Origin of the sequence: Plantibacter sp. MPB07 (assembly GCF_046619465.1) — a bacterium.
Lineage (GTDB): Bacteria > Actinomycetota > Actinomycetes > Actinomycetales > Microbacteriaceae > Plantibacter > Plantibacter auratus.
In genome coordinates, this window is the sequence record NZ_CP177043.1 from 1,195,163 (window position 1) to 1,250,851 (window position 55,689).

At 68.9% G+C, this 55,689-nt stretch carries 57 protein-coding genes and 1 tRNA gene (2 of these 58 only partly in view); 33 read left to right on the plus strand and 25 right to left on the minus strand.

What is annotated here, in order from left to right:
• A protein-coding gene (locus ACLIME_RS05600; protein WP_411558778.1) for a COX15/CtaA family protein crosses the window boundary here: on the minus strand, positions 1-828 show its 5' portion. It extends 144 nt beyond the left edge of the window; 828 of the gene's 972 nt are visible here — the first part of the coding sequence; it begins with the start codon at positions 826-828; its stop codon lies beyond the left edge, outside the window.
• A 308-nt stretch (positions 829-1,136) separates the two neighbouring features.
• On the opposite strand from ACLIME_RS05600, the gene sufB reads away from it, so the two are divergent.
• From sufB to abc-f, 7 genes are all read left to right on the plus strand, one after another.
• A complete protein-coding gene (sufB, locus tag ACLIME_RS05605) occupies positions 1,137-2,555 on the plus strand; it encodes a Fe-S cluster assembly protein SufB (RefSeq protein ID WP_079705963.1) in 1,419 nt (472 codons plus the stop codon).
• The gene (gene sufD / locus ACLIME_RS05610; protein ID WP_411558398.1) at positions 2,555-3,763 is read left to right on the plus strand and encodes a Fe-S cluster assembly protein SufD; all 1,209 of its coding nucleotides are present in this window, start codon (positions 2,555-2,557) and stop codon (positions 3,761-3,763) included. The genes sufB and sufD overlap by 1 nt, the downstream gene beginning before the upstream one ends.
• Positions 3,763-4,086 carry a non-heme iron oxygenase ferredoxin subunit gene (locus ACLIME_RS05615; RefSeq protein ID WP_064296937.1) on the plus strand — a complete coding sequence of 108 codons (324 nt, stop codon included), beginning with the start codon at positions 3,763-3,765 and terminating at the stop codon, positions 4,084-4,086. Before sufD ends, ACLIME_RS05615 begins: the two co-directional genes overlap by 1 nt.
• Positions 4,087-4,090: 4 nt before the next feature.
• Positions 4,091-4,867: a Fe-S cluster assembly ATPase SufC gene (sufC, locus tag ACLIME_RS05620; protein WP_064296938.1), complete on the plus strand. Its 777-nt coding sequence runs from the start codon at positions 4,091-4,093 to the stop codon at positions 4,865-4,867.
• Between the two features lie 28 nt (positions 4,868-4,895).
• Positions 4,896-5,225 carry a metal-sulfur cluster assembly factor gene (locus ACLIME_RS05625; RefSeq protein ID WP_056005622.1) on the plus strand — a complete coding sequence of 110 codons (330 nt, stop codon included), beginning with the start codon at positions 4,896-4,898 and terminating at the stop codon, positions 5,223-5,225.
• Between the two features lie 93 nt (positions 5,226-5,318).
• A complete protein-coding gene (locus ACLIME_RS05630) occupies positions 5,319-6,485 on the plus strand; it encodes a MalY/PatB family protein (RefSeq protein WP_411558399.1) in 1,167 nt (388 codons plus the stop codon).
• A gap of 120 nt (positions 6,486-6,605) precedes the next feature.
• Entirely contained in the window at positions 6,606-8,204 is a 1,599-nt protein-coding gene (abc-f, locus tag ACLIME_RS05635) for a ribosomal protection-like ABC-F family protein (protein WP_056005615.1), read from the plus strand.
• An 80-nt stretch (positions 8,205-8,284) separates the two neighbouring features.
• Here abc-f and ACLIME_RS05640 read toward each other — a convergent pair whose 3' ends face one another.
• From ACLIME_RS05640 to ACLIME_RS05650, 3 genes are read right to left on the minus strand one after another with little or no spacing between them, the layout of a single operon-like run.
• The gene (locus ACLIME_RS05640) at positions 8,285-9,133 is read right to left on the minus strand and encodes an SURF1 family protein (protein WP_085510918.1); all 849 of its coding nucleotides are present in this window, start codon (positions 9,131-9,133) and stop codon (positions 8,285-8,287) included.
• A complete protein-coding gene (locus ACLIME_RS05645; RefSeq protein ID WP_079705968.1) occupies positions 9,130-9,354 on the minus strand; it encodes a hypothetical protein in 225 nt (74 codons plus the stop codon). Before ACLIME_RS05645 ends, ACLIME_RS05640 begins: the two co-directional genes overlap by 4 nt.
• A complete protein-coding gene (locus tag ACLIME_RS05650; protein WP_086473255.1) occupies positions 9,351-9,659 on the minus strand; it encodes a DUF3099 domain-containing protein in 309 nt (102 codons plus the stop codon). Before ACLIME_RS05650 ends, ACLIME_RS05645 begins: the two co-directional genes overlap by 4 nt.
• Positions 9,660-9,820: 161 nt before the next feature.
• Between ACLIME_RS05650 and fabG the strand changes: the two genes are divergently transcribed.
• Positions 9,821-10,531 carry a 3-oxoacyl-ACP reductase FabG gene (gene fabG, locus ACLIME_RS05655; RefSeq protein ID WP_079705970.1) on the plus strand — a complete coding sequence of 237 codons (711 nt, stop codon included), beginning with the start codon at positions 9,821-9,823 and terminating at the stop codon, positions 10,529-10,531.
• A gap of 58 nt (positions 10,532-10,589) precedes the next feature.
• On the opposite strand, the gene serB is transcribed toward fabG, so the two are convergent.
• Positions 10,590-11,285 (minus strand): phosphoserine phosphatase SerB, encoded by a 696-nt coding sequence (gene serB / locus ACLIME_RS05660; RefSeq protein WP_411558400.1) that lies wholly within the window; start codon positions 11,283-11,285, stop codon positions 10,590-10,592.
• On the minus strand, positions 11,282-12,526 hold the full coding sequence (locus ACLIME_RS05665; RefSeq protein WP_064296946.1) for a glucose-1-phosphate adenylyltransferase: 1,245 nt from the start codon (positions 12,524-12,526) through the stop codon (positions 11,282-11,284). Before ACLIME_RS05665 ends, serB begins: the two co-directional genes overlap by 4 nt.
• A gap of 45 nt (positions 12,527-12,571) precedes the next feature.
• On the opposite strand from ACLIME_RS05665, the gene glgA reads away from it, so the two are divergent.
• The 3 genes from glgA (at position 12,572) to ACLIME_RS05680 (ending at position 15,035) form a co-directional block, all read left to right on the plus strand.
• Positions 12,572-13,753 carry a glycogen synthase gene (gene glgA, locus ACLIME_RS05670; RefSeq protein ID WP_411558401.1) on the plus strand — a complete coding sequence of 394 codons (1,182 nt, stop codon included), beginning with the start codon at positions 12,572-12,574 and terminating at the stop codon, positions 13,751-13,753.
• A 63-nt stretch (positions 13,754-13,816) separates the two neighbouring features.
• On the plus strand, positions 13,817-14,629 hold the full coding sequence (locus ACLIME_RS05675; RefSeq protein WP_085510924.1) for an ABC transporter ATP-binding protein: 813 nt from the start codon (positions 13,817-13,819) through the stop codon (positions 14,627-14,629).
• 157 nt (positions 14,630-14,786) lie between these two features.
• Positions 14,787-15,035, plus strand: a complete 249-nt coding sequence (locus ACLIME_RS05680) for a type B 50S ribosomal protein L31 (RefSeq protein WP_056005588.1) — start codon at positions 14,787-14,789, stop codon at positions 15,033-15,035.
• A 72-nt stretch (positions 15,036-15,107) separates the two neighbouring features.
• Here ACLIME_RS05680 and ACLIME_RS05685 read toward each other — a convergent pair whose 3' ends face one another.
• Complete coding sequence (locus ACLIME_RS05685) at positions 15,108-15,881, minus strand: 3'-5' exonuclease (protein ID WP_411558402.1); 774 nt, start codon at positions 15,879-15,881, stop codon at positions 15,108-15,110.
• A 104-nt stretch (positions 15,882-15,985) separates the two neighbouring features.
• On the opposite strand from ACLIME_RS05685, the gene ACLIME_RS05690 reads away from it, so the two are divergent.
• Positions 15,986-16,888, plus strand: a complete 903-nt coding sequence (locus ACLIME_RS05690; protein WP_079705975.1) for an alpha/beta fold hydrolase — start codon at positions 15,986-15,988, stop codon at positions 16,886-16,888.
• Between the two features lie 4 nt (positions 16,889-16,892).
• Here ACLIME_RS05690 and ACLIME_RS05695 read toward each other — a convergent pair whose 3' ends face one another.
• Positions 16,893-17,795: a Sir2 family NAD-dependent protein deacetylase gene (locus ACLIME_RS05695; protein ID WP_124769373.1), complete on the minus strand. Its 903-nt coding sequence runs from the start codon at positions 17,793-17,795 to the stop codon at positions 16,893-16,895.
• Positions 17,796-17,933: 138 nt separating this feature from the next.
• Here ACLIME_RS05695 and ACLIME_RS05700 point away from each other — a divergent pair, with 138 nt between their 5' ends.
• Together ACLIME_RS05700 and ACLIME_RS05705 are read left to right on the plus strand one after the other, a co-directional pair.
• A complete protein-coding gene (locus tag ACLIME_RS05700; protein WP_138947103.1) occupies positions 17,934-18,737 on the plus strand; it encodes a TrmH family RNA methyltransferase in 804 nt (267 codons plus the stop codon).
• 84 nt (positions 18,738-18,821) lie between these two features.
• The gene (locus tag ACLIME_RS05705) at positions 18,822-20,066 is read left to right on the plus strand and encodes a D-alanyl-D-alanine carboxypeptidase family protein (protein WP_124769375.1); all 1,245 of its coding nucleotides are present in this window, start codon (positions 18,822-18,824) and stop codon (positions 20,064-20,066) included.
• 39 nt (positions 20,067-20,105) lie between these two features.
• Here ACLIME_RS05705 and ACLIME_RS05710 read toward each other — a convergent pair whose 3' ends face one another.
• On the minus strand, positions 20,106-20,915 hold the full coding sequence (locus ACLIME_RS05710) for an SGNH/GDSL hydrolase family protein (protein WP_079705978.1): 810 nt from the start codon (positions 20,913-20,915) through the stop codon (positions 20,106-20,108).
• A gap of 148 nt (positions 20,916-21,063) precedes the next feature.
• Between ACLIME_RS05710 and ACLIME_RS05715 the strand changes: the two genes are divergently transcribed.
• Complete coding sequence (locus tag ACLIME_RS05715) at positions 21,064-22,881, plus strand: DEAD/DEAH box helicase (protein WP_229938898.1); 1,818 nt, start codon at positions 21,064-21,066, stop codon at positions 22,879-22,881.
• A gap of 245 nt (positions 22,882-23,126) precedes the next feature.
• Here the strand turns inward: ACLIME_RS05715 and ACLIME_RS05720 are convergent.
• Positions 23,127-23,210, minus strand: a tRNA-Leu gene (locus tag ACLIME_RS05720).
• A gap of 176 nt (positions 23,211-23,386) precedes the next feature.
• On the opposite strand from ACLIME_RS05720, the gene ACLIME_RS05725 reads away from it, so the two are divergent.
• The 3 genes from ACLIME_RS05725 (at position 23,387) to mshC (ending at position 26,880) form a co-directional block, all read left to right on the plus strand.
• Positions 23,387-24,706: a M20/M25/M40 family metallo-hydrolase gene (locus ACLIME_RS05725; protein ID WP_085510930.1), complete on the plus strand. Its 1,320-nt coding sequence runs from the start codon at positions 23,387-23,389 to the stop codon at positions 24,704-24,706.
• Positions 24,707-24,820: 114 nt separating this feature from the next.
• Positions 24,821-25,645, plus strand: a complete 825-nt coding sequence (locus tag ACLIME_RS05730; RefSeq protein ID WP_071260226.1) for an undecaprenyl-diphosphate phosphatase — start codon at positions 24,821-24,823, stop codon at positions 25,643-25,645.
• A complete protein-coding gene (mshC, locus tag ACLIME_RS05735) occupies positions 25,642-26,880 on the plus strand; it encodes a cysteine--1-D-myo-inosityl 2-amino-2-deoxy-alpha-D-glucopyranoside ligase (protein WP_411558403.1) in 1,239 nt (412 codons plus the stop codon). The genes ACLIME_RS05730 and mshC overlap by 4 nt, the downstream gene beginning before the upstream one ends.
• A 46-nt stretch (positions 26,881-26,926) precedes the next feature.
• On the opposite strand, the gene ACLIME_RS05740 is transcribed toward mshC, so the two are convergent.
• The gene (locus tag ACLIME_RS05740) at positions 26,927-27,853 is read right to left on the minus strand and encodes a PAC2 family protein (RefSeq protein WP_064296958.1); all 927 of its coding nucleotides are present in this window, start codon (positions 27,851-27,853) and stop codon (positions 26,927-26,929) included.
• 117 nt (positions 27,854-27,970) lie between these two features.
• Between ACLIME_RS05740 and ACLIME_RS05745 the strand changes: the two genes are divergently transcribed.
• From ACLIME_RS05745 to lnt, 9 genes are all read left to right on the plus strand, one after another.
• On the plus strand, positions 27,971-28,639 hold the full coding sequence (locus ACLIME_RS05745) for an HAD family hydrolase (RefSeq protein WP_159880293.1): 669 nt from the start codon (positions 27,971-27,973) through the stop codon (positions 28,637-28,639).
• Positions 28,636-29,700 (plus strand): tRNA (adenine-N1)-methyltransferase, encoded by a 1,065-nt coding sequence (locus tag ACLIME_RS05750; RefSeq protein WP_192004882.1) that lies wholly within the window; start codon positions 28,636-28,638, stop codon positions 29,698-29,700. Before ACLIME_RS05745 ends, ACLIME_RS05750 begins: the two co-directional genes overlap by 4 nt.
• A gap of 71 nt (positions 29,701-29,771) precedes the next feature.
• Positions 29,772-30,728, plus strand: coding sequence for an FKBP-type peptidyl-prolyl cis-trans isomerase (locus ACLIME_RS05755; protein ID WP_124769380.1), 957 nt, complete (start codon positions 29,772-29,774; stop codon positions 30,726-30,728).
• 78 nt (positions 30,729-30,806) lie between these two features.
• A complete protein-coding gene (locus ACLIME_RS05760; protein ID WP_079705985.1) occupies positions 30,807-31,847 on the plus strand; it encodes a helix-turn-helix transcriptional regulator in 1,041 nt (346 codons plus the stop codon).
• Positions 31,840-32,850 (plus strand): WYL domain-containing protein, encoded by a 1,011-nt coding sequence (locus ACLIME_RS05765; RefSeq protein ID WP_192004881.1) that lies wholly within the window; start codon positions 31,840-31,842, stop codon positions 32,848-32,850. Before ACLIME_RS05760 ends, ACLIME_RS05765 begins: the two co-directional genes overlap by 8 nt.
• A gap of 81 nt (positions 32,851-32,931) precedes the next feature.
• Positions 32,932-33,201 carry a Sec-independent protein translocase subunit TatA gene (tatA, locus tag ACLIME_RS05770; protein ID WP_079705987.1) on the plus strand — a complete coding sequence of 90 codons (270 nt, stop codon included), beginning with the start codon at positions 32,932-32,934 and terminating at the stop codon, positions 33,199-33,201.
• A 138-nt stretch (positions 33,202-33,339) separates the two neighbouring features.
• Positions 33,340-34,101 carry a twin-arginine translocase subunit TatC gene (tatC, locus tag ACLIME_RS05775; RefSeq protein ID WP_071260381.1) on the plus strand — a complete coding sequence of 254 codons (762 nt, stop codon included), beginning with the start codon at positions 33,340-33,342 and terminating at the stop codon, positions 34,099-34,101.
• Entirely contained in the window at positions 34,098-36,518 is a 2,421-nt protein-coding gene (locus ACLIME_RS05780) for a DEAD/DEAH box helicase (protein WP_079705988.1), read from the plus strand. The genes tatC and ACLIME_RS05780 overlap by 4 nt, the downstream gene beginning before the upstream one ends.
• Positions 36,515-38,098 carry an apolipoprotein N-acyltransferase gene (gene lnt, locus ACLIME_RS05785; protein WP_411558404.1) on the plus strand — a complete coding sequence of 528 codons (1,584 nt, stop codon included), beginning with the start codon at positions 36,515-36,517 and terminating at the stop codon, positions 38,096-38,098. Before ACLIME_RS05780 ends, lnt begins: the two co-directional genes overlap by 4 nt.
• 60 nt (positions 38,099-38,158) lie before the next feature.
• Here lnt and ACLIME_RS05790 read toward each other — a convergent pair whose 3' ends face one another.
• From ACLIME_RS05790 to ACLIME_RS05805, 4 genes are all read right to left on the minus strand, one after another.
• Positions 38,159-38,521, minus strand: coding sequence for an RNA polymerase-binding protein RbpA (locus tag ACLIME_RS05790; protein WP_064296965.1), 363 nt, complete (start codon positions 38,519-38,521; stop codon positions 38,159-38,161).
• Positions 38,522-38,648: 127 nt separating this feature from the next.
• Complete coding sequence (locus ACLIME_RS05795) at positions 38,649-39,428, minus strand: glycerophosphodiester phosphodiesterase family protein (protein WP_411558405.1); 780 nt, start codon at positions 39,426-39,428, stop codon at positions 38,649-38,651.
• A gap of 7 nt (positions 39,429-39,435) precedes the next feature.
• Complete coding sequence (locus ACLIME_RS05800; protein WP_079705990.1) at positions 39,436-40,455, minus strand: SPFH domain-containing protein; 1,020 nt, start codon at positions 40,453-40,455, stop codon at positions 39,436-39,438.
• A gap of 2 nt (positions 40,456-40,457) precedes the next feature.
• Positions 40,458-40,949, minus strand: coding sequence for an NfeD family protein (locus tag ACLIME_RS05805; RefSeq protein WP_064296968.1), 492 nt, complete (start codon positions 40,947-40,949; stop codon positions 40,458-40,460).
• Between the two features lie 194 nt (positions 40,950-41,143).
• Between ACLIME_RS05805 and ACLIME_RS05810 the strand changes: the two genes are divergently transcribed.
• Positions 41,144-41,908, plus strand: coding sequence for an SDR family oxidoreductase (locus ACLIME_RS05810; protein WP_079705991.1), 765 nt, complete (start codon positions 41,144-41,146; stop codon positions 41,906-41,908).
• 73 nt (positions 41,909-41,981) lie between these two features.
• Here ACLIME_RS05810 and ACLIME_RS05815 read toward each other — a convergent pair whose 3' ends face one another.
• The gene (locus ACLIME_RS05815; RefSeq protein WP_164486949.1) at positions 41,982-42,575 is read right to left on the minus strand and encodes an HdeD family acid-resistance protein; all 594 of its coding nucleotides are present in this window, start codon (positions 42,573-42,575) and stop codon (positions 41,982-41,984) included.
• A gap of 166 nt (positions 42,576-42,741) precedes the next feature.
• On the opposite strand from ACLIME_RS05815, the gene ACLIME_RS05820 reads away from it, so the two are divergent.
• Entirely contained in the window at positions 42,742-45,114 is a 2,373-nt protein-coding gene (locus ACLIME_RS05820) for an ATP-binding cassette domain-containing protein (protein ID WP_411558406.1), read from the plus strand.
• Positions 45,115-45,225: 111 nt separating this feature from the next.
• On the opposite strand, the gene ACLIME_RS05825 is transcribed toward ACLIME_RS05820, so the two are convergent.
• The 4 genes from ACLIME_RS05825 to ACLIME_RS05840 form a co-directional block, all read right to left on the minus strand.
• The gene (locus ACLIME_RS05825) at positions 45,226-45,930 is read right to left on the minus strand and encodes a response regulator transcription factor (protein WP_411558407.1); all 705 of its coding nucleotides are present in this window, start codon (positions 45,928-45,930) and stop codon (positions 45,226-45,228) included.
• Positions 45,927-47,138 carry a sensor histidine kinase gene (locus ACLIME_RS05830; RefSeq protein WP_411558408.1) on the minus strand — a complete coding sequence of 404 codons (1,212 nt, stop codon included), beginning with the start codon at positions 47,136-47,138 and terminating at the stop codon, positions 45,927-45,929. The genes ACLIME_RS05825 and ACLIME_RS05830 overlap by 4 nt, the downstream gene beginning before the upstream one ends.
• 63 nt (positions 47,139-47,201) lie before the next feature.
• Complete coding sequence (locus tag ACLIME_RS05835; protein WP_411558409.1) at positions 47,202-48,023, minus strand: ABC transporter permease; 822 nt, start codon at positions 48,021-48,023, stop codon at positions 47,202-47,204.
• A gap of 29 nt (positions 48,024-48,052) precedes the next feature.
• A complete protein-coding gene (locus tag ACLIME_RS05840; protein ID WP_411558410.1) occupies positions 48,053-48,955 on the minus strand; it encodes an ABC transporter ATP-binding protein in 903 nt (300 codons plus the stop codon).
• 263 nt (positions 48,956-49,218) lie between these two features.
• Between ACLIME_RS05840 and ACLIME_RS05845 the strand changes: the two genes are divergently transcribed.
• Positions 49,219-49,797, plus strand: a complete 579-nt coding sequence (locus tag ACLIME_RS05845) for a TetR/AcrR family transcriptional regulator (protein WP_411558411.1) — start codon at positions 49,219-49,221, stop codon at positions 49,795-49,797.
• Between the two features lie 21 nt (positions 49,798-49,818).
• On the opposite strand, the gene ACLIME_RS05850 is transcribed toward ACLIME_RS05845, so the two are convergent.
• From ACLIME_RS05850 to trpD, 5 genes are all read right to left on the minus strand, one after another.
• A complete protein-coding gene (locus ACLIME_RS05850) occupies positions 49,819-50,043 on the minus strand; it encodes a hypothetical protein (RefSeq protein ID WP_133059937.1) in 225 nt (74 codons plus the stop codon).
• 84 nt (positions 50,044-50,127) lie between these two features.
• The gene (gene dhaM, locus ACLIME_RS05855) at positions 50,128-50,838 is read right to left on the minus strand and encodes a dihydroxyacetone kinase phosphoryl donor subunit DhaM (RefSeq protein WP_411558412.1); all 711 of its coding nucleotides are present in this window, start codon (positions 50,836-50,838) and stop codon (positions 50,128-50,130) included.
• A complete protein-coding gene (dhaL, locus tag ACLIME_RS05860; protein WP_411558413.1) occupies positions 50,835-51,479 on the minus strand; it encodes a dihydroxyacetone kinase subunit DhaL in 645 nt (214 codons plus the stop codon). The genes dhaM and dhaL overlap by 4 nt, the downstream gene beginning before the upstream one ends.
• Before the next feature lie 4 nt (positions 51,480-51,483).
• The gene (dhaK, locus tag ACLIME_RS05865; protein ID WP_411558414.1) at positions 51,484-52,485 is read right to left on the minus strand and encodes a dihydroxyacetone kinase subunit DhaK; all 1,002 of its coding nucleotides are present in this window, start codon (positions 52,483-52,485) and stop codon (positions 51,484-51,486) included.
• Positions 52,486-52,601: 116 nt separating this feature from the next.
• On the minus strand, positions 52,602-53,663 hold the full coding sequence (gene trpD / locus ACLIME_RS05870) for an anthranilate phosphoribosyltransferase (RefSeq protein WP_124769392.1): 1,062 nt from the start codon (positions 53,661-53,663) through the stop codon (positions 52,602-52,604).
• A gap of 144 nt (positions 53,664-53,807) precedes the next feature.
• Here trpD and ACLIME_RS05875 point away from each other — a divergent pair, with 144 nt between their 5' ends.
• The 3 genes in view from ACLIME_RS05875 to ACLIME_RS05885 are tightly spaced (at most 35 nt apart) and all read left to right on the plus strand, a layout consistent with a single transcriptional unit that may run on beyond the window.
• Entirely contained in the window at positions 53,808-54,476 is a 669-nt protein-coding gene (locus ACLIME_RS05875) for a heme-copper oxidase subunit III (RefSeq protein ID WP_085510949.1), read from the plus strand.
• 18 nt (positions 54,477-54,494) lie between these two features.
• Positions 54,495-55,340 carry a cytochrome c gene (locus ACLIME_RS05880; RefSeq protein ID WP_064296976.1) on the plus strand — a complete coding sequence of 282 codons (846 nt, stop codon included), beginning with the start codon at positions 54,495-54,497 and terminating at the stop codon, positions 55,338-55,340.
• A gap of 35 nt (positions 55,341-55,375) precedes the next feature.
• Positions 55,376-55,689, plus strand: partial view of a ubiquinol-cytochrome c reductase iron-sulfur subunit gene (locus ACLIME_RS05885; RefSeq protein WP_085510950.1) — the start only. It continues 772 nt past the right edge of the window; only the first 314 of its 1,086 coding nucleotides appear in the window; its start codon is at positions 55,376-55,378; the stop codon falls past the right edge of the window.

The window sequence follows — 55,689 nt, forward strand, 5'->3', positions numbered from 1 at the left end:
TCCGAGGCGGGCCTGGGTGAGCCCCACGATGATCTGCACCACTTCGACCGCGAGCAGTGTGGAGACCGCGGTGCGCACCCCGCGCGACCCGCGGCGGGCGCCGAGCGCGATCGCACCGACGAGCAGCACGATGGTGCCGGCGAGCGTCGCGTAGGCGGGCCAGCTGTGGAGGTGCTGGAGGAACTCGGGGTCGAACCCGTTGCGCGGCGCCGGCACCTCCTTCGAGTTGTCGCCGGCGTGCGGGCCCGAGCCCGTCGTCAGGATGCCGAACACGACGGTGACGGCGACGAAGAGGCTCGTCAGGTGGACGACGCCGAGGTACCAGCCGGGCATGACTTTCACCGCACCGCGGGGGCCGCGGTAGACCCGATGGACGAGCATCGTCGCGAGGGCGACGAGGACGATCGAGATGACGAAGTGCAGCCCGACCACGTACGGGTTCAGCCCGGTGAGGACGGTGATGCCGCCGAGGACCGCCTGCGCGGGGATCGACAGGCCCTGGAGCAGGGTCAGTCGGAAGAGGTCGGGGCGCTGCCGACGCATGCGGATCACCGCGAGGAACGCGGCGATGACGATGGCCGCGAGGACGAAGGTCAGGAGTCGGTTGCCGAACTCGATGAACCCGTGGATGCCCATCTCCGGCGTGTTGACGAAGGAGTCGTCCGTGCAGCGCGGCCACGTCGGGCACCCGAGCCCGGAGGCCGTCAGACGCACGGCGCCCCCGGTCCCGATGAGGACGAGCTGGAAGGCGAAGGAGAGCCAGGCGACGACCCGCACGCGCTTGTCGATCGTCGTCGGCAACCACTGCCAGAACCGGGTGGCCCGCACCCGGTCGGGAAGGGACGGTGCCGGCGTCGGTCGACCGGCGGTCTTGGAGTGGTGTGACACGGGGTCGATCCTTCGGTTCGCGGTGGCCACGGCTGCCGTATCCACCGTCCTCACCCACAACCCACAGGAAGCTGTAGGATTATGAGGTTCACGGTGCGCGCGAGAAGCGCCATGGTTCATGAACATTGTAGGTTCGCGAAGAAGCCGCCCGCACATCCCCTCCCCAATCCGCTCCGATCAGGCGCGTGCCATGGGAGGGAATGACGACCTCCAGCCGGTGGTTGTCTCCAGGGAGGAAAGAGGGACACATGTCAGACATCCTGATCGATCGCCCGGAGCTCGCCGGACTCGGCCAATACGAGTTCGGATGGCACGACGGCGACGTCGCCGGCGCTTCAGCGCGCCGCGGCATCTCCACCGAGGTCGTGGCCGACATCTCCGCACTGAAGAACGAACCGGACTGGATGCTGCAGCGCCGCCTCAAGGCCCTGCAGCTGTTCGAGCGCAAGCCCATGCCGACATGGGGTGCCGACCTCTCCGAGATCGACTTCGAGAACATCAAGTACTTCGTCCGGTCCACCGAGAAGCAGGCTCAGACCTGGGAGGACCTGCCGGACGACATCAAGAACACCTACGAGAAGCTCGGCATCCCCGAGGCGGAGCGCCAGCGCCTCGTCTCCGGCGTCGCCGCGCAGTACGAGTCCGAGGTGGTCTACCACCAGATCAACGAGGAGCTCGAGGCGCAGGGTGTCATTTTCATGGACACCGACACGGCGTTGCGCGAGCACCCCGAGTTCTTCGAGGAGTACTTCGGCACGGTCATCCCGTCCGGCGACAACAAGTTCGCCGCGCTGAACACCGCCGTGTGGTCGGGTGGCTCCTTCGTCTACGTGCCGCCCGGCGTGCACGTCGAGATCCCGCTGCAGGCCTACTTCCGGATCAACACCGAGAACATGGGCCAGTTCGAGCGCACGCTGATCATCGCCGACGAGGGCAGCTACGTGCACTACATCGAGGGTTGCACCGCGCCGATCTACAAGTCGGACTCGCTGCACTCCGCGGTCGTCGAGATCATCGTCAAGAAGAACGCCCGCGTCCGCTACACGACGATCCAGAACTGGTCGAACAACGTCTACAATCTGGTCACGAAGCGCGCTACGGCCGCCGAAGGCGCGACCATGGAGTGGATCGACGGCAACATCGGATCCAAGGTCACGATGAAGTACCCGTCCATCTACCTCATGGGCGAGCACGCCAAGGGCGAGACCCTGTCCGTCGCGTTCGCCGGTCCCGGCCAGCACCAGGACGCCGGCGCGAAGATGATCCACATGGCTCCGTACACGCAGTCGTCCATCGTCTCCAAGTCGATCGCCCGAGGCGGCGGACGCGCGGGATACCGCGGCGAGGTCCGGGTGGACGCCAACGCCCATCACTCGGCCAACACCGTGCGCTGCGACGCGCTCCTGGTCGACACCATCTCCCGCAGCGACACGTACCCGGCGATCGACATCCGGGTGGACGATGTCCAGCTCGGACACGAGGCGACGGTGTCCAAGGTCAGCGAGGAGCAGCTCTTCTACCTCATGAGCCGCGGCATGCCGGAAGACGAGGCCATGGCGATGATCGTCCGCGGCTTCATCGAGCCGATCGCCCGCGAACTGCCCATGGAGTACGCACTCGAACTCAACAAGCTCATCGAGATGGGCATGGAAGGATCCGTCGGTTAATGACGACTGCAGCACCGACTCAGACCGAAGGACAGCACGGCATCACGGCACACAGCGACGGCGCAGGACGCGTCATCCCGGTGCAGACCCGATCGGAGCGCTTCAGCTCCTATGATGTCGCCGACTTCCCAGCGGTGACGGGACGCGAGGCGGTCTGGAAGCTCAGCCCGGTCGCGCAGTTCACCGACCTCACCGCGGGGGAGCTCGACGGCTCACCCACCCCGATCACGCACGACGACGTCGACGGTTTCAGCGTCGAGTGGATCAGTCGCGACGACGCCCGCGTCGGCTCCGCCGGCGTGCCGGAGGAGCGCGCCTCCGCGAACGCCTGGTCGAGCTTCGACCAGGCACTGGCGATCTCGGTCACGGGCGAGGAGCCCAAGACCCTGCGCCTCGAGCGGAGCGGGCTCGGCGACGGCGCCCGCGCTGCGCACACCGTCATCACCGCCGCGCCGTTCAGCCGTGGCCTCATCATCATCGAGAACGCGGGCGACGCCCGCCTCACCGAGAACGTCGAGATCGTCGTCGGCGAACAGGCCGACGTGACCGTCGTGACCGTGCAGTGGTGGGACGACGCCGCCGTGCACCTCGCCAGCCACTTCGCGTCCATCGGTCGCGACGCCCACCTCAAGCACGTCGTGGTGTCGCTCGGCGGCAAGGTCGTCCGGGTGAACCCGACCCTGCACCTCGCCGGTCAGGGCTCGGACCTCGACTCGCTCGGGGTGTACTTCTCCGACGCGGGTCAGCACCTCGAGCAGCAGGTCTACATGCACCACGACGCACCGAACACCCGCGGGCGCGTGACCTACAAGGGCGCACTGCAGGGCGAGGGTGCGCGGTCCGTGTGGATCGGCGACGTCCTCATCAGCAACCGTGCCGTCGGCACCGACAGCTACGAGCAGAACCGCAACCTGGTCCTCTCCGACGGCACCCGTGCCGACTCGGTGCCGAACCTCGAGATCGAGACCGGCGACATCGCCGGTGCCGGTCACGCGAGCGCGACCGGACGCTTCGACGACGAGCAGCTCTTCTACCTGCAGGCTCGAGGCATCCCTGAGGACGAGGCACGACGACTCGTCGTCCGCGGCTTCCTCGTGGAGATCATCCAGCAGATCGGTGACACCGAGCTGCAGGAGCGCCTCTCGGCGGCCATCGAGGCCGAACTGCTCGGCGCCGACGGACAGGGCACCGGCGGAGCGCAGCACTGATGGCGACGAAGGTGTGCTCGTTCGACGAGCTCGCCGTCAACCAGGCCAAGCGGGTCGTGGTGGACGGCGTGCCGATCGCCCTCGTGCGCGACGCGTCGGACGAACTGTTCGCGATCGGCGACGTCTGCACCCACGGCGACATCTCGCTGTCCGAAGGCTTCGTCGAGGACGGCAACCTCGAATGCTGGGCACACGGTTCGCAGTTCTCGCTCACGACGGGCAAGCCGCTCACCCTTCCGGCCTACGAGCCGGTCCCCGTCTACACCGTCGAGCTCATCGACGGCGACATCTACATCGACCCGACCGCAACGAAAGAGATCTAGCACCATGTCAGTCCTCGAAATCCGCGACCTGCACGTCAGCGTCGAAACCGAGCAGGGCACCAAGCCGATCCTGCGTGGCGTCGACCTCACCATCCGCACGGGCGAAACGCACGCGATCATGGGTCCGAACGGTTCGGGCAAGTCCACGCTCGCGTACACGATCGCCGGCCACCCGAAGTACACCGTCGACAGCGGATCCATCACGCTGGACGGCGAGGACGTCCTCGCGATGAGCGTCGACGAGCGCGCCCGTGCCGGACTCTTCCTCGCGATGCAGTACCCGGTCGAGATCCCCGGAGTCACGGTCACGAACTTCCTCCGCACGGCGAAGACCGCCGTCGACGGCGAGGCGCCCGCGATCCGCGGCTGGATCAAGGACGTCCGCGAGTCGATGAAGAACCTGCGCATGGAGCCTGCCTTCGCCGAGCGCAACGTCAACGAGGGCTTCTCCGGTGGCGAGAAGAAGCGTCACGAGATCCTCCAGCTCGAGCTGCTGAAGCCGCAGTTCGCAGTCCTCGACGAGACCGACTCCGGCCTCGACGTCGACGCCCTCAAGATCGTGTCCGAGGGCGTCAACCGCGCCAAGGAGAACACGGGCCTCGGCGTCCTGCTGATCACGCACTACACGCGGATCCTCCGCTACATCAAGCCGGACTTCGTGCACGTCTTCGTCGCCGGCAAGATCGCCGAGCAGGGCGGTCCCGAGCTCGCCGACCGACTCGAGAACGAAGGCTACGACCGTTTCCTCGTCGACGCCGTCGTCGCCCCGGAAGGTGCCTGAGGCCGCGCGAGCGGTCTAAGATAACGACATGGTAACAACGCTCAGTCCGCAACGATTCGACGAGGTCGAAGAGGCGCTCAAGGACGTCATGGACCCCGAGCTCGGGGTGAACGTGGTCGACCTCGGTCTCATCTACGACCTGGGGTGGGATGACGAGAACGACGCGCTCATCATCCACATGACCCTGACCTCCGCCGGATGTCCGCTCACGGACGTCCTCGAGGAGCAGACGGGTCAAGCGCTCGACGGCATCGTCGACGCCTTCCGCATCAACTGGGTGTGGATGCCGCCATGGGGCCCGGAGCGCATCACGGACGACGGGCGCGACATGATGCGTGCCCTCGGCTTCTCGATCTGATCGAACCTCCACGACGACGGACGGCTGCATTGCAGCCGTCCGTCGTCCTGTTCCCGGCAGCGTCGTCCGGCTGATCCCGGATAGGGTCGAGGCATGACCGAGATCGTGTCCGCAGACCCCCTCGACGTCCTGCGCAGCCGGACGAGCGAGAAGTGGTCCGAGTACCCCGACGACGTCCTGCCCATGTTCGTCGCCGAGATGGACGTCCCCCTGGCACCCGTGGTCCGCGATGCCCTGCACGCGGCGATCGACCGCGGTGACGCCGGGTATGTCGCGAGCCGCACACGGCTCCCACAGGCGTTCGCCGACTTCGCAGCGCGACGCTGGGGATGGGACGTGGATCCCGGCTCCGTGTTCACCACCGCCGACGTCAGCATGGGCATCGTCGAGATCCTGCGTCGCGTCATCTCTCCCGGCGAGGGCGTCGTGATCACCTCGCCGGTCTACCCGCCGTTCTTCGACCTCGTCACCGAAGCCGGGGGAGTCGTGGTGGACGTCCCCTTGCTCGGGTCCAGCCGCGCCGACGATCCCGCCGGGGGCTGGCGGCTCGACCTGGACGGTCTCGAAGCCGCCTTCCGCAACGGCGCGAAGGCGTTCCTCCTCTGCAACCCGCACAACCCGATCGGTCGGCCGCACACGGTCGACGAACTCCGCTCGGCCGCCGCGCTGGCCGCGCGGTACGGGGTCACGGTCGTGAGCGATGAGATCCACGCTCCGCTCACCCAGCCGGGCGAGCGGTTCGTCCCCTATCTCAGCGTGTCCGACGAGGCCGCCGAACACGGGTACGCCGTCCTGTCGGCGAGCAAGGCCTGGAACCTCGCCGGCCTGAAGTGCGCGGTGATGGTCACCGCCGGCCCCGGGCCACGGAGCGTGGTCGCTGGGATGCCGGTCGAGGTGTTCTGGCGGACGGGCCAGTTCGGTGTGCTGGCTTCAGTCGCCGCCTTCGAGGCCGGAGAGCCCTGGTTGGACGGGCTCCTCGGGTTGCTCGACGGCAACCGGCGGCTGCTCGGTGAGCTGCTGGGCACCGAGTTGCCCGAGGTCGGCTACCGTCCGCCTGCCGCCGGGTACCTCGCCTGGCTGGACTGCACCACGCTCGGTTGGACCGAGCCACCGGCGCGGCGCATCCTGCGCGAGGCGCGCGTGGCCCTGCAGGAGGGAGCCCCGTTCGGGCCCGGCGGCGTCGGCCACGCGCGACTCAACCTGGCCTGCTCACCCGAGCTCCTCACCGAGGCGGTCGTACGGATCTCCGCCCTGCGTTGACGGCTGTCCGGCCGCACCGGAACGGCCGCGGTGCTGAGCATCGGATTCACGATTTATACTGGGAGGCTGACCCCCACCCTCCGCGTTGTCGAAACGCACCCGAAGAAATGGACTATGCCTGTGCTGAGTGTGCACGACCTCGAGATCCGCGTGGGGGCACGCGTGCTCATGGAGCACGTGAACTTCCGCGTGTCCGCCGGCGACAAGATCGGCCTCGTCGGCCGCAACGGTGCCGGTAAGACGACCCTGACCAAGACGCTGGCGGGGGAGACCCTCCCGACGAACGGCAAGATCGATCGCGGTGGCGAGATCGGGTACCTGCCGCAGGACCCGCGCTCCGGCAACCCGGAGGACCTCGCCCGCACCCGCATCCTCGATGCGCGTGGTCTCGGCCAGCTGGCGCTCGGCATGCACGAGTCGAGCATGGCCATGGCGAGCGACGACCCGAAGGTGGCGGAAGCCGCCATGAAGAAGTACGGCAACCTCACCGACCGGTTCAACGCGCTCGGCGGGTACGCCGCAGAGGCCGAGGCGGCCTCGATCGCGTCGAACCTGAACCTGCCCGACCGCATCCTCGATCAGCAGCTGAAGACGCTCTCGGGTGGACAGCGCCGACGCATCGAGCTCGCGCGCATTCTTTTCTCCGACGCCGAGACGCTCATCCTCGACGAGCCGACCAACCACCTCGACGCTGACTCGGTCGTCTGGCTGCGTGAGTTCCTCAAGCAGTACAAGGGCGGGTTCATCGTGATCTCGCACGACATCGAGCTCGTCGGCGAAACCGTCAACCGGGTCTTCTACCTCGATGCGAACCGCACCGTCATCGACATCTACAACATGAACTGGAAGAACTACCAGCGTCAGCGCGAGGCCGATGAGGAGCGCCGGAAGAAGGAGCGCACCAACGTCGAGAAGAAGGCCACGGCGCTCCAGCTCCAGGCGGCCAAGTTCGGTGCGAAGGCCAGCAAGGCGGCCGCAGCCCACCAGATGGTGGCCCGCGCCGAACGGATGCTCTCCGGGCTCGAGGAGGTCCGCGCGCAGGACCGCGTGGCCAAGCTGCGGTTCCCGACCCCGGCGCCCTGTGGCCGGACGCCGCTCATGGCGAGCAACCTGTCGAAGAGCTACGGCTCGCTCGAGATCTTCACGGCCGTCGACCTCGCGATCGACCGTGGCTCGAAGGTCGTCATCCTCGGATTCAACGGTGCGGGCAAGACGACCCTGCTGCGGATCCTCGCTGGAGTGGACCAGCCCGACACCGGGCAGCTCGAGCCCGGGCACGGCCTGCGGATCGGCTACTACGCGCAGGAGCACGAGACGATCGACGTGAAGCGCAGCGTGCTCGAGAACATGGTCTCCTCGTCGCCGAACATCACCGAGATGGAAGCGCGCAAGGTCCTCGGCTCGTTCCTGTTCACCGGCGACGACTCCAACAAGCTCGCGGGCGTGCTGTCCGGTGGCGAGAAGACGAGACTCGCTCTCGCGATGATCGTCGTCTCGGGCGCGAACATGCTCCTCCTCGACGAACCGACCAACAACCTCGACCCGGCCAGCCGTCTGGAGATCCTCGACGCGCTCGCCCACTACGAGGGTGCCGTCGTGCTCGTGAGTCACGATGAGGGCGCCGTCGAGGCGCTCAACCCCGAGCGGGTGCTCATCCTGCCCGACGGCGTCGAGGACCACTGGAACAAGGACTACCAGGACCTCGTCAGCCTGGCCTAGCGCCAGCGGGCCAGCGCGCCCGGCCCGTGAGCATCATGGGCCGGGTGCGCCCCGTCCGTCGACGGCTCGGGCCGGTCGGGTCAGCGACTCGCTTCGAGGATCTCATCCTCGATGTCGGCGTCGGACCGTGCCTTCGCGGCGAGCCGTTCGGCGCGCGCAGCCGCACGCCGCTGCTCCTTCGGGTCGTCGGAGTTCAGGATGCGGTACTCCTGACGGATGGCATAGGCGAGGAAGATGAAGCCCATCAGCGCGAAGACCACCCATTGCAGCGCGTACGAGAGGTGCATCCCCTCGTTCGGCTCGGGCTTGATCGGACCGAGCGGTGCCGCCTCGGCAGGCGCCGGGCTCTCCGAGAGGAGCATGCCGTACGCACCGGAGTAGAGCGTCTCGCCGCGGAGTTCGGCGATCTGCGGGAGGTTGATCGTGGCCACCTGGCCGTCGGCGGCCCCGCGGCCCGGGAGCGTCGGTTCGCCGGGTCGGATGCGGACGACGACCGAGACCTCACCGCTTGGAGGGGCCGGGACCGACTCGGGTGCTTCGAGTGAATCGTTCGCAGCGACCCAGCCACGGTCGACGATGAACACGTCTCCGTTGGCAAGTCGGAGCGGCGTGAGGACATTGAAGCCCGCCTGGTTGTTCCGGGGACGGTTCCGGACCAGCAGCTGTTCGTCAGGCAGGTAGGTGCCACTCATCGACACCGGGTGCCATTCGTCGGCCACGCTGAAGGAGTCCAGCGACGGCAGCGCTTCGTCGAGCGGGATCGGGGTCGCGTCCCAATTGGTCTCGATGCGCTGGACCTCCTCCTCCTTCTCGCTCGCGCGGGCGAGCTGCCAGTTGGAGAGGAGGACGCACACGATCGCGAACACGATCGCGACGCCGAGGTAGCCGAGCCAACGGCGGCTGAAGGCGAACCGCCAACCCGCGCTCATGAGCCGACCGCCGACGCCAGCGGACGCCGCTCGAGCGGGAAGGAGCGGGCTTCGAGGAAGGCTTCCAAGAAGTCGACGTGTTCGTCGCAGGCGGTCCAGACCTTCACGCGGTCCTCCGCGTGGATCTTCGGATTGCGCCACTCGATCCGCCAGCTCGCCGCCGCGCGGCAGCCGGCCCGGGAGCAGATCACGCCGTCGGGCTCGGCACCGAACCCGATCATGCCTGGTCGGCCGGACGAGGCGGAACCGAGTCGTCGACGATGATCGGCCGCTGGGACACGACGACACCGGTGGGGCGCTCGATGGCCCCCTGCGACGGCAGCGACCCGGCGTTCGCGATGATGACGGCGACGTACGGCAGGAAGATGGCACCGGCTGCGACCGCGAACATCCAACCGCCCTGGACGAACGGGAGCGCAGCGAGGCAAAGCAACCGGACACCCATGGTGATCGAGTACTTGATGAGCCGCTGCCGGCGCTCTTGTTCGGGAGCCGGTGGGAGGGAGGTGATGCTCTGCTGCTTCATGCCATGACCAGCCTACGCGCTCGGCGGGTGGGCGAAGCCCCCAAATCACCGGGAGAAAGGGAGTACCCCCATATGCTGGTACGGGCCCGCGGCCGGAACGTCGCGCGCCCCGACGGCCGCCGCACGAGTCGGCCGGTATCGCCGCAGGAGAGGAATCGACCATGACCGCACCACGCACCGTACTCGTCACCGGAGGCAACCGGGGGATCGGCTTCGCCATCGCCGAGGAGTTCGTCGCGCAGGGTCACCGCGTCGCCGTCACCGCACGATCCGGCGAGGGCCCCGCTGGCACGTTGACCGTCCGCGCGGACGTCACCGACGCCGCCTCCGTCGACGCGGCGTTCACCGAGATCGAGTCGGAGCTCGGGCCGGTCGAGGTGCTCGTCGCGAATGCGGGCATCACGAAGGACACCCTGCTCATGCGGATGAGCGAAGACGACTTCGACCAGGTGGTCGACACGAACCTCGGCGGCTCCTTCCGCGTCGTCAAGCGCGCGTCCAAGGGCATGCTCAAGGCACGCTTCGGACGCATCGTGCTCATCTCCAGCGTCGTGGGTCTCTACGGGTCCGCCGGCCAGGTCAACTACGCGGCCTCGAAGAGCGGCCTCATCGGCATGGCGCGATCCATCACCCGCGAGCTCGGTGCACGTGGGATCACGGCGAACGTGATCGCCCCGGGGTTCATCGAGACCGACATGACCGCCGAACTGCCCGCCGAGACCCAGGCCGAGTACAAGAAGAGCATCCCGGCAGCGCGTTTCGCGAGTGCGAACGAGGTCGCGAAGGTCGTCACGTGGATCGCCGGTGACGACGCGGGCTACATCTCCGGCGCCGTCATCCCGGTCGACGGCGGCCTCGGCATGGGTCACTGACCCGGGCAGCACCGCACCGAGCAGAACCCGACCTCGGGCGCTGACCCCGACGCGCGGATCAGAGCCCGAGGAGCGGGAGGACGCCGGCGAGGTCGACCCGCCCGGCGACGACGTCGGCATGGCGGCGGACGATCGGCTTCGCGTTGAACGCGACCGAGAGCCCGGCGACGGCCATCATCTCGAGGTCGTTGGCTCCGTCGCCGATCGCGATCGTCCGTCCCAACGGCACGCCGTCCTCGTCGGCCCACTCCTGCAGTGCGGCCGCCTTCGCCGCCGCGTCGATGATGGGGCCGCTGAGGCCTCCCGTCAACCGACCGTCGGCGGTCTCGAGGCGGTTCGCCCGCACATGGTCGAGGCCGAGTACCTCGGCGAGCGGGTCGAGCAGTTCATGGAACCCGCCGGACACGACACCGATCCGTGACCCGTGCGCATGCAGCCGGCCGATCAGCGTCTCCAGGCCGACCGTCGTCCGGATCCGTTCGGCGATCACCGGGATCCGGTCGACGGGCAGGCCCGCGAGCGTCGCGACCCGGGCCCGGAGGCTGTCGGCGAAGTCGAGGTCACCGCGCATGGCGCGCTCGGTGATGGCGGCGACCTCAGGAAGGCTGCCGACCTCCTCGGCGAGCAGCTCGATCACCTCGTTCTGGATGAGCGTCGAGTCGGCGTCGAGGACCGCGAGGAACCGGACGCCTCGTCCGGCCTGTGGGGGGAGTGCTGCCTCGGGATCCGCCACTGCCGAACGCTCGGTACTCATGGAACGACGCGTACTCCCTTGCCAACCACGGTGAGACCGGATTCGGTGACGGTGAAACCGCGAGCGCGGTCACGGTCGTGGTCGACACCGACGCTCGCGCCGGAGGTGACCACCACATCCTTGTCCAGGATAGCCCGCTTGACGACGGCGTCCGGTTCGATGTGGACCTTGTCGAACACGACCGAGTCGGAGACGTGGGCGCCGGATTCCACGAGCGCCCATGGCCCGAGGACACTGCGCTCGATGTGGGCACCGGACAGCAGCGAACCGAGGGAGACGATCGAGTCGATGGTCTGGCCGAGGTTGCCCTTCGCGTCCCGCACGAACTTCGCCGGCGGCGAGTTCAGCTGCGAACTGAAGATCGGCCAGTCGCGGTTGTACAGGTTGAAGATCGGGAGCGTCGAGATGAGGTCCTGGTGGGCCTCGTAGAACGACTCGATCGTCCCCACGTCGCGCCAGTAGTAGCGATCGCGATCCGTCGAGCCGGGCACGTCGTTCCGCTGGAGGTCGTAGACGCCGGCCTCACCGCGGTCGACGAAGTACGGGACGATGTCGCCACCCATGTCGTGGTTCGAGCTCGTCACCTCACCGTCGTCGATGACCGCCTGCATGAGTGCGTCGGCGTCGAAGACGTAGTTGCCCATCGAGGCGAGCACCTCGCCGGGGGAGTCGGGCAGGCCCGGCGCGTCGAGCGGCTTCTCGAGGAAGCGGGCGATGGTCGTCGGGTCGTCCGCGTCGACGTCGATGACGCCGAACTGGTCGGCGAGGGAGATGGGCTGACGGATCGCGGCGACCGTCGCCTTCTTGCCCGAGGCGATGTGCGCCTCGATCATCTGCGCGAAGTCCATGCGGTAGACGTGGTCGGCGCCGACGACCACGACGATGTCGGGCTTCTCGTCGCGGATCAGGTTGAGGCTCTGCAGGATCGCGTCGGCGGATCCGCTGAACCAGCGCTTCCCGAGACGCTGCTGCGCCGGCACGGACGCGACATAGGAGTCGAGCAGGCCGGACAACCGCCAGGTCTGCGAGACGTGGCGGTCGAGGCTGTGGGACTTGTACTGGGTGAGGACGACGATCTGGGTGAGTCCGGAGTTGATGAGGTTCGACAGCGCGAAATCGATCAGGCGGTACTGCCCGCCGAACGGTACGGCCGGTTTCGCGCGGTCTGCGGTCAGCGGCATCAACCGCTTCCCTTCCCCACCAGCGAGGACGATTCCGAAGATCTTCTTTGAGGCGGCCATGGCTTCACAATAGATGCCGGACGAGACCTGTACTAGCGTCTAGACATGCGAGTTGATCTTGTGACAAAGGAGTACCCGCCGGAGATCTACGGCGGCGCAGGCGTCCACGTGTCGGAGCTGGTGAAATCCCTCCGTAGCGACATCGACGTGACCGTGCGCTGCTTCGGCGCTCCACGCGACGAGGCCGACACCGTCGCGTACGGTGTCCCGGCCGAGCTCCAGGGGGCGAACGGCGCCCTCACGACCCTCGGGACGGACCTCCTGATCGCCCAGGACGTCGCCGGGGCCGACCTCGTGCACTCGCACACCTGGTACGCGAACGGCGCCGGTCACCTCGCGTCACTGCTGCACGGCATCCCGCACGTCGTGACCGCGCACAGTCTGGAGCCGCTCCGCCCTTGGAAGGCCGAGCAGCTCGGCGGCGGGTACCGCGTGTCCAGCTGGATCGAGCAGTCCGCCTACGAAGGCGCCGCGGCCGTCGTCGCGGTCAGCGACGGCATGCGTCGCGACATCCTGCGGTCGTACCCGAGCCTCGACCCGGCCAAGGTGGAGGTCATCTACAACGGCATCGACCTGACCGACTGGCAGCCACGCGTGGACGACGAGCTGTTGCGGTCCCTCGGCATCGACCCGTCCCGTCCCTCCGTCGTCTTCGTCGGTCGGATCACCCGTCAGAAGGGGCTGCCGTACCTGCTCCGCGCGGCCCGATTGCTGCCACCCGACGTGCAGCTCATCCTGTGCGCAGGCGCTCCCGACACCCCCGAGATCCTCGCCGAGGTCAAGGGGCTCGTCGAGGAGCTGCAGCGCGAGCGCACCGGGGTCGTGTGGATCGAACGACTGCTCCCGCGTCACGAATTGTGCACCGTCCTCACCGCCGCCACGACCTTCGTGTGCCCGTCGATCTACGAGCCACTCGGCATCGTCAACCTCGAGGCGATGGCCTGCGGTGCCGCCGTGGTCGGGACGGGGACCGGCGGCATCCCGGAGGTCGTGCAGGACGGTGTGACCGGCAGGATCGTCCCGCTCGCGCAGGCCTCCGACGGCACCGGCACCCCGCTCGACCCGGAGCGCTTCGTCGCCGACCTCGCCGCCACCCTCACCGAGGTCGTCCAGGATCCCGCCCAGGCGAGGGCCTACGGGGCCGCTGGTCGCCGACGCGCGGAGTCCGACTTCAGCTGGTCGCGCATCGCCACCCAGACGGCGGAGCTGTACCGCAGCCTGGTCTGAACCACCTGCGGACACCTCGGAGGACGGCGACGCGCGACGAGTCTTGGCGGATAGGCTAGGACCATGCCGAGCGTGTTGCAGTTCTCCGATGTGTCCGTCGTCCGTAATCTCAACCCCATCCTCGATGGCGTCGACTGGACGGTGACGGGCGACCAGCGATGGATCGTCCTCGGCCCGAACGGCGCCGGCAAGACGACGCTCCTGCAGCTCGCGGCGACGCTCATCCACCCCTCGAAGGGCACGGTCTCCGTGCTCGACGAGACGCTCGGCCGGGTCGACGTCTTCGAACTGCGCCCGCGCATCGGCTTCGCGTCCTCCGCCCTCGCGAAGCGGGTGCCGCCGGAGGAGACCGTCCTGGACGTCGTGCTCACGGCGGCCTACTCGGTCACCGGGCGCTGGGTCGAGCAGTACGAGGACATCGACGTGAAGCGCGCGTCGCGGGTCCTCGCGGAGTGGAAGCTCGACCACCTCGCCGACCGCCGCTTCGGCACGCTCAGCGACGGCGAGCAGAAGCGCGTGCAGATCGCGCGGGCCATCATGACCGACCCCGAACTCCTCCTGCTCGACGAGCCGGCAGCGAGCCTCGACCTCGGCACGCGCGAGGAGCTCGTCGAGCTGCTCGGCGGCTACGCGAGCGCCGACGACTCACCGGCGATCATCATGGTGACCCACCACGTCGAAGAGATCCCCGTCGGGTTCACCCACGTCCTGCTCGTTCGCGACGGCGGCATCGTCGCCGCCGGCCCGATCGCCGAGACACTCACGGCCGAGCACCTCAGCGAGACCTTCGACCTCCCGATCGAGCTGAGCGAGGAGGACGGCCGGTTCCACGCCCGCTCCGTCCGCGCCGGACGCTCGGCCGTCGCCCCCTCCTGACCGCCACGCCTCGGCGAGTCGTCCTCGGCTGGCGAGCAGATGCGCGCCGAGTCTGGTAAAGTCGACCTTTGGCTCGCGGAGCCAAGAGCTTTCTGCCTCGTGCCTGGAGTTCCGAGCGCGGGTACTACCCACACCATCCACTCAACAAGGACTGCTGATGAAATCTGACATCCACCCCACGTACGAAGCCGTCGTCTTCCGCGACCTCGCCTCCGGCGCGACGTTCCTCACGCGCTCGACGGTCTCGTCGGGCAAGACGATCGACCTCGACGGCGTCACCTACCCGGTGATCGACGTGGAGATCTCGTCCGAGTCGCACCCGTTCTACACGGGTAAGCAGCGCATCATGGACTCCGCCGGTCGCGTCGAGAAGTTCAACCAGCGCTTCAAGGGCTTCGGCAAGTAGTCCTTCAGCTGGAATACACGAACGCCCCGATCCTCGGATCGGGGCGTTCGTCGTCGTGGCGAGCCGTACGGCTCAGATGCCGATGGGCAGCTGGTCCGCTGGGACGATGATCGGTGCCTCGGGTCGGGCGGCAGGGCGTCCGGTGCGGATGGGCCAGGCACCGTCGGCGGTGAACTCGGGATCGCGCACGCGGCGCATGTAGGACTGGAAGCTCTCCGCCTGCTCGAGCGACCAGGTCCGCTGGGCCTCGTGCAACTCGTCGACGCTCGTCGGCAGGGCGTCGGCATGAAGCCGACCGATGGCCTGAGCGACGCGTCCGGCGGCGACGGCGTCCACCCCCGCGTCGTGCGCACCCTCGAGCGGGACGCCGTGTAGGGCGGCGACGACCTCGAGCGTCCGCTTGCCGCGCCGGAAGGTGTCGAGCCGCCGGTCGAGGATCAGCGGGTCGACGACGGGGGACGGGTCGGTGATCGAGGTCACCCCGTGTCGCTCCGCCTCGAAGTGCAGGAGGGAGAAGTCGTAGGGCGCGTTGTAGGCGACCACCGGGGTCCGTGCGGCGAACAGCTCGGTGAGGACGGCGACGATCTCGCCGACGACGGCCGGTGCCGGACGCCCCTCCGCCCGGGCCCGCTCCGTCGTGACGCCGTGGATCTCGGCGGCGCGAGCGGGGATCTCGACCCCGGGGTCGGCCATCCACGACCACGAGCGTTCGACCGAACCGTCCGCGGTGATGACACCGACGAAGGCGGTCACGATGCGACTCGTCTCCACCTCGATGCCCGTCGTCTCGAGATCGAAGACCGCCAGGCGGTCCGTCCAGTGGGGATTCGCGTCGACCGTGTTCACGCCTTCACCCTATGACGCACCTCCGACAGGGTCCTGTGCCACGCCGGGGCGGCACGGTCCGCGTCATCGGGTGAACGCGGAGCCGGACTGCCTAGACTGAGTGGATGCCCGTCGAATCACCGTACGCCGACCAGCTCGACCGCATCCCCGTCCGGGAGCGCTCGCTCATCGTGGACGGAGCCGAGACCCGGTTCTGGGACTACGGCGACCACGAGGCGTCGACGACGATCGTCATGGTGCACGGGTTCCGGGGCGACCACCACGGCCTCGAACCGGTCGTCGCGCAGCTCTCCGGGTTCCGGATCATCGCTCCGGACCTCCCCGGCTTCGGCAGCTCGGCCCCGTTCCCCGAGGCCACCCACTCCGTCGAGGGGTACGCCGCCTGGCTGGGACGGTTCATCGAGGAGCTGCACCTGACCGGCCGTGTCGTCCTGCTCGGGCACTCGTTCGGCTCGATCGTGTCGAGCGCCGCCGTCGCCGGGGGACTCCGACCGGACGACCTCGTCCTCGTGAACCCGATCGCCGCCCCGGCGCTCCAGGGCCCTCGAGGTGTCCTGACGAGGCTCGCGGTCTTCTACTACTGGTCGTCCGCGAAGCTCCCGAAACGCCTGGGATTCGCCTTCCTCCGGAACAAGGGCGTCGTGCGCATCATGAGCGTCGCGATGTCGAAGACCAAGGACCCGACGCTCCGTCGGTGGATCCACGCCCAGCACGACCAGTACTTCAGCGCCTTCGCCGACCGGGAGGTCGTCCTCGAGTCGTTCACCGCCTCGGTCAGCCACGACGTCAGCGAGTACGCCGACCGCATCCCCAGCCGCACGCTGCTCATCGCCGCCGAGCGTGACGACATCACGCCCGTGGCCGCGCAGTACGCGCTCGCGAAGCGGTTCGCCGACGCGCAGCTGCACGTCATCCCGGGCGTCGGACACCTCATCCACTACGAGGAGCCGCACGACGCGGCGCAGCGCCTCACCGCGTTCCTCGCGGACGACCGCACCGACGCCTGAGGCGTCAGGCGTCGGTCGCCTCCTGCGAGACGACGCTCGTGAATGCGGACGGGACCAGGCGGGCGGCGATCCCGGTGAGCGTCTCACTGGCACCCGCGTCGAGCTTCACGTCCGCGCGGCCGTCCGCCTTCGTGACGCCGCGGTTGATGACGACGATCGGCAACCGCTTCCGGCGGGCGAGTTCGAGGAGCCGGATCCCCGAGTTGACCACGAGCGACGACCCGGCGATCACGAGTGCGTCGGCGCCGCGCACGAGTGCTGCCGCCTCGGCGTACTTCTCCGTCGGGATGAATTCGCCGAAGAAGACCACGTCCGGCTTCAACATGCCGCCGCAGACCGTGCACACGGGGACGACGATCTCGTCCACGCGCCCGACCTCGGCGTCACCGTCCGGGTTGATCGTCACGTCCGTCTCGGTGTCGAGCCAGGGGTTCAGGGCCGTCATGCGCTCCGCGATGCTCGACCTGGCGTAGCTCTGACCGCAGGAGAGACAGCTGACGCGGTCCATCGACCCGTGCAGGTCGACCACTCGGCGCGAGCCGGCCCTGACGTGGAGGCCGTCGACGTTCTGCGTGATGACGCCGTCGGCGATGCCGGCCTCCTCGAGGAGCGCGATCGCCCGGTGGCCGGCGTTCGGGCGAGCTCCGTCGAACCGCTTCCACCCGAGGTGGCTGCCGGCCCAGTAGCGTTTGCGCGCGGCGTCGTCATTGGACAGGAACTGGTCGACCGTCATGGGGGTCCGCACCGGAGCGCCCTGGCCCCGGTAGTCGGGGATGCCGGAGTCCGTGCTCACGCCGGCCCCGGTGAGGAAGGCGACACGGCGGTCCGTGAGCAGCTCGATCGCCCGTTCGAGCCCGGCCTCGGCCGTCTCGTCAGCGGGATCCCCTGCTGCGATCAGCGTGCTCATGCCTGCTCCGTCCATCCGTCCGCGATGATCGGAGTGCTCCAGGCCATCGCTTCCCCTGAGTCTAAACGGCCTCGTTTTCGATCGTGTTCCCACTCTGGCAAGGTGGAGGTCGAACATCGCGTCGAGAGGACGTCTCCCATGCAGGTCATCCGGATCACCGATCTCGACGACGGACGACTCGACGACTACGCGCGACTGACGGACGTCGCCTTACGCCGGGTGTCCGAACCCGCGGGTGGCCTGTACATCGCCGAGTCGACGAAGGTCATGGAACGTGCGCTGCGCGCCGGCCACCGACCACGATCCGTCCTGCTGCAGGAGAAGTGGCTCGAGGACGTCTCGCCTCTCCTCGAGGACCACGACGTCCCGGTCTTCGTCGGCGAGCCCGCACTCCTCGAGCAGCTGACGGGCTTCCACCTGCACCGGGGGGCGCTTGCGGCGATGCACCGCCCACCGCTCGCCGACCCCGCCGAACTCCTCGCCGACGCCCGCCGGGTGGTCATCCTCGAGGACATCGTCGACCACACCAATGTCGGTGCCATCTTCCGCTCCGTCGCCGGCCTCGGTGCCGACGCGGTCCTGATCACCCCGCGCTGCGCCGACCCGCTGTACCGTCGAAGCGTCCGCGTCAGCATGGGCACGGTCCTGCAGGTACCGTGGACCCGCCTGCCGGAATGGGACGTCGCTTCCGGCGTCCTGCGGGATGCCGGCTTCGAGACGGCCGCCCTCGCCTTGGCCGACGACGCCGTGGACCTCGACACCTATGCTCGGACCGCGCCGGAACGGCTCGCCATCGTGCTCGGCGCCGAGGGCGACGGTCTGAGCGCCTCGGCCCTCGCCGCCGCCGACACGATCGTGACCATCCCGATGCTCCACGGCGTCGACTCGCTGAACGTCGCGTCGGCCAGTGCCGTCGCCCTCTGGGAGCTCCGGGTCCGCTGACCACGGTCCCACGCTGCTCGAGGACGCCCGGTCGGCGGCACGTCGCGACAGGGTACGCGCAGGAGCGCCGGGTAGCATGACCGGGTGCCACTCACGAGACGACAGATCTACCGCCGCCGCCGTCTCGCCGTCTTCGGCGTCCTCGCCCTCCTCATCGGGCTGTTCGGCTACAGCGCTGGCGCGCTGCTCCGTCCGGTGCCGGCCGCGGCTGCGATGCTCGAATCCAGCGACGCCCTCACCACCTCGCTCGTCCAGCAGACCACACCGGTCGCCTGGCCAGGGTTCGGTCGGGGCGCCATCGGTGCCGTCGGGTTCGACGGCGTCCTGAGTTCGAGTGGCGAGCAGACGCCGTTCCCCATCGCGAGCATCACGAAGACGATCACCTCCCTCGTCGTGCTGGAGGCCAAGCCGCTCGCGGCGGGGGATCAGGGCCCGTCCATCACGCTGACCGACGCCGACGTCGGGTTCTACTACGACACCATCGCGGAGAACGGTTCAGCGGCACCCGTCGTCGCCGGGTCGGTGTTCACCCAGCGGCAGATGCTCGAAGCACTGCTCCTCCCGTCGGCGAACAACTACAGCATCTCCCTCGCCGTCTGGGCCTTCGGTTCGGTCGACGCGTACCTCGACGCGGCGCGCGCCTGGCTCGATGCACGTGGGCTGACGGGCACGACCGTCACGAACACGAGCGGGCTGGGCGAGACGAACGTCAGCACCCCGAGCGACCTCGTGACCATCGGCAAGCTCGTGCTCGCCGACCCGGTGCTCTCGTCGATCGTCAAGGAGCCCACCGCGGTGCTGCCCGCCATCGGCGAGGTCGAGAACACGAACGCCCTCCTCGGCCAGTACGGGGTGACCGGCATGAAGACGGGGACCGACGACGCCTCCGGCGCCTGCCTGCTGTTCTCCGCCGACCTCCAGGTGCAGGGGCGGACGGTGACCGTCGTCGGCGTCATCCTCGGTGCCGACGACCACACCGTGCTCAACGAGGCCGTGGTCTCCCTGTTGCAGAGCGTGCCGGCCGGATTCCACCAGGTCCAGCTCGCCACCGCCGGGCAATCGGTCGGCTCGTACTCGACCGCATGGGATCAGGCCGCGAAGGTCGTCGTGGCGTCCGACGCCTCCGTGCTCGTCTGGCAGGACACCCCGATCACGGTCGAGAGCCGCGCCAGAGCCATCGACGCCGGTGCCGCCGGTTCGACGGTCGGGAAGCTCAGCTACACCGTGGGAGCGGGCGCGGAGGGTGGTGCGGCGACGATCGACGTCCCGCTGGCCCTCGACGCGGACGTCGCCCCGGTCACGCCCTGGTGGCGCCTGACCAACCCGTGACCGCAGCAGACGCCGGAGCCCGGGTGATCGGCCGGACGGTCAGACGTCGAGTTCCTGGTCCTGCGCTGCGACCGTGAGGAACGGGCCGGCGAGCGGTCGCTTGGCGGTGATGTGGTCGCCGGACGACTGGTGCCGCACCCGACGGAGCACCCACGGCACGAGGTACTCACGCGCCCAGGCGAAGTCCTCGGTCCGGGCCTGACGCCAACGCCTGACGGGGAGCGGCTCCGGCTGCAGCGGCTTGAGGTCGTTCTCCACGTTCAGCGCGTGCAGGACGAGGCGGGCGACCTCATGGTGGCCGAGCGCGTTCAGGTGCAGGCGGTCCGGCGCCCACATCCGCGGATCCTGGATGGCCTGGAGTGCCCACTGGTCGGCGATGATGCAGTCGTGTCGGGCGGCGATGGCCCGCAGGTTCTCGTTGTAGATCGCGACCTTGCCGCGGATGCTGCGGAAGACGGGAGAGAAGCCGACGTCCACGCCGGTGAACAGCACGACCGTCGCTCCGTCGCTCCGGAGGCGGATGATCGCCTGCTCGAGTCGTCTGGCGATGTCGTCGGGGTCGGTGCCGGGCCGGATCACGTCGTTGCCGCCCGCCGAGATCGTGATGAGGTCCGGGTGCAGCTCCAGGGCGGGCTCCACCTGGTCGTCGAGGATCTGCTGCGCGAGCTTGCCGCGCACGGCGAGGTTGGCGTAGGCGAAGTCCGAGTTCTGCGCGGCCAGCACCTCGGCGACCCGATCGGCCCACCCACGGTGCCCGCCCGGCGCGCCCGGCTCGGGATCACCGATCCCCTCGGTGAACGAGTCGCCGATGGCGACGTACCGCGACCAGGGATGGTGCTGTTCGGTCATGGGTGGTTCCTCCTGCTGTGCATCCGGAACCTCCAGCGTACGCCCGCCCCTCGGCTGGCGGATCAGTCGCGAGTCGGACATCGGGATGGGTGTCGAGGCCGCACACGATGGTCGGCGGTGTCGGTGCGGCCGGGTACAGTGGTCTCCAGTGAACGCGGAAATCTCTTCGACCCAGCACCTGGGCGGGTCCGCAGCCGAACACCTCTCACCGGCCTTCCCGGAACGCGCAGCGTGGGGCACGGCGAGCAAGCTTCGAGCCTGGCAGGCCGAGGCGCTCGAGCAGTACTTCACGACCGAACCCCGTGACTTCCTCGCGGCGGCGACACCGGGCGCAGGCAAGACGACGTTCGCGCTACGGCTCGCCTCCGAACTCCTCCATCGCGGCACGATCGACCGCATCACGGTCGTCGCCCCGACCGATCATCTGAAGCGCCAGTGGGCCGAGGCCGCGAGCCGGGTCGGCATCCGCCTCGACCCGAACTTCGCGAACCGCGACCAGGTCTTCGGCCGCCACTACCACGGTGTCGCGGTCACCTACGCCCAGGTCGCGGCGAACCCGCCCGTGCATCAGCGCACGACCGACTCGGGTCGCACCCTCGTCATCCTCGACGAGGTCCACCACGGCGGCGACGCCCTGAGCTGGGGCGACGGCATCCACGAGGCCTTCTCGCGGGCGACCCGTCGCCTGTCCCTCACCGGGACCCCGTTCCGGTCCGACACGGCACCGATCCCGTTCGTGGTCTACCAGCCGGACCACCAGGGCATCCGGACCTCCGTCACCGACTACAACTACGGGTACGGTCGCGCGCTCCAGGACGGGGTCGTCCGTCCGGTGCTCTTCATGGTCTACGCCGGTCACATGCGCTGGCGGACCAAGGCCGGCGACGAGATGGAGGCCCGCCTCGGCGAGGGAAACACGAAGGACATCACCTCCGCGGCCTGGCGCACCGCCCTCGACCCGCAGGGTGACTGGATCCCGGCGGTCCTGAAGTCCGCCGACCTCCGGCTGTCCGAGGTCCGTCAAGCGGTCCCGGACGCCGGCGGACTCGTGATCGCCACCGATCAGACGACCGCGCGAGCCTACGCGGCCATCTTGCACGAGCTGACGGGGGAGCAGCCCACGGTCGTCCTCTCCGATGAGAAGGAGGCCAGCGATCGGATCGCCGACTTCTCGGGGAACACCAAGCGCTGGATGGTCGCGGTCCGCATGGTGTCGGAAGGCGTGGACGTCCCACGACTCGCCGTCGGCGTCTACGCGACGTCGTCCGCCACGCCGCTGTTCTTCGCGCAGGCGATCGGGCGATTCGTCCGGGCACGTCGACGCGGCGAGATCGCGAGCATCTTCCTCCCGAACGTGCCGAACCTGATGGCCCTCGCTGAGAAACTCGAGCTCGAACGCGACCACGCACTCGACCGCCCGAGCGACCCGGACGCGGAGGGCGACCTCTTCAACCCGGAGGACGCCATGATGGCGGCCGCGGAGCGCGAGGACAAGGCTTCCGACTCACTCCTCGAGGAGTTCACCTGGCAGGCCGTCTCCTCGGACGCGCACTTCGACCGGGTGGTGTTCGACGGCGACGAGTTCGGCGAGCTCGCCCAGCCGGGCACCGAGGAGGAGTTCGACTTCATCGGGTTCCCCGGGCTCCTCGAGCCTGAACAGGTGCACGAACTGCTCGTGCAGCGCCAGAGCCGCCAGGCCAAGCGCGGGGCGTTCGTCGACAAGAACGCCGCATCGCCGAGTCCGCAGGCGGACATCCCCGCTCCGCTCTACCGCACCCTCAAGGAGCAGCGCCAGGTGCTCAACACCCTGGTGGGCCTGTACGCCAAGCACACGAAGGAGCCGCACGGACTCGTGCACGCGGAACTGCGACGCGTCTGCGGCGGGCCCGCCGTGGCACAGGCGAGCGTGACGCAGCTGCAGTCACGCATCGACCTGCTCCGGCGTCGCCTGGGTCACGGGCACTGAGGACAGCGCTTCTCCGCACGCGTGCTCCTGCTTCGCGGTCGGCCCGCCGGAGCTGCCCTTCGGCAGGCTCAGGGACCGGCGGTGCAGGCTCAGGGAGCGGCGGTGCAGGCTCAGGGACCGGGGGAGGTGCGCCGGTTCTCGCTCTGGCCGAAGACGATCTCGGGTGTCCGCGTCTCGTGGAGTCCGGCGGGAAAACAAGAACGGCCGGAGCTTTCGCTCCGGCCGTTCGCCGTCTCAACACGGTGTGCGCGAAGGGGGACTTGAACCCCCACGCCCGTAAGGGCACTAGCACCTCAAGCTAGCGCGTCTGCCATTTCCGCCACCCGCGCGTGTTGTGATCGTGTCCGGCTTTCGCTGGGCACGAGAAGAAACTCTAGCACGGATTTCGACAGCCGTTCACCACCTCGTACCGCCAGACGAAGTTCCCGACGCCCTCCGGCCGTGCGCCGACCGAGCAGAACGGGGGAGAGGTGCAGCGGTCAGGGCCGACGGGTAGCGTGGAACCATGACCTCCGGCTCAGACGCATCCGACCTCACGCTCGACGAGACCACGCGGATCGCGCGGGACCTCATCCGCATGGACACGACGAATTACGGCGAGGGCCGCTCCAACGGCGAGACGGAGGCGGCCGAGTACGTCGAGGCGTACCTCCGCGACCTCGGACTGGAGCCGGAGCTGATCGACGCCGCTCCGGGCCGGACCAGCGTGGTCGCACGGGTCGCCGGTGCGAACCCCGAGAAGCCGGCGCTCGTCGTGCACGGGCACCTCGACGTGGTGCCCGCCGATCCTGCGAACTGGTCGGTGGACCCCTTCGGGGGCGAGATCAAGGACGGCCTGCTGTGGGGACGCGGGGCCGTCGACATGAAGAACATGGACGCGATGATCCTCGCGTCGCTCCGCGAGATCCTCGGCAGCGGCCGTCGGCCGGAACGCGACCTCGTGATCGCGATGTTCTCGGACGAGGAGAACGGCGGCGTGTTCGGCTCGCACCACCTCGTGACGGAACGGCCGGAGCTCTTCGCCGGCGCGACCGAGGCGATCAGCGAGGTCGGCGGGTACTCGATCACGTTCGGCGGACGCCGCTCCTACCTCCTCCAGACCTCGGAGAAGGCCCTCGTCTGGATCAAACTGGTCGCGACCGGACGAGCGGCCCACGGATCCCGCTACGTGCAGGACAACGCCGTCACCCGCCTCGCGGAAGCGGTCGCGGCCATCGGACGCACCGAGTGGCCCGTCCGACTCACCGACACCACCGAGCAGCTGCTCCGGGAGATCGCCACCATCCTCGGGACCACGCCCGAACGGCTCGGCCCGGACGAGCTCGCCCTCGCGACGGGTACCGCCTCCGGCTTCATCCAGGCCTCGCTCCGCACGACGAGCAACCCGACCCTGCTACAGGCCGGATACAAGCACAACGTGATCCCCGATCGCGCCGAGGCGCTCGTCGACATCCGCACCCTGCCCGGCGAGGAGGACGCCGTGCTCGCGCGCGTCGCGGAGATCGTCGGTGAGGACATCGAGATCGTCGTCATGCACCGCGACATCGGTCTTGAGACACCGTTCTCGGGTCCGCTCGTCGACGCGGTCGTCGAGACCCTCGGGCGCCATGACCCCGGCGCCCCGGTGCTCCCGTACATGCTCTCCGGCGGTACCGACAACAAGGCGCTCTCGCTCCTCGGCATCACCGGGTACGGCTTCGCTCCGCTGCGCCTGCCGGAACACCTGGACTTCCCCGCGATGTTCCACGGAGTCGACGAGCGCGTGCCGCTCGACGCGCTAGGGTTTGGCAAGCAGGTCCTCACGGACCTCCTCCTCGACTACTGACTTCCCACGGTCCGTCTCCGCGCCCTCCGAGCCGCGAGACGCTCCAGGAGCCGCCCCGCCGACGACTGCCGGATCCGGCCGAACACCAGCCATCCGGCTGCAGAAAGGTGCCCTGTGGACCTCATCAACGCCATCATCCTCGGACTCGTCCAGGGACTCACCGAGTTCCTGCCGATCTCGTCGAGCGCACACCTGCGCATCCTCGGCGAGTTCCTCCCGGGGGCGAAGGACCCTGGCGCGGCGTTCACCGCGATCACCCAGATCGGTACCGAGGCCGCCGTCGTGGTGTTCTTCTGGCGCGACATCGTCCGCATCATCTCCTCCTGGTGCAAGGCCCTCGTCGGCAAGATCCCGAGGGATGACGCCGACGCCCGCATGGGGTGGCTGATCATCATCGGCAGCCTCCCCATCGTCGTGCTCGGCCTGTTGTTCCAAGACGAGATCGAGACGACCTTCCGCTCACTGTGGATCGTCGCGATCATGCTCATCGTGTTCGGCATCCTGCTCGGTGTCGCCGACGCCGTCGGAGCGAAGAAGCGACGCCTGAAGAGCCTGACCTACCGCGACGGTGCGATCTTCGGAGGCGCCCAGGCCCTCGCCCTCATCCCCGGTGTCTCCCGCTCCGGTGGCACGATCACGGCGGGGCTGTTCATGGGCTACGAGCGCCGTGCTGCGGCGCGGTACGCCTTCCTGCTCGCGATCCCCGCGGTGTTCGGCAGCGGCTTCTACCAGGTCTTCAAGAGCATCGGTGAGCCGAGCCCGTACGGACCGGTCGAGACGCTCGTGGCCACGGTCATCGCGTTCGTCGTCGGCCTCGCGGTCATCGCCTTCTTCATGAGCTACATCTCGAAGCGCAGCTTCCTGCCCTTCGTCGTCTACCGCATCGTGCTCGGCGTCGTCCTGCTGGTGCTGCTCGGCACGGGCGTGATCAACGCGTGAGGGCCTGGTCCGCCCCGGTCGTCCCGCAGCTGCCCGGCTCCGGCACGGCCCCGTGTCTCTGGGACACCCCGAGCGCCGGGCTCATCGAGGCCTCCGCCGAACGCACGGCGCGGTTGTACGTCTGCGGCATCACGCCGTACGACGCGACCCACCTCGGCCATGCGTCGAGCTACCTCGCCTACGACACCCTGCAGCGCGTCTGGCTGGACGCCGGCTACGAGGTGCACTACGCCCAGAACGTCACCGACGTGGACGACCCGCTGCTCGAGCGGGCCACCGCGACCGGCGTCGACTGGGTCGAACTCGCAGCGAGCCAGGTCGAACTCTTCCGGAGCGACATGGAACGCCTCAGCATCCTGCCCCCCGAGGACTACGTCGCGGTCACCGAGGTCATCGGACCGATCGCCGACGCCGTCGCGCTACTCATCGAGCGCGGTGTCGCCTACACGGTCGCCACCCCGGACAGTGCCGCCGGAGACGACGTCTACTTCGACGTGCGCGCCGCGGCCGACGACGTCTGGCACCTCGGCTCGGAGAGCGGGCTCGACGAGGCGACGATGGCCGCGTTCTTCGCCGAGCGCGGGGGAGACCCCGACCGAGCCGGGAAACGCGACGCCTTCGATCCACTGCTCTGGCGGGCGGCGCGCGACGGTGAGCCGAGCTGGGAGTCACCCGTCGGCCAAGGGCGTCCCGGCTGGCACATCGAGTGCTCGGTCATCGCCCTCCAGCACCTCGGATCCGACTTCACGGTCCAGGGTGGCGGCTCCGACCTCGTCTTCCCGCACCACGACCTGAGTGCCGGGCATGCCGCAGCGCTGTCCGGTCGCCCGCTCGCCAAGGTGTTCAGCCACGCCGGCATGGTCGCCTACGAGGGCACGAAGATGTCGAAGTCCCTCGGCAACCTCGTCCTCGTCTCACGCTTGGCCGCCGACGGAGCAGACCCCTCGGCCATCCGACTCGCGATCCTCGCGAACCACTACCGCAGCGACTGGGAATGGCATGACGAGCACCTCGTCCTGGCCGATCGTCGGCTCAGGACCTGGCGTTCGGCCTTCGCGACGGACGCCGCGAGTGGAGCGTCCGCCGTCGAGCTACTGCAGGCGATGCGGGTCCGACTGGCGGACGACCTCGACACCCCGGGTGCCATCGCACTCGTCGACGCCGCAGCGACGACCGGCGTCGACGACGCCGACCTCGCGCGGTCGGCCGTCGACGCGCTCCTCGGCGTTCGCTGAGCAGGACGGCGGCTCACCGGAGTCGCGCGACTGCGAAGGGACCGGGCTACTCGCGGTCCTTCCGCCAGGGCTCGTCGCCCTTGCCCTCGTCCCGACGGAGGTACCGCTCGAACTCCTTGGCGATGGCCTCGCCGCTCGCCTCGGGCGACTCGACGGTGTCGCGAGCCTGCTCCAGCTGCTGGATGTAGGCGGCCATGTCCTCGTCTTCGGCGGCGAGCGTGTCGATCCCGCTCTGCCACTCGCCGGACTCCTCGACGAGGGCTCCGCGGGGGATGACGACGTCGATGAGCTCCTCGAGCTTGTCGATCAGCGCCAGGACGGCTTTCGGGGAGGGCGCGCTGTGCACGTAGTGGGGGACCGAGGCCCAGACCGACAGACTCTGGACGCCCTGCCGCTCGGCGGCGTCGGCCAGCACGCTGAGGATGCCGACCGGCCCTTCGTACGTGCTGCGCTCGAGCTGCAGGGCCTGCCGCAGCTCCGCGTTCTCGCTCGACGCGAAGACCGAGATGGGTCGCGTGTGCGGGACGTCGGCGAGCATCGCACCGAGCATCACCATGCCGGTGATGCGCTGCTCGGTGATCACAGCGAGGATCTCGTCGACGAACGCCTTCCAGCCGCGGGAGGGCTCAGCGCCGAGCAACACGTAGACGTTGTCGCCGCCGCCCTCGCTGACCCGGAGCGCAGCGTCCTCCGCCAGAGGGGTCGCGGGCTTCGCCGCTTCGGGGTCGGGCCCCGAGATCGTGGTACCGGGCCAGGTCAGGGACCGTTTGCCGTCCTCGTCGACGCCGACCGTCGGCCGGTTGAACTGGTAGTCGTAGTAGGGCTCCGGGTCGATCTCGAGCAGCGGGCGGAGGGCGAGCGAGTCGCGAAGCACGCGCACCGCGCCGCTCGCCGCCTCGCCGGCATCGTTCCAACCCTCGAACGCCACGACGAGCAGGCGACCGCCCAGCGGCTCCTTGGTGTCTTCCGTCACGTCTCACTCCTCGGTGCACGGGGACCTTCCGCGACCATCCATCCAGGATAGGCGCTTCACCACCCGGTAGCATGGCACCCCGTGACCACTCTCCTCCCTGCCGCAGTCCTCTGGGACATGGACGGCACCGTCGTCGACACCGAGCCCTACTGGATGGAGGCCGAGACCGAGCTGGTCGCGGCCCACGGTGGCACCTGGACCCATGAGGACGGCCTCCTGCTCGTCGGGAACGGCCTCTGGGACTCGGCCGCAGTGCTCCAAGGCCGCGGGGTCGCGATGGACGCGGACACGATCGTCGCCCACCTCACGGACCACGTGCGGCGCCTCATCCAGGAACGCGGCGTCCCGTTCCGTCCCGGGGCCCAGGAGCTGCTCCACGAGCTCCGGGAGGCCGGCGTGCCGACCGCACTCGTCACCATGTCGATCCGGTCCATGGCCGAGGACATCGCGAGCGGCATCCCGTTCGACGCGTTCGACCTCATCGTCGCCGGCGACGAGGTCGAACAGCCCAAGCCCCACCCGGACCCCTACCTGAGGGCCGCCGAGGCACTCGGTGTCGACCCGCGCGAGTGCATCGCGATCGAGGACTCCGCCACCGGTCTCGCGTCCGCGCTCGCGGCTGGGACCATCGCCGTGTCGGTCCCGCACATCGTGCCGATCCCCGAGGGCCCGCACCACACCACCTGGGACACCCTCGCCGGGCGCTCCGTCGCCGACCTCGCCGAGCTGCGCTCGACCGCGAGCGGCTCCACCCACCACCCCGAGACAGAGGCAGCACAGCGATGAGCGCGAACCACCAGCCGGCGAACAGCGGGCCCTTCCGCGAGGGCGACCGCGTCCAGCTGACCGGACCGAAGGGGCGGAAGAACACCATCACGCTGGAGGCCGGCAAGGTCTTCCACACGCACCGCGGGATGATCGAGCACACCACGATCATCGGCCTGCCGGACGGCAGCGTCGTCGCCAACACCGAGGGCATCGAGCACCTCGCGCTCCGGCCGCTGTTGGTCGACTTCGTGATGTCGATGCCTCGCGGTGCCGCCATCATCTACCCGAAGGACGCGGCCGAGATCATCGGCCAGGCGGACATCTTCCCCGGCGCGACGGTCGTCGAGGCCGGTGTCGGTTCCGGCGCGCTCTCCCTCTGGCTCCTCCGGGCCATCGGACCGTCGGGCAGGTTGGCCTCCTTCGAGCGTCGGGACGAGTTCGCCGACGTCGCCCGCGGCAACGTCGCGACCTTCTTCGGCTACGACCCGCAGAACTGGTCGGTCACGGTCGGCGACCTCCAGGAGACCCTGCCCGACACGATGCCCGCCGAATCCGTCGATCGCGTGGTGCTCGACATGCTCGCACCGTGGGAGTGCCTCGACGTCGCGTGGGAGGCGCTGAAGCCCGGTGGAGTGATCCTCTGCTACGTCGCCACCGTTACCCAGCTGTCCCGGGTCGCCGAGGCGATCCGCGGGACGGGCGGCTTCACGAACCCGCAGTCGAACGAGACGATGATGCGCGGGTGGCACGTCGAGGGACTCGCCGTGCGACCGGACCACCGGATGATCGGACACACGGGCTTCCTCATCACCGCGCGGAAGCTCGCACCCGGCACGGTCCTGCCCGAGCTGAAGCGACGCGCCTCGAAGAGCGACTTCAGCGCCGAGGACGTCGAGCTGTGGACACCGGGCGCCCTCGGGGAACGCTCCGCGAGCGCGAAGATCCTGCGGAAGCGTGCCAGGAGCGCCGGGGCGAGCGCCGAGCTCTCCCGGGCGCGGGGCCTCGACGGCGAGAGTGCGGGGCCCGACGGGTCGATCGAACCGTCCGCCGCTGAGCCGCCGCTCGGCGACGATCGTTGACCCCGGTTCACGTCGACTAAACTGTGCGACGGCGACCTGCCGTCCCACCCGTACCACCGAAACGAGGATCCGTGCGCACTGCACCAGCTCTCATCGCCGCAGCAGGCCTCCTGCTCGTCTCCCTCACCGGGTGCACCGCGCCGGGCTCGGCCTCGTGCGACACCGCGGCGTCCGCCGGCGACGCGACGAAGCTCATCAGCGTGTCGGGTGACTTCGGCGCCACCCCGAAGGTGGAGCTCCCGAAGCCGCTGTACACGAAGACGACGGAGCGCCAGGTCGTGATCCAGGGCGACGGTCAGCAGGTCTCGGCCGACGGCACCGTCAACCTCAACCTGATGCTCCTCAACGGACGCACGGGCGACGTCCTGCAGCAGACGGACTTCAACGGGCCCGCGAGCACCCTCATCGCCCTGTCCGGAAGCCTCCCCGGCTTCGCGAAGGCGTTCGCCTGCACGACGGTCGGATCCCGTGTCGTCGCGGCGATCTCACCCGAGGATGCGTTCGGCCCGAGCGGTGGCAGCGAGGCGAACGGCATCAAGAAGGACGACGCGATCATCCTCGTCGCCGACATCCAGGGTGCGGCGCTGCCCAAGGCCGACGGTGCCGAGCGCCCGATCCCGTCAGGGTTCCCCTCCGTCGTGACCGCTCCGAGTGGTCAGCCCGGCATCACCATCCCGGCGGCCCCAGCACCGACCGAGACGAAGCACACCCTGTCCCGCGTCGGCGACGGTGCCACGGTCAAGGCCGGCGACCAGGTCATCGTCAACTACACCGGCGTGCTGTGGGATCAGAAGAGCGTCTTCGACAGCAGCTGGGAGAAGGGCCAGCCCCTCGTCTTCCAGGCCGACGGCGGTCAGATGATCAAGGCCTTCAACGACGCGGTCGTCGGCCAGCAGGTCGGCTCGCAGATCATCCTCGTGGTGGCGCCGAAGGACGGCTACGGCGAGCAGGGTTCGGGCAGCGTCCCGGCCGGCGCCACGCTCGTGTTCGTCATCGACGTGCTCGGCACGCAGCGCGCGGCGCAGTAACCGACACGCCTCGGATACGGCCCGTCCCACGCCCGCGTCGCGGGTGGGGGACGGGCCGTCCGTCGGTAGACTGGACCGGTGTCCTCAGCCCGCGAGTCCCCGAAGCCGGTCCCGGTGGAGGAGCGACTCTTCAGCCTCGTGCTCGCGCTCCTCGCCACGCAGACCGGCCTGACGAAGAACGAGATCCTGTCGACCGTCCAGGGGTACCGCCAGCAGTATTCGAGTGGCGGTGGCAACGCCAGCCTCGAGCGACAGTTCGAGCGCGACAAGGACAACATCCGCGAACTCGGCGTCCCGCTCGAGACGATCGAGCAGCCGGGTGAACCCGGCAACAACCAGTCGATGCGCTATCGGATCCCGAAGGGCGCCTACGAGCTCCCCACCGACGTCCGGTTCACTCCGGCGGAGCTGTCACTGCTGTCGCTCGCAGCCACCGTTTGGCGTGAGGGGTCGCTCTCCGGCCAGTCGCAGCGCGCGATGACGAAGTTGCGGTCGCTCGGCATCGAGCCCGACGAACCGATCATCGGATACGCGCCGAGACTCCGCACCCGGGAGGCCTCGTTCGAACCGCTCGACGCGGCCCTCGAACGTCGGTCCGTGGTCGCCTTCCCCTACCTGAAGCCCGGCGAGGCGCGGCCACGCGTCCGCACCGTCGCACCGTTGGCGCTCGTCCAGCACGAGGGTCGCTGGCACCTCTACGCGACCGACCGGACGGTGGACGAGCCCCGGACGTTCCTCCTGTCGCGGATCGTCGGTCCGGTCAAGCCGACGGGGGAGTCGTTCCCCGCCGACGACCGCGACCACGCCGCCGACGCGATCGACGGCCTGCGCCGCGTGTCTTCGTCGCAACGCGCCCTCGTCCGTGTCCGGCCCGGGACCGACGCCGCGGCCCGCCTCGGCAACCGCTACGGCGTCAGCGACACGGAGCGCACGGAACTCACCATCCCGTACCTCGACCACCACATCCTCGCCGACGAGCTCGCCGGGTTCGGCCCGGAGGTCGTCGTCCTCGACCCTCCGGCGCTCGTCGAGGCCGTGGCGTCCAGACTCGAGCTGGTCGTCGCCCGCCACCGCGCGACCGACGACGCACCCCACCCCGAGGAGACCGCCCGTGGCTAAGCGACCGGCGGCGCCCCGCGCCCAGGACAAGCTGATCTTCCTCCTCTCGCTCGTGCCGTACCTCATCGACCGCGAGCGGGTCACGGTCGACGAGGCCGCGCGGCACTTCGGTCTGTCCCCGCGCCAGATCCGAGAAGCGGTCGAGCTCTTGACGGTGTCCGGCGTGCCGGGCGACACCCGGCAGTACCTCGCCGGCGACCTCTTCGACATCGACTGGGGCAGCTTCGAGGAGGACGACGAGATCGTCCTCACCCACCGGGTCGCCCTCGACGACAGTCCTCGCTTCTCAGCCCGCGAGGCCTCCGCCCTCATTGCCGGCCTACAGTCGCTCCAGCGCCTTCCCGAGTTCGTCGACAGCGACGTCATCGGCGGCGTGATGGCGAAGCTCGCCCGCGGGGCGTCGTCCGCACCGGGCCAGCTCGCGGTCACCGAGTCCTACTCAGCACACGCGGTCGGTATCATCCGGTCGGCTCTGGCCGCCGGCCACAGCGTCGCGTTCGACTACGTCGACGCGAGTGGGGCGACCGAGGCGAGACTGGTGGACCCGCTGCGTCTCGAGTCCCAGGATCAGGACTGGTATCTCTACGGGTGGTGCCACCTGCGCGAGGCGACGCGTCGCTTCCGTCTCGATCGGATGACCGAGCTGCGGGAGACCGACGCCGAGGTCGTGTTCCGCGAAGCGGACGTCGTCGTCCCGACCGCGTTGTTCGAGCCGAGCGACTCCGACCGCAATGTCACCGTGCTCGTCCGACGCTCGGTCCTGCCGCTCATCGACGACTACGTGGTCGCCGTCGACAGCGCGCCAGGCAGCTCCGCAGCCCGCGAGGACAGCGACGCCGAGGTGACCGCGACCCTACGCCTCGCGCACCATCACGGCCTCAAACGACTGGTCGCCGCACACCCCGGGCTCATCACCGTGCTCGGCCCGGCGGACGCGCGCGACGCGGTCGCCGATTGGGCGGCCGCCGGTCTCGCGCAGTACCGCACGACATCCGCGAGCTGACTCCCGAGACTCCCGGCAGCAGAGCGGGAGATGCAGGGTAGAGTGAGTGGACCTCGACCTCGAAGATCAGGAACGAAGACTATGTTCGGCAACGCATTCACCGGGTGGCACCTCGTCATCATCCTCCTCATCGTCCTGCTGCTGTTCGGAGCACCGAAGCTCCCGGGTCTCGCCCGCAGCGTCGGCCAGTCGATGCGGATCTTCAAGAGCGAGGTCAAGAGCATGCGCGACGACGAGCCCGCCTCGCCCGACGCGACGGGCACGGTTCCGCCCGCGAGTACGACGCCCGCCGACCCGACTCCGGCCGCGACGGCCCCGCAGAAGCCGACCGACCCGCCGGTCAAGCCGTAACCCTGAGGACCACCCGAGCCCGATGACGCCAGCACCTGGCCCCCGACGAGTGCGCCTCGAACACGCTGCTCAGGAACGGACGATGTCGCCGTGGCCCTGACCGAGAAGCGTCCCAAGAAACAGAACCGCGAAGGGCGGATGTCGCTCGGCGAGCACCTCGTCGAGTTGCGGAAGCGGCTGTTCTACTCCGCCATCGGCATCATCGTCGGCATGGTCGCGGGTTTCATCGCCTCCGAGTGGATCATCGAGGCGATGAGCGCCCCCATCCTCGTCATCGCCGACGATCGCGGGCAGGCGTTCCTGAACTTCACCAACGTCACGAGCGCGTTCGACCTGCGGATGAAGATCGCCCTCACCGCCGGCGTCGTCCTGTCCAGCCCGGTGTGGCTCTACCAGATCTGGGCGTTCCTCGTGCCCGGCCTGACGCGCAAGGAGCTGAAGTACGCGATCGGGTTCTTCGCGACCGCCGTGCCGCTGTTCCTCGCGGGCTGCTACGCGGGCTGGTTCGTGTTGCCGCACATCGTCGAGCTCATGCTCGGCTTCACCCCGACGGCGGCGGCCAACTTCCTCGACGCCACCACCTATTACGACTTCGTCCTGAAGCTGGTGCTCGCGGTCGGTGTCGCCTTCGTCCTGCCCGTGTTCCTCGTCCTGTTGAACTTCGTCGGCGTGCTCTCCGCAGCGGCGATCATCAAGGCGTGGCGGGTCGCGATCCTCGTCATCGTGCTCTTCACGGCCATCGCCACGCCTGCCGCCGACATCGTGTCGATGTTCGTCCTGGCGATCCCGATGGTCCTGTTGTACTTCGCGGCCTACGGCGTCGCCGTCCTCCACGACCGCAGTGCGGCCAAGCGGCAGCGACGCATCGACGCCGAACTCGGTAGCGCGGGGCTCGCATGAGCGACACCGCTTCCCCTGCCGAGCGGTATCGGGCAGCAGCGGTCCGGAACGCGACACCGAGGCTCCAGGAGTTCCGCGCGAGGCAGCGTTTCGACCTCGACGCGTTCCAACTCGAGGCGTGCGAGCGGATCGAGAACGGCAGCAGTGTCCTCGTCGCAGCACCGACGGGTGCCGGCAAGACCATCGTCGCCGAGTTCGCGATCGCGCTGGCCATGCACGGCGACCGCGGCAAGGTCTTCTACACCACGCCGATGAAGGCGCTCAGCAACCAGAAGTTCCAGGAGCTCACCGCCGAGTACGGGTCCGAGCACGTCGGCCTGCTCACGGGCGACACGAACGTGAACGGCAACGCCCGCATCGTCGTCATGACGACCGAGGTCCTCCGCAACATGCTGTACGCGGACTCCGACGCGCTGACCGACCTCGCCTTCGTGATCATGGACGAGGTGCACTACCTGGCGGACCGGTTCCGCGGAGCGGTGTGGGAGGAGGTCATCATCCACCTCCCGCAGGCCGTCCGGATGGTGTCGCTGAGCGCGACCGTGTCGAATGCCGAAGAGTTCGGTGACTGGCTGCAGGCCGTCCGCGGCGACACCGCCGTGATCGTGTCCGAGGAGCGCCCGGTGCCCCTCACCCAGCACGTGCTGATGCGCAACAAACTCATCGACCTGTTCGCCGCGCCGAGCCTCGCCGACACCCATCAGGTCAACCCGGAGCTCGTCCGCATGGCGCAGTTCGGTGGCCGTGCGCCGAACAGCCGTCAATACAAGGACGTCAGCCGCTACAACCAGCGCCGAGCCCCGCATCGGGCCGAGAAGCTCGACCGTGGGCATTTCGTCCAGATGCTCGACGACCACCACCTGCTCCCTGCGATCTTCTTCGTCTTCAGCCGTGTCGGGTGCGACCAGGCCGTCAAGCAGGTCCTCCGTTCCGGCATCAGGCTGACCGAGGCGCACGAACGCGACGAGATCCGCCAGATCGTCGACGAGCACTGCCGGACCCTGCTCGACGAGGACCTCGCCGTCCTCGGCTACTGGGAGTGGCTCGACGGTCTGGAGCGGGGCGTCGCCGCCCACCACGCCGGTCTCCTCCCGGCGTTCAAGGAGGTCGTCGAGGAGCTCTTCCGGCGGAAGCTCGTGAAGGTCGTCTTCGCGACCGAGACCCTCGCGCTCGGCATCAACATGCCGGCCAGGACGGTCGTCCTCGAGAAGCTCGAGAAGTTCAACGGTGAGGCACGCGTCCCGATCACCCCGGGGGAGTACACCCAGATCACCGGGCGTGCCGGACGCCGCGGCATCGACGTCGAGGGCCACGCCGTGATCCAGTGGACCGAGGGGCTGCACCCGCAATCCGTCGCCTCGCTGGCCTCCCGACGCACCTACCCGCTCAACTCCAGCTTCCGCCCGACCTACAACATGGCGGTCAACCTGATCGACCAGTTCGGCCGTCAACGCACCCGTCAGATCCTCGAGTCGTCCTTCGCACAGTTCCAGGCGGACCGAGCCGTCGTCGGGATCGCCCGGAAGGTGCGCGAGCAGGAGTCGTCGCTCGCCGGCTACGAGAAGTCCATGGCCTGCCACCTCGGGAACTTCGTCGAGTACGCGGGCATTCGCCGTGAGCTCACGGACCTCGAACGCAAGGGCGAACCGAACGGCTCGCGCGCGTCGAAGGACCGTCGCCAACGCAAGCTCGCCGAACTCCGCAAGCGGATGCGGGCTCATGCCTGCCACGTCTGCCCGCACCGCGAGGACCACGCTCGCTGGGCGGAACGATGGTTCAAGCTCAAGAAGCAGACCGACCAGCTGCGGCAGCAGATCCAGACGCGGACGGGCGCGGTCGCGCGCGTGTTCGACCGGGTCGTCGACGTCCTGCTCGAGTACGAGTACCTGGCACGCGACGAGCACGGCGCGGTCGTCGTCGCGGCTCCCGGACGCACCTTGAAGCGCATCTACGGAGAACGGGACCTCCTCGTGGCGGAATGCCTGCGAACCGGTGCCTGGAACGACCTCGATGCCGCATCCCTCGCGGCGATGGCCGCCGCGATCGTGTACGAACCACGGCGTGAGGAGCAGAACACCCCGGAGCGTTTCCTGCCCCGCGGCCCGTTCCGCTCCGCGCTCGAACGGACGCAGGACCTCTGGAGCCGGCTCGACGACAGCGAACGGGAGCACCGCCTCCCGGGGAGCAACCCGATCTCGACCGGCCTCTCCCTCGCGATGCACCAGTGGGCCAAGGGTGCGAACCTCGACACCGTGCTCATCGAGGCGGAACTCGCCGCCGGCGACTTCGTACGGTGGTGCAAGCAGACCATCGACCTGCTCGATCAGCTCCGCGTCGTCGACGGACCGGTGGGTCGTCATTCGCGTGAGGCGCTGGACTCGATCCGACGCGGCATCGTCGCGTACAGCTCGCTGTGAGGTCCCTGCATCGTCGGAGCGACCGGCTCCGACCGATCGACGCGCTGGTCGACCGTCGTCCGCCGCTCCCGCTCTGGCTCGCGGCCGTCGTGGCCATCGCCGCCGGCCCGGTCCTCGACGCCGGCTTCCCGGACCGCGGGGTCTGGCCCCTGACGTTCGTCGGCATCGCCCTCGTCCTCCTCACCCTCATGGGGCGCAGCATCGGCGGTGCGCTCCTCGTCGGCTTCCTGGCGGGGGAGTCGTTCTACCTGATCCACATCGAGTGGGCGACCGCCTACCTGGGTCCCGTCCCGTGGGCGGCACTGTCGACGCTCGAGGCCATCTTCTTCGCGCTCGGAGCCGTGCTCATCACCCTGTCGTACCGCTGGGTGCCGCGCGCCTTCCCCGGAATCGGGGGACGCGTCTGGTTGACCGCCGCGGTCGTCGCCGCCCTGTGGACCGCCCGCGAGACGCTCGTGAGCACCTGGCCCTACGGCGGATTCCCGTGGGCGAGGATGGCGCTCAGCCAGTCCGAGAGCCCGTTCGCACCGCTCGTCGCCTGGATCGGGTTCTCGGGGCTGTCGTTCCTCATGGTGCTGCTCGTGGCACTCGCCCTGCAGCTCGCGGCGACCGCCGAGCTCCCGACGGTCAGCAGGGTCGGGACCGCGGTCCTCGCGGTCATCGCGGTGCTCGTCGTGCCGGCATGGCCGACGGCGACGACCGGGAGCATGCGGGTGGCTGCCATCCAGGGCAACGGCCCCGCCGGCTACTTCGATGCCGCAGCACCCGGCACCGTCATGCAGACGCAGATCGACGAGACGCTGCAGGTGCTCGACGCGGACGTCGACGTCGTGGTCTGGCCCGAGGGCAGCGCAGACCTCGACCCGCAGCGGGTTCCCCAGTCGGCTGCGGCCCTCGACGCGTTGAGCCGTCGCATGGACGCACCGTTCGTCGTCGGTGCGATCTCCCAACGCGGCGACCGCTACTACAACTCGTCACTCCTCTGGGACGCCTCGGACGGCGTCCGCGACGTCTACGACAAGAAGCACCCGGTCCCGTTCGGTGAATACGTCCCGGACCGGAAGTTCTGGGAGCCGTTCGCACCCGACCTCATCGGCCTCATCCAGCGCGAGTACACCCCGGGTACGAAGGACAACGTCTTCGACATCGACGGCGTGCTCGCGGGGATCAGCATCTGCTTCGACATCGCCGACGACCAGCTCACCCGCGACGCGGTGGCGGGCGGCGCGCGGATCGTGTTCGCCCAGACCAACAACGCGGACTTCGGGCAGACGGACGAGAATCAACAGCAGCTGGCCATCGCTCGACTCCGGGCGATCGAGTCGGCACGATCGGTCGTGAACATCTCGACCGTGGGGACCAGTCAGATCATCGGCCCAGACGGCTCGACGATCGACAGCATCCCGGCTTTCCGTCCCGGGTCGATGGTCTCCGAGGTGCCGCTGACGGACACGGTCACGCCGTCGATGGCATTCGGCCACCAGCTCGAGACGTTCATCGGTGGTATGGGACTCGCCTCGCTGGTCCTCGCCGGGTTCGCCGCCAGGCCCCGGCGCATCTCGAACCGTCCCCGGACATGACGATCGGCTGATCCGATACCGGATCAGCCGATCGAGGGGAGGCCTGTCAAGCGCTCGGTGTCACGCGCTCTTCTGCTGGCCGCGACGGGCGCGGAGATACGAGAGCCGCTCTTCGAGCAGCTCCTCGAGCTCATCGCGCGAGCGGCGCTCGAGCAGCATGTCCCAGTGGCTGCGGGGCGTCTTCACGTCACCGCGGTCGACGACGACGGGCTTCGAGTCGACGAGGAGGACGGCCTCCGCACCGCAATGGCGGCACTCCCACAGTTCGGGGACTTCCGCATCGGCGGCGAAGGTCATGGTGGTCTCGCGCTCGCAACTCTGACACCGGTAGATGTGGTTGCTCCGCGCCGAGAATATGACGCCCTCTTCCGTTTGTAGACTCTGGGCGCCCAGGCGCATTCCGCGCAAACTGCGATCTGCCATTGTGTGGTCTCCTCTCGCTCGGCATCCACAGTTATAAACCCACAAGCTGGGTAAACTGTTCCGTTCACCCATCCGGCTCTCAGCTCCTGCCCAGCTGCAGACGCGCCAGCTGAGGCGAGCCGACCCGTCAGCGCGAGCGGACCAGCTCGAGCGCGAGATCACAACGGTCGGTGACGAGGCCGTCGACGCCGAGATCCAGCAGGCGTCGCATGTCGGCGGGCTCGTTGACCGTCCACACGTGCACCTCGACGCCGAGGGCGTGCATCTGTGTGAGGAGACGCTTCGTCACGACGGGCACGCCGCGGAACCGTTCGGGCACCTGGAGCGCCTGGACACCGTCGAGCGACCGACGGAGTGCTCCGCGGAGACCGAGGGTGGCCGCGGGGAGGACGCGGAGCAGGATCCGGGCCGACGCGGATGAGGCCACGGAGTCGGCACCGGCCTCCAGTCCCACGGCCCGCACGATCGCGGAACGTCTGCCCTCGTCGAAGGAGGTGACGAGCACCCGATCGGCGGCACCGGCGCCGACGATCGCCGCAGCCGCCGGCGCGGCCGCTGCCGCGGCCTTGATGTCGAGGTTGAAGCGTGCCCCGGGGAACTCGGCCAGCGCCTGGGACAACGTCGGGATGCGATCGCCGCCGAGGTCGATCCGCTGGAGTTCCGCGAGTTCGAGGTCGGCGATCGGTCTCGGATCGCCCGTGATGCGGCGAAGGGACGGGTCGTGGAAGAGGACGGCGTGTCCGTCGCGCGTGCAGTGCGCATCGGTCTCGACGTACTCGGCGCCGGCAGCCAGGGCACGACGGAAGGACGACAGCGTGTTCTCGGGGACCCCCGGCCCGGCCAGCCCTCGATGGGCGAGGACCCGAGGGCGGGCCGGACGGAAGTAGGGGAGGACCGCTGTCGTCACCGCGTGCTCAGCCCTCGGGCTGGACGGGAGTCGTCGGCGCCGGTGGCGTCTGGGGTGACGAGGCCGGCGCTGCGGTGAAGGAGGGCGTCTGCGCAGCTGCGGCCGCCGCCCGTGCCGTGGCTGCAGGGTCGCGGGTGTTGCCCGGCCCGAAGGCGGAGCCGATGCCCTTGAGCGCCTCGGTCAGTTCGCTCGGGATGACCCAGAGCTTGTTCGCCTGGCCTTCCGCGAGCTTCGGGAGCATCTGCAGGTACTGGTAGCCCAGGAGCTTCTCGTCGGGGTCGCCGTCGTGGATGGCCTTGAACACCGTCTGGATGGCGGACGCCTCACCCTGAGCACGGAGCACGGCTGCCTGGGCATCACCCTCGGCGCGGAGGATCTCGGCCTGCCGCGCACCCTCGGCCGTCAGGATCGCCGACTGCTTGGTTCCCTCAGCGGTGAGGATGAGGGCACGACGGTCGCGCTCGGCCCGCATCTGCTTCTCCATGGAGTCCTGGATGGAGAGCGGCGGGTCGATCGCCTTGAGCTCGACGCGTCCGACGCGGATGCCCCATTTACCGGTCGCCTCGTCGAGCACGATGCGGAGCTTGCTGTTGATCTCGTCGCGGCTCGTCAGCGCCTCCTCGAGGTTCAGCCCACCGACGACGTTTCGGAGCGTCGTCGTGGTCAGCTGCTCGACGGCTCCCAGGTAGTTCGCGATCTCGTACGTCGCGGCTCGCGCGTCGGTCACCTGGAAGTAGACGACCGTGTCGATCGAGACGACGAGGTTGTCCTCGGTGATCACCGGCTGCGGCGGGAAGGAGACGACGGTCTCGCGCAGATCGATGAGCGGCCGCAACCGGTCGATGAACGGGATGAGCAGGTTCAGACCCGGCAAGAGGGTCTTGTGGTACTTGCCGAGCCGCTCGACCACACCGGCGCTCGCCTGCGGGATGATGCGGATGGATCGGAACAGCACCACCAGCACGAAGATGACGACGATGGCCGCGATCACCCAGCCGATGATCGCTCCTGATGAGATGTCGTTCACGACTACTCCTTCTGCTCGCCCAGCGGTGCCGGGTGGGTTGGGACGGGGACGACGACGGCGGTGGCACCGTCGACGACGGACAGGACGATGCGCGTGCCGGGCTCGAGGGACGACGCGGGGGAGTCGTGCGGGGTCCTGGCGGTCCAGACCTCGCCGTTGCCGAGCTTCACCTGGCCACCGTGCGGGGTCACCGTCGAGAGCACGAGCCCCGGCATGCCGAGGAGCGCGTCGACGTTGCTCTTCGCCGGGTCCGCGCCGCGTTGCAGCGCTCGGAGCAGCGGCGGCCTGACGGCCAACAGGAGCAGGAGGGCGGCAGCGGCTGCGATGAGCAGCTGGAGCCACCACGGAGCGCCGAGGAGGCCGGAGAGCAGCCCGACGGTGCCGCCGAGCGCGAGCATGAGGAAGGTGAACTCGAGCGACAGGATCTCGATGATGACGAACACGAGGATCAGGACCAACCAGGCGATCCAGGCGTACTCGGTGATGACGTCCATGGTGCGGATTCCTCCCGGATCGGCTCTCGCGTCTGCCGCCTCGCAGTCCGGGGGAGCGCGAGACGGTGCGCCGGTCGGGTTCAACGCTATCAGCTGGGTGGACCGCCGAACCGGATCCGTCTGCCGGTTGTTGGTAAGGTCGTTGGCTGGAACCAGCCGCCGATGAGCGGCCCCAGATCTGAAGGAGCCCTCACGTGACGAACCCCCTGGCCGCCGGATCACTCTCCGGGAAGAACGTCCTCGTGACGGGCTCGTCCCGCGGCATCGGTGCCGACACCATCCGGTACTTCGCCGGTGCCGGCGCCAACGTCGTGATCAACTACCGGAACAAGGAGGCTCGCGCCGTCAAGCTCGCCGACGAAGTGCGAGCCCTCGGTGTGCAAGCCCTGGTGGTCGGAGCCGACCTCACCGACCCCACCTCGGTCGCCGCCATGTTCGCGACCACGAAGGCCGAACTCGGCGACCTCGACGTCCTGGTGCTGAACGCCTCCGGAGGGATGGAGAGCGGCATGGCCGAGGACTACGCCATGCAGCTCAACCGGGACGCACAGGTGAGCGTCGTCGAACACGCCCTCCCGCTGCTCCGCCCCGGCTCGCGGATCGTGTTCGTCACGAGCCACCAGGCGCACTTCATCCGGACCACGCCGACGATGCCCGAGTACGTCCCGGTCGCGACGTCCAAGCGTGCAGGCGAGGACGCGCTCCGCGCCAAGCAGGACCAGTTCGACGCGGCCGGTGTCGAGTTCGTGGTCGTCTCAGGCGACATGATCGAGGGGACCATCACCGCGACCCTCCTCGAACGCGCCAACCCCGGTGCGATCAGCTCCCGCAAGGAGTCGGCCGGTCGTCTCTACAACGTGGGTGAGTTCGCGGCCGAGGTCGCCTCGGCCGCCGTGGACCCGATCCCCGAGGACCACACCCGCTACGTGGGGGACACGAGCGACTTCATCGCCGAGTAATCGACGATCCTGACACGACGACGAACGCCCGGTCCTTCGAGGGACCGGGCGTTCGTCGTCCTGCCACCAGGTGTCAGCCGGCGAGACCGGCCCGCTTCACCTGCTTGCCGAAGGTGATCGCCTGGATGATCTCGACGACGCCGGCCGCGATGAGGAAGAACGCGGTGACGAGCAGGAGGGTCACGGCGGCGAGCAGCGGGTTCGCGAGGACGAACACGCCTGCGACGACGCTGATGACGCCGTAGAGGATGGTGATCCACCGCGACACGTCGGGTGCCGAGTCGAACAGCGAGGCCACGCCCTCGACGATCCAGGAGACACCGATCACGAAGACGAGCGCGCCGATGCCGAGCAGCGGATCGATGAAGATGTAGACGCCGGCGGCCAGCAGCAGCACACCGAACACGATCGTGAGGACCCGCCAGAGTCCGCCGTGCTCCCGAGCGACGACGCCACGCGTGATGCGGGCGATCCCGGCGACCAGGAAGTAGACGGCGAAGATCCACGCGACGGCGACCAGCGAGGCCTTCGGCGCGACCAGCAGGAAGACACCCAAGAGGATCGTGAGGATCCCACCGACGGCGAAGGCCCATCGGACACCGGAGATCTGGCTCGCGGTCAGCTTGGCGGAGTTCAGCGTGTAGGTGGTGGTGGATGATTCGGACATGGTCGGCTCCTGACGGTGGACAGTGCGGCGCTCCCGAGCAGACCGGGTGCGTTCCACCAGTGTGACGCATTCACACAGGTGTTTCACAGCATGACCTTTCATGTCGCGCGGGTCCAGTGCCGATCGAGGCGAGACGCCGACGATGACGACGGATACGCTGATCGCCATGAGCGAGACGCCGATGCACACCAGGGCCGCCGACAGCCACGACGTCATCCGGGTCAGGGGCGCCCGCGAGCACAATCTGCGCGACGTCGACGTCGACCTCCCGAAGCGCCGCCTCACCGTGTTCACCGGTGTGTCCGGCTCGGGGAAGAGCTCACTCGTCTTCGGGACGATCGCCGCCGAGTCGCAGCGGATGATCAACGAGACCTACAGCGCGTTCGTCCAGGGCTTCATGCCGTCGCAGGCGCGGCCCGACGTCGACGTGCTCGAGGGACTCACCACGGCGATCATCGTCGACCAGGAGCGGATGGGCGCGAACTCACGTTCGACGGTGGGCACGGCGACGGACGCGAACACCATGCTGCGCATCCTCTTCAGTCGGATCGGAGACCCGTCCATCGGGTCTCCGCAGGCCTTCTCCTTCAACGTCGCCTCGATCAGCGGCGCCGGAGCGGTGACCATCGAGCGCGGGGGACAGAGTACGAAGGAACGGCGGAGCTTCTCGATCACCGGCGGCATGTGCCCTCGGTGCGAGGGGATGGGGACCGTGAACGACATCGACCGTTCCCAGCTCTACGACGCCACGAAGTCGCTCAACCAGGGTGCACTCACGATCCCCGGCTACACACCCGACGGCTGGGGCGTGCGGATCTTCACCGGATCCGGATTCCTCGACGCGGACAAGCCCATCCAGGACTACACGGAGCGGGAGCTCCACGATTTCCTCCACAAGGAGCCGGTGAAGGTCAAGGTCGGCGACATCAACATGACCTACGAGGGCCTGATCCCGAAGGTGCAGAAGTCGTTCCTCTCGAAGGACCGTGAGGCGATGCAGCCGCACATCCGCGCATTCGTCGACCGCGCCGTCACCTTCACCACGTGTCCGGCGTGCGACGGGACCCGCCTGAGCGAGGGTGCACGGAGTTCGCGCATCGCCGGTCGGAACATCGCCGAACTGTGCGCGATGCAGATCAGCGACCTCGCGGCGTGGACCCGGGCGCTCGACGCACCGTCGGTGCGCCCACTCCTGACGGTCCTCCAGGAGACGCTGGACTCCTTCGTCGCCATCGGGCTGGGGTACCTGTCGCTCGACCGCACGACGGGCACCCTCTCGGGTGGGGAGGCGCAGCGGACGAAGATGATCCGCCATCTGGGGTCGTCGCTCACCGACGTGACCTACGTGTTCGACGAGCCGACCGTCGGACTGCACCCGCATGACATCCAGCGGATGAACGAACTGCTCCTGCGGCTCCGCGACAAGGGGAACACCGTCCTCGTCGTGGAACACAAGCCGGAGACGATCACGATCGCCGACCACGTCGTCGACCTCGGCCCCGGTGCAGGGACCGGCGGGGGACGGGTGACGTTCCAGGGGAGCGTGGACGGCCTCCGAGCGAGCGACACCCTCACCGGGCGCCACTTCGACGACCGCGCCGCGCTCAAGCCGGCGCTGCGTCGACCGACCGGTGTCATCGAGATCCGCGGCGCCGACCGGCACAACCTGCAGGCCGTCGACGTCGACGTGCCGCTCGGCGTCCTCGTGGTCGTCACGGGTGTCGCCGGCTCGGGCAAGAGCTCCCTCATCCACGGCTCGGTCGCCGGGCGTGCCGGTGTGGTGACGGTCGACCAGAGCCCGATCCGCGGCTCGCGTCGCAGCAACCCGGCGACGTACACGGGTCTGCTCGAGCCCATCCGCAAGGCGTTCGCAAAGGCCAACGGGGTCAAGCCGGCGCTGTTCAGCTCGAACTCGGCGGGTGCATGCCCGAACTGCAACGGCGCCGGGGTCGTCTTCACCGATCTCGGCGTCATGGCGAGCGTCTCGACCGTCTGCGAGGTGTGCGAGGGTCGCCGGTTCGATGCTTCCGTTCTGGAATATCAGTTGGGGGAGCGGGACATCAGCGAGGTGCTCGCGATGTCGGTGACGGAGGCCGAGGCCTTCTTCGCCGACGGGCCGGCCCGGACGCCAGCCGCGCACCTCATCTTGGCGCGACTCGTCGACGTCGGGCTCGGCTACGTCAGCCTCGGACAGCCGTTGACGACCCTGTCAGGAGGCGAACGACAGCGACTCAAACTGGCGACGCAGATGGCCGATTCGGGCGAGGTCTACATCCTGGACGAGCCGACGACGGGCCTGCACCTCGCCGACGTGGAGAACCTGCTCGGGCTCCTGGACCGGTTGGTGGACTCCGGCAAGTCGGTCATCGTCATCGAGCATCATCAGGCGGTCATGGCGCATGCGGACTGGATCGTCGACCTCGGACCCGGCGCAGGTCACGACGGCGGACGTCTGGTGTTCACCGGGACGCCCGCAGCGCTCGTCGCCGATCGCTCGACGCTGACCGGAGAACATCTCGCTCGGTACATCGGTTCCTGACGCGCCCCGGTCGTCGCCGCGATCCTCAGGTCGGTGATGTAGGCGGACGTGACCCGATCGGACCCCGCTCGCGGCGGGCTGGAAAAAGCTGATAATGCACATTATGTCAACTCAGTCGAATCTGACCCGCCCCACTGCGCGGGTTCGAAGCTCCTGTCCCAGGATCACCGCGTGGACCCGGTCGCGGAGGTGCAACTTGGCGAAGATGCGGTTGACGTGCGTCTTGACCGTGGACGGCGACAAATGGAGTGCGTCGGAGATCTCACGATTCGAGAGCCCGGCGACGATGCATCCGAACACGTCGAGCTCGCGCGGGCTGAGCGGGTCCAGTGTGTGGGCTGTCCCACCTGCTCCCCCGTGCTCGCGCGACCGTCCACCGGAGGCATAGTGCTCGACGAGTCGCTTCGTGATCCTGGGTTCGACGACGGCTTCGCCGGCATGGATCGTCCGAACAGCCTCCTGCAACCGGTCTGGAGGGGTGCTCTTCAGCAGGAAGGCGCTGGCGCCCGCGTCGAGGCCTCCGAACGCGTACTCGTCGATGTCGAAGGTGGTGAGGATGAGGACGCGTGTGGCCGGGTGGACCGTGGTGATGATCCTGGTCGCTTCGACGCCGCCCATGCCGGGCATCCGCACATCCATGAGGACGACGTCCGGTCGCAGTTCCCGTGCACGCCGAATCGCCTCCTCACCCGTCGCCGCCTCCCCCACGACCTCGATGTCGGGCGCGGAGTCCAGGGTCAGCGCGCTGCCCATCCGGACGAGTTCCTGGTCGTCCACCACCAGCACGCTGATGATCGAGGGACTGGTCGCGCTCACGTCGCTGCTCCTCGCTCGATGTGCAGCGTCGCGCTCGTCGACCAGCCCCCGCCCGCGCACGGCCCTGCTTCGCTCGTGCCGCCGTACGCCGCGGCTCGAGCGGCGATACCCGGGAGCCCCTGCCCACTCCCCTGGCTCGGAGCTCGAGTTCGGTGGGTGTCGATACGGCCGTCGTCGGTGACCCGCACCGCGACGGTGCCGGGCGCCACGTCGATGCCGACCTCGACCCGCGTGGGGTCGACGGCGTACCGCAACACGTTGGTGAGCGACTCCTGGACGATCCGGTACACCGTCGTCACCAGCGCGGGCTGCTCCGGCATGGCCCCGCCGGAGCGGGTGAGCGTGACGGGCATGCCGGTGCTGCGGAAGACCTCGACGACCTCCTCCACGTCGGAGACGTTGTGTCCCGACCGGTGCAGACGCTGATCCAGCACCGCATCCCCCTCTCGGAGTACCTGCAGGACGCGGTTCATCTCGCCCAGCGCGCTGCGCCCGACGCCACCCAGCTGCGCGAGCGCTCGGGCCGACCGCTCGGGGTGCCGTTCCCAGCCGCTGGACGCCCCGTCCGCGAGGGAGATCATCGTCGACAGCGAGTGGGCGACGACATCGTGCATCTCCGCGGCGATCCGCTGCCGCTCCACCACCCGCGCCGTGGTGAGTCGTTGGTTCACGAGTTGTGTGAGGGCCGCTCGGCGCTGCGTCACACCGCGGGCGGCGACACCTGCGGCAAGAGCGAGCAGCGCCAGCGGTTCCAGCAACGACGGGGCCTGGGACGACCCCGTCATGAGCAGACGGACGAGCAGTCCCGCCGCAGGGAGTCCCACGAGGACCGCATAGCCCGACAGCGCGGTTCTGGTGGGCAGCATGGCGGCTACCGTATACAGCGCGACGGCGGCGGGCAGCGTCACCGGTGCGACGGGGGCGGGCAGGAGCACACCCGCCGTGTTCGCGAGCGCGACGGCGACGAGGATCGCCCGCGGATACCGACGCCGCCACAACAGGAGCACGCTGGAGAGGATCACCAACGGCAACCCCGGCCAGAGCGGTTGCGCACCCGGCAGGACCAGCCCGAGCGCCTGGACCAGGAGACAGGTCACTGCGACCAGTGCGTCGACCACACGCTGGTGGGCGCTGAACCAGCGCAGCACGCGAGTGCCGAGGACACGGTCGACCTCCGCGGCGTCCACGACCGGCTGGATCGCACTCATACCCTTGCCACCTCCACGCTGAGCTCGGCTCCCATTCTCCCTCGCGCCCCTCGTGAGCACCGTTCAGGCGTCGCGGCGCAGGAACGTGATCGCTGCGACGACGAACGACGCCAGCGTCCAGATCAGCAGAACGGCATATCCGGTCCACGGTCCCATCGGGTCCGTACCGGTCGGGGCGAGGAGCAGGGAGCCGGCCTGGATCGGGAAGAAGCGGGTGATCTCGGTGCCGTATTCGGAGAACATCTGCGGGATCACCGGCACGATGAGGAGGAGCACGATCGTCGCTAGCACCGCGGCGACGACGTTGCGGATGATGGTGCCGAGTGCGATTCCGAGAATGCTGATGGTGGCCAGGTAGAGCCCGGATCCGAGCACCAACCGCGCCAGCTCGGGTGTTTCCAGCACATAGCCGTATCCGCCCCCGGCCAGGATGATGGGCGCGAGGGCGAACCCGACGGCTGAGCTGACGACACCGATGAGGAACGAGACACCCGCGATGATCGAGGCCTTCGCGACCAGCACCGCCGTCCGACGCGGAACCGCGAGCAGTGTCGTGCCGATCTGCGCGGACCGGTACTCGTTCGTGATCATCAGGACGGCGAGCACCGCGAGGACGATCCCGACGTAACCGGTCTTGTCGACGGTCATCTCGGGGTAGGCGTCGTAGTTCGCCTTCGGTGACCCGCGGTCGCGGAAGACGTACGCCCAGGGCATCGCGATCCCGTTCGCGGTCAGCAGCAGGAACGCGAATCCTGCGAGGACGTGGTTCGAGGCGAGTCCACGGAACTTGATCCATTCGGAGACGATCGTGCCGCCGAGGCTGACCTCGCCTGCGGGGAAGCGCCGCACGACGGGTGCCGCGGCCATGTCGGTGGTGGTGCTCATGAGGATGGTCCTTTCGAGGGGGCGCGACGTCAGGCGGAGACGAATTCCTGCGCGTCGCGGGTGAGTCGGTTGTAGGCCTCTTCGAGGGTCTGGCGCAGGGGCGTCAGCTCGGTGATCAGCACTCCCGCCTCGTTTGCGGCACGGGCGATCTGCTCCGCGGAGAGGCCCTCCACGTCCAGTACGCCCGGCTCGCTCGACGCGACGGTCGCCCCCGCTGAGGTGATCCGGCGAGTGAATGCAGGCACATCGAGGGTGCGAACGCGGACACGACCGTCTCCCTGCTCGGTGAGCGAACCGATGGGCGCGTCCGCGATGATCTCGCCGCGACCGATGATGATCACGTGGTCCGCGATGAGTGCGAGCTCGTTCAGGAGGTGCGAGGACAGGAACACCGTCCGCCCCTCGGCCGCCAGCCGGGCCAGGAGCTCCCGGACCCAGGTCACGCCCTCGGGGTCCAGGCCGTTGACCGGCTCGTCGAGGATGAGCGTGCCCGGATCGCCCAGCAGTGCCGCGGCGATCCCCAAGCGCTGACCCATCCCGAGGGAGAACCCGCCGACCTTCTTCCTGGCGACCGCGCTGAGACCCGTCGCCTCGAGGACCTCGTCGACGCGCGAGCGCGGGATGCGGTGCGTCGCCGCGATCGAGGTGAGGTGGTTCAGCGCCGACCGCGAGCGGTGCGCCGCCCTCGCGTCCAGCAGAGCACCGACCTCGCGCAGCGGCGCGGCGAACGCTCGGTACTCAGAGCCGTCGATACGTGCACGACCAGCGGTGGGACGGTCGAGCCCGACGATCGAACGCATCGTCGTGGACTTGCCGGCGCCGTTCGGCCCCAGGAACCCGGTGACCTTGCCCGATTGGACACTGAAACTCACATCGCGCACCGCGTACGTGCCTCGGTAGGTCTTGGTCAGCCCCTCCACGTCGATCGTCATGGCGTCTTCCTCCTGCTCGTAGCGGTCACCTCGTGCCATCGACGCTACGGACGCGTGTGCGTCGGCGACTGCCAACCAGGGGTTGATCATCGTCGTCGCACTCCGCGGCGACCTGCTCGCCGAGCGTCCGGCCGCGAGGGAGCACCGCCTTGCGCTCCGAGCTGCGCGACATGATCGCATTGACGGGGAAGTCAGCTCTGACCTGGACCGAATTGATAGAGTGCGTGCTCTAGAGTAGGTGCACTAGGAATACGGGAGCAGTCATGCCGAGAATCGTCGACCCACAGCGGTTCACCGCGCGCCAGACCGCGATCCTCGCTGCTGCCTACCGCTGTTTCGCCACCGAGGGGTATGAGACCACGTCGACGGCTGATATCTGCCGAGCGGCGGACATCTCCTCGGGGACCCTGTTCCACTACTTCCCCACCAAGCTCGACATCCTGGTCACGCTGCTGCGCGTGAGCGCCGCCTGGACCGAGGAGCAACTGCACCTCGCCACGCGCGCCGGGCCTGGGCGCCCTGCGTTGACCACCTATCTCGGCGCACTCGACCGCCAACGGGCTGCCGATCAGACGGTCGGTTTCGCTCGCGCGGTCCAGGGCATGGCGCATCTCCACGACGTGGCGGCCGTCCTCGACGTCGAGCGGGACATGGTCGACCGCTTCCTCCTCGACCACATCACCGAGGCGGTTCGCACCAGCGCTGCCCGCTCCGACGCCACGCCGGAGCAGCTCGTCCGATGGGTGCGCTGGCTCGTCGACGGCAGCGCACTGCACGAGACGCCGGCGTCGAGCACGACGGGTGTCAGCGTCGCCGTCCGGTCGTTGCTCCTCCTCGGATGACGGCGTAGGCCACCGGGGTCGTCAGGCCGACGGAGCAGGTCGATCGGGGTCCTGGTCCCAGAGCGGCATCCCGAACTCGTTGACCGGGACGGCGGACTGCGCCGGGTCCGGAAGCCGCTCCCCCGTCGGGCAGGTCATGAAGTGATCGTGCCCGGAGGAACGGTCGAAGGTGTGCTCGGCGAGCGGATGGCCACAGACCGTGCACTGGCGGTCTTCGGTGTCCGACGTCTTCGTCTGCTCGTTCATGCGGGTCATGCTACGCCGACCGCCGGCGTCGACCACCCCGTTGCGCACGGGGCGCCGACCTGCTTCCGCCCCGAGCGCGACCCGTCAGACCTCTCCGAAGCCGGATTCGATGAGCGACGCCAGTGCCCCGATGGCATCCTCCGCGTCCGGACCGTCCGCCTGCAGCTCCACGACCGCCCCTTTGACGAGGCCCAGTGACATGATCCCGAGCAGGCTCTTGGCGTCCTTCCCGTTCACGACCACCTTGGCCGCGAACGTGCTCGCCAGCTTCACGAACTCCGCAGCGGGTCGAGCGTGGAGCCCGTCCTTGTTCCGCAGGGTCACGGAGGCTGCGGCGTGGGGCGCTGTCGGGTCGTCGGACCCACCCGCCTGAATCGCCTCGTCGGCGCCGTGCTGGGCAGGGCCACCACCGGCTGCGGACCGCGCGGCGGCCACGACCTCGTCGAGCGACGCGCCGGTCTGCGCGGCCACGGCTGCGGCGACCCCGCCTTCGACGAGCGGGGCGTCGACGATGCGTACCCGGCCCCGGACATCGTCGTCGAGGAAGTCGAGTGCCGTCTCAGCGGTGAGGATCGCCGATCCCAGATCGCACAGCACCACCACCCCGGCCCCGGAGTCCACGGCGGCGATCCCGGCGGAGACCAGCTCGAAGCTCGTGCCGATCCCTCCCTCATCGGTACCGCCGGCTGCGGCGAGGGCCGCGTCGGGCGCCATCTGGCGCGCCAAGGCGATGAGCCCTTCCGCGATCAGCGCGCTGTGCGAGACGAAGACGAGGCCGACGGCTCCCCCGCTCATGCAGCACCCTCCCCAGCGGCGGCAGCCGCCGCTTGCAGGAGATAGGAGGTGGACTGCGCCCCAGGGTCGCGGTGCCCGATGGCCCGTTCTCCGAGGTAGCTGGCGCGCCCCTTGCGGGCGACGAGCGGTTCGGTCGCGGCGGCGCCACCCCACGCGGCGTCCGCGGCTGCGGCCAGCACCCGTGCGGGCGAATCCCCCGCTGCCGCCGCCGCTGAGGCAGCGTCCACGGCGGGTGTCCACGCGTCGATCATGGTCTTGTCGCCGACCTCGGCCTTGCCACGGAGCACGATCCCGTCGCGTGCCGCCGTCAGCAGGGCGACGACGGCATCGGCGTCGAGGTCCTCCTGGCCGGCCACGGCGATCGACGCCTTGAGCAGCGCAGTGCCGTACAGCGGGCCGCTCGCGCCTCCGACGGTCGAGATGAGCGTCGTCGCGGCGAGCTTGAGGATGTCGGCGGGCGTCGCATCAGCAGGCTGCTCGTCGAGCTTCGGCAGGATCGCGGAGAACCCGCGGTCGAGGTTCTCGCCATGGTCGCCGTCCCCGATGTCGCGGTCGAGCGTGATCAGCTCCACCCGATGCTCTGCGACGACCGCCGCACTCCCCCGCATCCAGGCGATCGCCCAGGCTCCGTTCAATCCCATCCGTCTACCGTCCCCACCGGAGCGCCGCGGTCTGCACCGGGGCGTCCCACAATTCGATCAGTTCGTCGTCGAGTTTCAGGAGGGTGATCGACACACCCTGCATCTCGAGGCTGGTCGTGTAGTTCCCCACGAGCGACCGGGCCACCTCGATCCCGCGCTCCGCGAGCGCCTCGGCCACGCGGCGGAAGACGATGAAGAGCTCCACCTGCGGTGTCCCGCCCATCCCGTTCACGAGGACGAGGGCCCGCTCGCCCGGCGCGTACGGAAGGTCCTCGAGGATGGCGGCGAGCAGCCGGTCGACGATCCGGTCGGCGGGCTCCAGCGGGATGCGTTCACGGCCGGGCTCACCGTGGATCCCGATGCCGATCTCGATCTCGTCGTCGGCCAGGGTGAAACTCGGCTCGCCCGCGTGCGGGACGACGCACGGTGTGAGTGCCACGCCCATCGTGCGGGTGCGCTCGTTGACCTTCGTCGCGAGGTCGGCGACCTCGTCGAGTCCTCCCCCGGCCTCGGCACGTGCGCCGGCGAGCTTCTCCACGAGGACGGTGCCGGCGACACCCCGTCGCCCCGCCGTGTAGAGCGAGTCCTTCACCGCGACGTCGTCGTCGACGATGACCGAGCGCACCTCGATGCCCTCGGCCAGCGCGAGGTCGGCCGCGGTCTCGAAGTTGAGGACGTCGCCTGTGTAGTTCTTGACGATGTGCAGGACGCCGGCACCACCGTCCACCGCCTTCGTGGCGGCGAGGATGGGGTCCGGAGTGGGCGAGGTGAACACCGGGCCGGGTACGGCGGCGTCGAGCATCCCGAATCCGACGAACCCGCCGTGGAGGGGCTCGTGCCCGCTGCCGCCGCCGCTCACGATCCCCACCTTCCCGGCGACCGGGGCATCGGCTCGGGCGATGAACACCGGGTCGAGCGACACGGTGACGAGGTCGGAGTGCGCGGCGCCGAATCCGGCCACCGCCTCGACGACGACGTCTTTGGGATCATTGATGAGCTTCTTCATTGAATCCTCCTGCAAGATCGGTTCGGGTCCGCCGACCGGGTACGCCGGCATCGGGTCTCAACCTACGCGCTGCGGCCCACCGCCGGTAGGGCCGGAAGACCCGGCCACGGCGCGGATCAGCGCGAGCCGAGCGTGCGGGTGGCGTCCACCCAGGCGTCGAGGGTCGCGGTCGCCGCACCCGAGTCGATGACGGCCGCGGCGGACACGAGTGCGGCGGCGAACCGCTCGAGGATCGGCCGCTGGGCCTGCGTCGGATCCTCCGACAGTTCGAACGCCACGATCCCGGCCGCGGCGTTCAGCAGGACGATGTCGCGGACCGGACCCTCCTCGCCGGCGAGCGTGGCGCGCACGACACCGGCATTGTGCTGGGCGTCACCGCCGATGAGATCGTCGATCGACGCACGGCGGATGCCGAGCTCCCGGGGATCCAGGTCGTGCTCGGTGACGGCTCCGCGGGTGACCTCCCAGAGGTGGCTGTGCCCTGTCGTCGTCAGTTCGTCGAGTCCGTCGTCGCCCCGGAAGACGAGGGCGGTCGCTCCGCGCGTCTGGAAGACGCCCACGAACAGCGGGATGCGGTCGGCGTGCGCGACGCCGACCGCCGACGCCTCCGGCCGGGCCGGGTTGACGAGCGGGCCCAGGAAGTTGAAGACCGTCGGCACGCCGAGCTCCGCACGGACCGGTCCAGCGTGGCCGAAACCGGGGTGGAACGCCGCCGCGTACGCGAAGGTGATGCCCGTCGACGCCAGCACCTCCCCCACCAGGTCCGTCGGCAGGGCGAGGTCGACGCCCAGCGCCGAGAGCACGTCGCTCGATCCCGAGGCGGAACTCGCCGCACGGTTGCCGTGCTTGATGACGGGGATGCCCGTCGCCGCGGCGACGATGGAGGCGGTCGTCGAGATGTTGACCGTGCCGAAGCGGTCGCCGCCGGTGCCGACGATGTCGAGGGCCCGGGACGGGGCGACGAGCGGCTTCGCGTGGTCGAGGATCGCGTCGCGGAACCCGACGATCTCGTCGACCGTCTCCCCCTTACGGCGCAACGCGATCAGGAAGCCGGCGAGCTGGGCGTCCGTCACCTGGCCGGTCATGATCCGCTCCATGGCCCACGTCGACTCCGACACACTGAGATCGGTTCCGGCGAGCAGGTCGCCGATGAGCGTCGGCCAGGTCGTGAGAGGCATGTCGACGATCTTACAAGCGCGACTCGCCGACGCCTCGAGCGGCCTGTGGAGCCGAAGATCACATGAATCCCGCAGCAGAACCGAAGATTCCGGTCAGGAAATAAGGCTAGCCTTACTGAACCGAGCGTGCTCGCCGCCCCCGAAATGCGAAAAACCGCTCCGGCTTTCGGCCATAATGGAGGGGTGACGAGCACCTCAATCAACCTTGCGCCGAGCGCGCCCCGGATCAACCGACCGAACACGGTCGCGGTTGGAACGATCGTCTGGCTGGGCAGCGAGGTCATGTTCTTCGCCGGCCTCTTCGCGATCTACTTCACGCTGCGATCGATGGCTCCCGAGCTGTGGGCGGCCGAGGCCGGTCGCCTGAACGTCCCGTACTCGACGATCAACACGATCATCCTCGTGTCCTCGTCGTTCACGTGCCAGTTCGGCGTCTTCGCAGCGGAGCGCATGCAGCCCCGCATGACGGGCTGGAGCCCGCGCAAGTGGGGCATGGTCGAGTGGTTCTTCCTCACCTACGCCCTGGGCGCCGTGTTCGTCTCCGGCCAGATCCTCGAGTACGCGACGCTCGTCAGCGAGGGTATCTCCCTCAGCTCGAACGCGTACGGCTCGGCGTTCTACCTCACGACCGGCTTCCACGGCCTGCACGTGACCGGCGGCCTCATCGCCTTCCTCCTCGTGATCGGCCGTGCCTATGCCGTCAAACGATTCGGCCACAAGGAGGCGACGAGCGCCATCGTCGTCTCGTACTACTGGCACTTCGTCGACGTCGTGTGGATCGGCCTCTACTTCGTCATCTACATCCTGCGCTGACCCGGAATGACTGACTCCATGAAGACTGACCCCACCCAGACGACGACCACCAAGGCGTCCAAGAAGGCCGCCCGCGCCACGCGCAAGAGCGGCCGCCGCAGCCCGTTCGCCTCGGCGGCGCTGCTCGCGATCGGCCTCCTCGTGACCGGTGGCGCCTACGCAGCCGTCAGCGTCAGCACGGCCAGCGCAGAGCCCGTAGCCGCCGCCAAGTCGCAGGCCTCCGTCGACGAGGGCGAGAAGCTCTTCTCCGCGAACTGCGCCACCTGCCACGGCCTCGACATGCAGGGCACGACCGCCGGACCGAGCCTCCTCGGCGTCGGTGCCGCCGCCGTCGACTTCCAGGTCGGCACCGGCCGGATGCCGCTGCAGAACCAGGGCCCGCAGGCCCCGGAGAAGCCCGTGCAGTTCACCGAGGAGCAGATCTCCTCCCTCGCGGCCTACGTCGCCTCGGTCGCACCCGGCCCGGAGATCCCCGAGGAGCAGTACCTCGACGGTGAGGGCGACGCCTCCAACGGCGCACAGCTCTTCCGCATCAACTGCGCGATGTGCCACAACGTCGCAGCCGCCGGTGGCGCCTTGACCGAGGGCAAGTACGCTCCCTCGCTCGTCGGCGTCAGCGCCGCCCACATCTACGAGGCCATGATCACCGGCCCGCAGAACATGCCCGTCTTCAACGACATGAACCTCTCCCCCGAGGACAAGCGCGACATCATCACCGCGCTCAAGTTCATGGAGAAGAACCCGTCACCGGGCGGCAACGACCTCGGCTCGCTCGGCCCCGTCTCCGAGGGCCTGTTCCTCTGGATCTTCGGCCTCGGCTCGATCGTGGCCCTCACCGTCTGGATCACCGCGAAGTCGAACTGACCGACGCGGATCGACAACACGTAAGAAGGAGCACCATGGCTCACGACAACTCGAGCGGCTCGGGTCACCCAGCCGCCGACTCGTCTGCCGATCCGTCCGCCCACGGGCAGGAGCTGCAGGTCGCGACCGGTACCGGGGTCATCTCCCGCGACGCCGTCGTCGACCCCGGCCTGCCTCCGCACCGGAAGCGCGTCACGGACCTCGACCCCAAGAAGGACAAGCGGGCCGAGCGCGCCGTCTACACCCTCTTCTACCTGTCGATCGCCGGCAGCGTCTGGGCGGTCGCCGCCTACATGGCGTTCCCGATCGAGCCCGAGGACATCGCCTCGGTCCGCCTGAACAACCTGTT

Excerpts from the sequence above, each read along its gene's own strand:
- ACLIME_RS05725 (WP_085510930.1), top strand. The coding sequence starts at position 23,387 with ATGACCTCCGGCTCAGACGCATCCGACCTCACGCTCGACGAGACCACG.
- fabG (WP_079705970.1), top strand. The coding sequence starts at position 9,821 with ATGACCGCACCACGCACCGTACTCGTCACCGGAGGCAACCGGGGGATC.
- tatC (WP_071260381.1), top strand. The coding sequence starts at position 33,340 with ATGTCGCTCGGCGAGCACCTCGTCGAGTTGCGGAAGCGGCTGTTCTAC.
- ACLIME_RS05875 (WP_085510949.1), top strand. The coding sequence starts at position 53,808 with ATGCGAAAAACCGCTCCGGCTTTCGGCCATAATGGAGGGGTGACGAGC.
- ACLIME_RS05645 (WP_079705968.1), bottom strand. The coding sequence starts at position 9,354 with ATGATCGGGTTCGGTGCCGAGCCCGACGGCGTGATCTGCTCCCGGGCC.
- ACLIME_RS05710 (WP_079705978.1), bottom strand. The coding sequence starts at position 20,915 with ATGACCGAACAGCACCATCCCTGGTCGCGGTACGTCGCCATCGGCGAC.
- ACLIME_RS05615 (WP_064296937.1), top strand. The coding sequence starts at position 3,763 with ATGGCGACGAAGGTGTGCTCGTTCGACGAGCTCGCCGTCAACCAGGCC.
- ACLIME_RS05845 (WP_411558411.1), top strand. The coding sequence starts at position 49,219 with ATGCCGAGAATCGTCGACCCACAGCGGTTCACCGCGCGCCAGACCGCG.
- ACLIME_RS05650 (WP_086473255.1), bottom strand. The coding sequence starts at position 9,659 with ATGAAGCAGCAGAGCATCACCTCCCTCCCACCGGCTCCCGAACAAGAG.
- glgA (WP_411558401.1), top strand. The coding sequence starts at position 12,572 with ATGCGAGTTGATCTTGTGACAAAGGAGTACCCGCCGGAGATCTACGGC.
- sufC (WP_064296938.1), top strand. The coding sequence starts at position 4,091 with ATGTCAGTCCTCGAAATCCGCGACCTGCACGTCAGCGTCGAAACCGAG.
- tatA (WP_079705987.1), top strand. The coding sequence starts at position 32,932 with ATGTTCGGCAACGCATTCACCGGGTGGCACCTCGTCATCATCCTCCTC.
- sufD (WP_411558398.1), top strand. The coding sequence starts at position 2,555 with ATGACGACTGCAGCACCGACTCAGACCGAAGGACAGCACGGCATCACG.
- ACLIME_RS05820 (WP_411558406.1), top strand. The coding sequence starts at position 42,742 with ATGAGCGAGACGCCGATGCACACCAGGGCCGCCGACAGCCACGACGTC.
- ACLIME_RS05880 (WP_064296976.1), top strand. The coding sequence starts at position 54,495 with ATGAAGACTGACCCCACCCAGACGACGACCACCAAGGCGTCCAAGAAG.
- ACLIME_RS05780 (WP_079705988.1), top strand. The coding sequence starts at position 34,098 with ATGAGCGACACCGCTTCCCCTGCCGAGCGGTATCGGGCAGCAGCGGTC.
- ACLIME_RS05700 (WP_138947103.1), top strand. The coding sequence starts at position 17,934 with ATGCAGGTCATCCGGATCACCGATCTCGACGACGGACGACTCGACGAC.
- dhaM (WP_411558412.1), bottom strand. The coding sequence starts at position 50,838 with ATGAGCGGGGGAGCCGTCGGCCTCGTCTTCGTCTCGCACAGCGCGCTG.
- ACLIME_RS05625 (WP_056005622.1), top strand. The coding sequence starts at position 4,896 with ATGGTAACAACGCTCAGTCCGCAACGATTCGACGAGGTCGAAGAGGCG.
- serB (WP_411558400.1), bottom strand. The coding sequence starts at position 11,285 with ATGAGTACCGAGCGTTCGGCAGTGGCGGATCCCGAGGCAGCACTCCCC.
- ACLIME_RS05815 (WP_164486949.1), bottom strand. The coding sequence starts at position 42,575 with ATGTCCGAATCATCCACCACCACCTACACGCTGAACTCCGCCAAGCTG.
- trpD (WP_124769392.1), bottom strand. The coding sequence starts at position 53,663 with ATGCCTCTCACGACCTGGCCGACGCTCATCGGCGACCTGCTCGCCGGA.
- ACLIME_RS05745 (WP_159880293.1), top strand. The coding sequence starts at position 27,971 with ATGGACGGCACCGTCGTCGACACCGAGCCCTACTGGATGGAGGCCGAG.
- dhaL (WP_411558413.1), bottom strand. The coding sequence starts at position 51,479 with ATGGGATTGAACGGAGCCTGGGCGATCGCCTGGATGCGGGGGAGTGCG.
- ACLIME_RS05640 (WP_085510918.1), bottom strand. The coding sequence starts at position 9,133 with ATGAGCGCGGGTTGGCGGTTCGCCTTCAGCCGCCGTTGGCTCGGCTAC.
- ACLIME_RS05840 (WP_411558410.1), bottom strand. The coding sequence starts at position 48,955 with ATGACGATCGACGTGGAGGGGCTGACCAAGACCTACCGAGGCACGTAC.
- ACLIME_RS05805 (WP_064296968.1), bottom strand. The coding sequence starts at position 40,949 with ATGGACGTCATCACCGAGTACGCCTGGATCGCCTGGTTGGTCCTGATC.
- ACLIME_RS05690 (WP_079705975.1), top strand. The coding sequence starts at position 15,986 with ATGCCCGTCGAATCACCGTACGCCGACCAGCTCGACCGCATCCCCGTC.
- ACLIME_RS05835 (WP_411558409.1), bottom strand. The coding sequence starts at position 48,023 with ATGAGCACCACCACCGACATGGCCGCGGCACCCGTCGTGCGGCGCTTC.
- ACLIME_RS05695 (WP_124769373.1), bottom strand. The coding sequence starts at position 17,795 with ATGAGCACGCTGATCGCAGCAGGGGATCCCGCTGACGAGACGGCCGAG.
- ACLIME_RS05665 (WP_064296946.1), bottom strand. The coding sequence starts at position 12,526 with ATGGCCGCCTCAAAGAAGATCTTCGGAATCGTCCTCGCTGGTGGGGAA.
- ACLIME_RS05675 (WP_085510924.1), top strand. The coding sequence starts at position 13,817 with ATGCCGAGCGTGTTGCAGTTCTCCGATGTGTCCGTCGTCCGTAATCTC.
- dhaK (WP_411558414.1), bottom strand. The coding sequence starts at position 52,485 with ATGAAGAAGCTCATCAATGATCCCAAAGACGTCGTCGTCGAGGCGGTG.
- ACLIME_RS05750 (WP_192004882.1), top strand. The coding sequence starts at position 28,636 with ATGAGCGCGAACCACCAGCCGGCGAACAGCGGGCCCTTCCGCGAGGGC.
- ACLIME_RS05830 (WP_411558408.1), bottom strand. The coding sequence starts at position 47,138 with ATGAGTGCGATCCAGCCGGTCGTGGACGCCGCGGAGGTCGACCGTGTC.
- ACLIME_RS05630 (WP_411558399.1), top strand. The coding sequence starts at position 5,319 with ATGACCGAGATCGTGTCCGCAGACCCCCTCGACGTCCTGCGCAGCCGG.
- sufB (WP_079705963.1), top strand. The coding sequence starts at position 1,137 with ATGTCAGACATCCTGATCGATCGCCCGGAGCTCGCCGGACTCGGCCAA.
- ACLIME_RS05850 (WP_133059937.1), bottom strand. The coding sequence starts at position 50,043 with ATGAACGAGCAGACGAAGACGTCGGACACCGAAGACCGCCAGTGCACG.
- ACLIME_RS05680 (WP_056005588.1), top strand. The coding sequence starts at position 14,787 with ATGAAATCTGACATCCACCCCACGTACGAAGCCGTCGTCTTCCGCGAC.
- ACLIME_RS05790 (WP_064296965.1), bottom strand. The coding sequence starts at position 38,521 with ATGGCAGATCGCAGTTTGCGCGGAATGCGCCTGGGCGCCCAGAGTCTA.